The sequence below is a fragment of the Streptomyces sp. NPDC027189 genome, from assembly GCF_055566975.1.
Window position 1 is genome coordinate 193,822 of the sequence record NZ_JBVHRI010000014.1, and the last position, 56,166, is coordinate 249,987.

At 69.6% G+C, this 56,166-nt stretch carries 52 protein-coding genes and 1 pseudogene (1 of these 53 only partly in view); 30 read left to right on the top strand and 23 right to left on the bottom strand.

The annotated features are described in order from the left end of the window. Positions 1-122: 122 nt before the first annotated feature. Positions 123-1,238, bottom strand: coding sequence for a ribosome small subunit-dependent GTPase A (gene rsgA, locus ACZ4RZ_RS30055; protein ID WP_467749261.1), 1,116 nt, complete (start codon positions 1,236-1,238; stop codon positions 123-125). A gap of 896 nt (positions 1,239-2,134) precedes the next feature. On the opposite strand from rsgA, the gene ACZ4RZ_RS30060 reads away from it, so the two are divergent. The 5 genes from ACZ4RZ_RS30060 to ACZ4RZ_RS30080 all read left to right on the top strand — a co-directional run bounded on the left by ACZ4RZ_RS30060 (position 2,135) and on the right by ACZ4RZ_RS30080 (position 5,662). Continuing rightward, a complete protein-coding gene (locus ACZ4RZ_RS30060; protein ID WP_467749263.1) occupies positions 2,135-3,577 on the top strand; it encodes a sensor histidine kinase in 1,443 nt (480 codons plus the stop codon). Positions 3,578-3,639: 62 nt separating this feature from the next. Beyond that, positions 3,640-4,077, top strand: a complete 438-nt coding sequence (locus tag ACZ4RZ_RS30065) for a roadblock/LC7 domain-containing protein (RefSeq protein WP_467749265.1) — start codon at positions 3,640-3,642, stop codon at positions 4,075-4,077. A gap of 2 nt (positions 4,078-4,079) precedes the next feature. After that, entirely contained in the window at positions 4,080-4,457 is a 378-nt protein-coding gene (locus ACZ4RZ_RS30070) for a DUF742 domain-containing protein (protein ID WP_467749267.1), read from the top strand. Next, a complete protein-coding gene (locus ACZ4RZ_RS30075; RefSeq protein ID WP_467749269.1) occupies positions 4,435-5,037 on the top strand; it encodes a GTP-binding protein in 603 nt (200 codons plus the stop codon). Before ACZ4RZ_RS30070 ends, ACZ4RZ_RS30075 begins: the two co-directional genes overlap by 23 nt. A 31-nt stretch (positions 5,038-5,068) precedes the next feature. After that, positions 5,069-5,662, top strand: coding sequence for a GAF domain-containing protein (locus ACZ4RZ_RS30080; RefSeq protein ID WP_467749271.1), 594 nt, complete (start codon positions 5,069-5,071; stop codon positions 5,660-5,662). Positions 5,663-5,758: 96 nt separating this feature from the next. On the opposite strand, the gene ACZ4RZ_RS30085 is transcribed toward ACZ4RZ_RS30080, so the two are convergent. The 6 genes from ACZ4RZ_RS30085 to ACZ4RZ_RS30110 all read right to left on the bottom strand — a co-directional run bounded on the left by ACZ4RZ_RS30085 (position 5,759) and on the right by ACZ4RZ_RS30110 (position 12,131). After that, positions 5,759-6,994, bottom strand: coding sequence for an acyl-CoA dehydrogenase family protein (locus ACZ4RZ_RS30085; RefSeq protein ID WP_467749272.1), 1,236 nt, complete (start codon positions 6,992-6,994; stop codon positions 5,759-5,761). 716 nt (positions 6,995-7,710) lie between these two features. Continuing rightward, positions 7,711-9,195 carry a cellulose binding domain-containing protein gene (locus ACZ4RZ_RS30090; protein ID WP_467749274.1) on the bottom strand — a complete coding sequence of 495 codons (1,485 nt, stop codon included), beginning with the start codon at positions 9,193-9,195 and terminating at the stop codon, positions 7,711-7,713. A gap of 199 nt (positions 9,196-9,394) precedes the next feature. Then, a complete protein-coding gene (locus ACZ4RZ_RS30095) occupies positions 9,395-9,532 on the bottom strand; it encodes a hypothetical protein (protein ID WP_467749276.1) in 138 nt (45 codons plus the stop codon). Next, a complete protein-coding gene (locus ACZ4RZ_RS30100) occupies positions 9,529-10,014 on the bottom strand; it encodes an RNA polymerase sigma factor (protein ID WP_467749278.1) in 486 nt (161 codons plus the stop codon). Before ACZ4RZ_RS30100 ends, ACZ4RZ_RS30095 begins: the two co-directional genes overlap by 4 nt. Positions 10,015-10,077: 63 nt before the next feature. Beyond that, a complete protein-coding gene (locus tag ACZ4RZ_RS30105) occupies positions 10,078-11,397 on the bottom strand; it encodes a radical SAM protein (protein ID WP_467749280.1) in 1,320 nt (439 codons plus the stop codon). A 71-nt stretch (positions 11,398-11,468) separates the two neighbouring features. Continuing rightward, positions 11,469-12,131 carry a pyridoxamine 5'-phosphate oxidase family protein gene (locus tag ACZ4RZ_RS30110; protein ID WP_467749282.1) on the bottom strand — a complete coding sequence of 221 codons (663 nt, stop codon included), beginning with the start codon at positions 12,129-12,131 and terminating at the stop codon, positions 11,469-11,471. Positions 12,132-12,282: 151 nt separating this feature from the next. Here ACZ4RZ_RS30110 and ACZ4RZ_RS30115 point away from each other — a divergent pair, with 151 nt between their 5' ends. The 10 genes and pseudogenes from ACZ4RZ_RS30115 to ACZ4RZ_RS30160 all read left to right on the top strand — a co-directional run. Then, positions 12,283-12,417, top strand: a complete 135-nt coding sequence (locus tag ACZ4RZ_RS30115; RefSeq protein ID WP_467749283.1) for a hypothetical protein — start codon at positions 12,283-12,285, stop codon at positions 12,415-12,417. Positions 12,418-12,476: 59 nt separating this feature from the next. Next, positions 12,477-13,316, top strand: a complete 840-nt coding sequence (locus tag ACZ4RZ_RS30120) for an alpha/beta fold hydrolase (RefSeq protein ID WP_467749285.1) — start codon at positions 12,477-12,479, stop codon at positions 13,314-13,316. A 212-nt stretch (positions 13,317-13,528) separates the two neighbouring features. Beyond that, entirely contained in the window at positions 13,529-14,779 is a 1,251-nt protein-coding gene (locus tag ACZ4RZ_RS30125; protein WP_467749287.1) for an FAD-binding protein, read from the top strand. A gap of 92 nt (positions 14,780-14,871) precedes the next feature. After that, positions 14,872-16,101: an ROK family transcriptional regulator gene (locus tag ACZ4RZ_RS30130; protein WP_467749289.1), complete on the top strand. Its 1,230-nt coding sequence runs from the start codon at positions 14,872-14,874 to the stop codon at positions 16,099-16,101. Between the two features lie 195 nt (positions 16,102-16,296). Further along, positions 16,297-17,559 carry an ABC transporter substrate-binding protein gene (locus tag ACZ4RZ_RS30135; RefSeq protein ID WP_467749291.1) on the top strand — a complete coding sequence of 421 codons (1,263 nt, stop codon included), beginning with the start codon at positions 16,297-16,299 and terminating at the stop codon, positions 17,557-17,559. Between the two features lie 20 nt (positions 17,560-17,579). After that, positions 17,580-18,545, top strand: coding sequence for a carbohydrate ABC transporter permease (locus tag ACZ4RZ_RS30140; protein WP_467749292.1), 966 nt, complete (start codon positions 17,580-17,582; stop codon positions 18,543-18,545). Beyond that, on the top strand, positions 18,542-19,435 hold the full coding sequence (locus tag ACZ4RZ_RS30145; protein WP_467749294.1) for a carbohydrate ABC transporter permease: 894 nt from the start codon (positions 18,542-18,544) through the stop codon (positions 19,433-19,435). Before ACZ4RZ_RS30140 ends, ACZ4RZ_RS30145 begins: the two co-directional genes overlap by 4 nt. Positions 19,436-19,447: 12 nt before the next feature. Continuing rightward, on the top strand, positions 19,448-22,318 hold the full coding sequence (locus ACZ4RZ_RS30150) for a glycoside hydrolase family 2 TIM barrel-domain containing protein (protein WP_467749296.1): 2,871 nt from the start codon (positions 19,448-19,450) through the stop codon (positions 22,316-22,318). Continuing rightward, positions 22,311-23,480 (top strand): MFS transporter, encoded by a 1,170-nt coding sequence (locus ACZ4RZ_RS30155; protein WP_467749298.1) that lies wholly within the window; start codon positions 22,311-22,313, stop codon positions 23,478-23,480. The genes ACZ4RZ_RS30150 and ACZ4RZ_RS30155 overlap by 8 nt, the downstream gene beginning before the upstream one ends. 59 nt (positions 23,481-23,539) lie before the next feature. After that, positions 23,540-23,695: pseudogene (locus ACZ4RZ_RS30160) on the top strand (ABC transporter ATP-binding protein); the annotation flags it as partial. A 299-nt stretch (positions 23,696-23,994) separates the two neighbouring features. Here ACZ4RZ_RS30160 and ACZ4RZ_RS30165 read toward each other — a convergent pair. From ACZ4RZ_RS30165 to ACZ4RZ_RS30185, 5 genes are all read right to left on the bottom strand, one after another. Then, complete coding sequence (locus ACZ4RZ_RS30165) at positions 23,995-24,642, bottom strand: class I SAM-dependent methyltransferase (protein ID WP_467749300.1); 648 nt, start codon at positions 24,640-24,642, stop codon at positions 23,995-23,997. 511 nt (positions 24,643-25,153) lie between these two features. Next, a complete protein-coding gene (locus ACZ4RZ_RS30170; RefSeq protein ID WP_467749301.1) occupies positions 25,154-25,993 on the bottom strand; it encodes a phosphotransferase in 840 nt (279 codons plus the stop codon). 378 nt (positions 25,994-26,371) lie between these two features. Further along, positions 26,372-26,959: a hypothetical protein gene (locus ACZ4RZ_RS30175; RefSeq protein ID WP_467749303.1), complete on the bottom strand. Its 588-nt coding sequence runs from the start codon at positions 26,957-26,959 to the stop codon at positions 26,372-26,374. After that, positions 26,956-28,662, bottom strand: a complete 1,707-nt coding sequence (locus ACZ4RZ_RS30180; RefSeq protein WP_467749305.1) for a PHP domain-containing protein — start codon at positions 28,660-28,662, stop codon at positions 26,956-26,958. The genes ACZ4RZ_RS30175 and ACZ4RZ_RS30180 overlap by 4 nt, the downstream gene beginning before the upstream one ends. Before the next feature lie 139 nt (positions 28,663-28,801). Next, positions 28,802-29,245 carry an ATP-binding protein gene (locus ACZ4RZ_RS30185; protein WP_467749307.1) on the bottom strand — a complete coding sequence of 148 codons (444 nt, stop codon included), beginning with the start codon at positions 29,243-29,245 and terminating at the stop codon, positions 28,802-28,804. A 153-nt stretch (positions 29,246-29,398) separates the two neighbouring features. On the opposite strand from ACZ4RZ_RS30185, the gene ACZ4RZ_RS30190 reads away from it, so the two are divergent. The 4 genes from ACZ4RZ_RS30190 (at position 29,399) to ACZ4RZ_RS30205 (ending at position 31,600) form a co-directional block, all read left to right on the top strand. Next, a complete protein-coding gene (locus ACZ4RZ_RS30190) occupies positions 29,399-30,241 on the top strand; it encodes a helix-turn-helix domain-containing protein (RefSeq protein ID WP_467749309.1) in 843 nt (280 codons plus the stop codon). Beyond that, positions 30,238-30,483: a DUF397 domain-containing protein gene (locus ACZ4RZ_RS30195; protein WP_467749310.1), complete on the top strand. Its 246-nt coding sequence runs from the start codon at positions 30,238-30,240 to the stop codon at positions 30,481-30,483. The genes ACZ4RZ_RS30190 and ACZ4RZ_RS30195 overlap by 4 nt, the downstream gene beginning before the upstream one ends. Then, a complete protein-coding gene (locus ACZ4RZ_RS30200) occupies positions 30,476-30,670 on the top strand; it encodes an alpha/beta fold hydrolase (protein WP_467749312.1) in 195 nt (64 codons plus the stop codon). The genes ACZ4RZ_RS30195 and ACZ4RZ_RS30200 overlap by 8 nt, the downstream gene beginning before the upstream one ends. A 297-nt stretch (positions 30,671-30,967) precedes the next feature. Next, complete coding sequence (locus ACZ4RZ_RS30205; protein ID WP_467749314.1) at positions 30,968-31,600, top strand: TetR/AcrR family transcriptional regulator; 633 nt, start codon at positions 30,968-30,970, stop codon at positions 31,598-31,600. Positions 31,601-31,689: 89 nt separating this feature from the next. Here ACZ4RZ_RS30205 and ACZ4RZ_RS30210 read toward each other — a convergent pair whose 3' ends face one another. The 3 genes from ACZ4RZ_RS30210 to ACZ4RZ_RS30220 form a co-directional block, all read right to left on the bottom strand. Further along, entirely contained in the window at positions 31,690-32,697 is a 1,008-nt protein-coding gene (locus tag ACZ4RZ_RS30210) for a zinc-binding dehydrogenase (protein WP_467749315.1), read from the bottom strand. Between the two features lie 43 nt (positions 32,698-32,740). After that, positions 32,741-33,358 (bottom strand): NADPH-dependent F420 reductase, encoded by a 618-nt coding sequence (locus ACZ4RZ_RS30215; RefSeq protein ID WP_467749317.1) that lies wholly within the window; start codon positions 33,356-33,358, stop codon positions 32,741-32,743. A 208-nt stretch (positions 33,359-33,566) separates the two neighbouring features. Next, on the bottom strand, positions 33,567-33,824 hold the full coding sequence (locus ACZ4RZ_RS30220) for a hypothetical protein (protein ID WP_467749318.1): 258 nt from the start codon (positions 33,822-33,824) through the stop codon (positions 33,567-33,569). Between the two features lie 761 nt (positions 33,825-34,585). Between ACZ4RZ_RS30220 and ACZ4RZ_RS30225 the strand changes: the two genes are divergently transcribed. Then, positions 34,586-35,173 carry a TetR/AcrR family transcriptional regulator gene (locus ACZ4RZ_RS30225; RefSeq protein ID WP_467749320.1) on the top strand — a complete coding sequence of 196 codons (588 nt, stop codon included), beginning with the start codon at positions 34,586-34,588 and terminating at the stop codon, positions 35,171-35,173. Between the two features lie 435 nt (positions 35,174-35,608). Here the strand turns inward: ACZ4RZ_RS30225 and ACZ4RZ_RS30230 are convergent, their stop codons facing one another. After that, positions 35,609-36,376 carry an isocitrate lyase/PEP mutase family protein gene (locus ACZ4RZ_RS30230; RefSeq protein ID WP_467749321.1) on the bottom strand — a complete coding sequence of 256 codons (768 nt, stop codon included), beginning with the start codon at positions 36,374-36,376 and terminating at the stop codon, positions 35,609-35,611. Then, entirely contained in the window at positions 36,373-36,831 is a 459-nt protein-coding gene (locus ACZ4RZ_RS30235; protein WP_467749323.1) for a hypothetical protein, read from the bottom strand. Before ACZ4RZ_RS30235 ends, ACZ4RZ_RS30230 begins: the two co-directional genes overlap by 4 nt. A gap of 115 nt (positions 36,832-36,946) precedes the next feature. Here ACZ4RZ_RS30235 and ACZ4RZ_RS30240 point away from each other — a divergent pair, with 115 nt between their 5' ends. Next, complete coding sequence (locus ACZ4RZ_RS30240; protein WP_467749325.1) at positions 36,947-38,347, top strand: hypothetical protein; 1,401 nt, start codon at positions 36,947-36,949, stop codon at positions 38,345-38,347. On the opposite strand, the gene ACZ4RZ_RS30245 is transcribed toward ACZ4RZ_RS30240, so the two are convergent. Together ACZ4RZ_RS30245 and ACZ4RZ_RS30250 are read right to left on the bottom strand one after the other, a co-directional pair. Next, the gene (locus ACZ4RZ_RS30245; protein ID WP_467749327.1) at positions 38,292-39,992 is read right to left on the bottom strand and encodes a DUF2264 domain-containing protein; all 1,701 of its coding nucleotides are present in this window, start codon (positions 39,990-39,992) and stop codon (positions 38,292-38,294) included. The two genes, ACZ4RZ_RS30240 and ACZ4RZ_RS30245, sit on opposite strands and share 56 nt — an antisense overlap. An 82-nt stretch (positions 39,993-40,074) precedes the next feature. After that, positions 40,075-41,124, bottom strand: coding sequence for a rhamnogalacturonan acetylesterase (locus tag ACZ4RZ_RS30250; protein WP_467749329.1), 1,050 nt, complete (start codon positions 41,122-41,124; stop codon positions 40,075-40,077). A gap of 191 nt (positions 41,125-41,315) precedes the next feature. On the opposite strand from ACZ4RZ_RS30250, the gene ACZ4RZ_RS30255 reads away from it, so the two are divergent. Further along, the gene (locus ACZ4RZ_RS30255) at positions 41,316-42,992 is read left to right on the top strand and encodes a rhamnogalacturonan lyase B N-terminal domain-containing protein (protein ID WP_467749330.1); all 1,677 of its coding nucleotides are present in this window, start codon (positions 41,316-41,318) and stop codon (positions 42,990-42,992) included. A 49-nt stretch (positions 42,993-43,041) separates the two neighbouring features. Beyond that, positions 43,042-43,677 (top strand): GNAT family N-acetyltransferase, encoded by a 636-nt coding sequence (locus ACZ4RZ_RS30260; RefSeq protein ID WP_467749331.1) that lies wholly within the window; start codon positions 43,042-43,044, stop codon positions 43,675-43,677. 18 nt (positions 43,678-43,695) lie between these two features. Here ACZ4RZ_RS30260 and ACZ4RZ_RS30265 read toward each other — a convergent pair whose 3' ends face one another. Both ACZ4RZ_RS30265 and ACZ4RZ_RS30270 read right to left on the bottom strand, forming a co-directional pair. Then, positions 43,696-45,219 carry an RICIN domain-containing protein gene (locus ACZ4RZ_RS30265; RefSeq protein ID WP_467749332.1) on the bottom strand — a complete coding sequence of 508 codons (1,524 nt, stop codon included), beginning with the start codon at positions 45,217-45,219 and terminating at the stop codon, positions 43,696-43,698. A gap of 115 nt (positions 45,220-45,334) precedes the next feature. Beyond that, entirely contained in the window at positions 45,335-46,243 is a 909-nt protein-coding gene (locus ACZ4RZ_RS30270; protein WP_467749334.1) for a LysR family transcriptional regulator, read from the bottom strand. 133 nt (positions 46,244-46,376) lie between these two features. On the opposite strand from ACZ4RZ_RS30270, the gene ACZ4RZ_RS30275 reads away from it, so the two are divergent. From ACZ4RZ_RS30275 to ACZ4RZ_RS30305, 7 genes are all read left to right on the top strand, one after another. Further along, positions 46,377-47,204, top strand: a complete 828-nt coding sequence (locus ACZ4RZ_RS30275; RefSeq protein WP_467749336.1) for an oxidoreductase — start codon at positions 46,377-46,379, stop codon at positions 47,202-47,204. 157 nt (positions 47,205-47,361) lie between these two features. Then, on the top strand, positions 47,362-48,033 hold the full coding sequence (gene nthB, locus ACZ4RZ_RS30280) for a nitrile hydratase subunit beta (protein WP_467749338.1): 672 nt from the start codon (positions 47,362-47,364) through the stop codon (positions 48,031-48,033). Next, complete coding sequence (nthA, locus tag ACZ4RZ_RS30285) at positions 48,030-48,632, top strand: nitrile hydratase subunit alpha (protein ID WP_467749340.1); 603 nt, start codon at positions 48,030-48,032, stop codon at positions 48,630-48,632. The genes nthB and nthA overlap by 4 nt, the downstream gene beginning before the upstream one ends. After that, positions 48,629-49,009: a nitrile hydratase accessory protein gene (locus ACZ4RZ_RS30290; protein ID WP_467749341.1), complete on the top strand. Its 381-nt coding sequence runs from the start codon at positions 48,629-48,631 to the stop codon at positions 49,007-49,009. The genes nthA and ACZ4RZ_RS30290 overlap by 4 nt, the downstream gene beginning before the upstream one ends. Positions 49,010-49,153: 144 nt before the next feature. Further along, the gene (locus tag ACZ4RZ_RS30295; protein ID WP_467749342.1) at positions 49,154-51,184 is read left to right on the top strand and encodes an autotransporter; all 2,031 of its coding nucleotides are present in this window, start codon (positions 49,154-49,156) and stop codon (positions 51,182-51,184) included. Positions 51,185-51,459: 275 nt separating this feature from the next. After that, on the top strand, positions 51,460-52,386 hold the full coding sequence (gene mmuM, locus ACZ4RZ_RS30300) for a homocysteine S-methyltransferase (protein WP_467749343.1): 927 nt from the start codon (positions 51,460-51,462) through the stop codon (positions 52,384-52,386). Between the two features lie 249 nt (positions 52,387-52,635). Beyond that, positions 52,636-53,712 carry a LacI family DNA-binding transcriptional regulator gene (locus ACZ4RZ_RS30305; RefSeq protein WP_467749345.1) on the top strand — a complete coding sequence of 359 codons (1,077 nt, stop codon included), beginning with the start codon at positions 52,636-52,638 and terminating at the stop codon, positions 53,710-53,712. 25 nt (positions 53,713-53,737) lie between these two features. On the opposite strand, the gene ACZ4RZ_RS30310 is transcribed toward ACZ4RZ_RS30305, so the two are convergent. Beyond that, positions 53,738-55,366, bottom strand: coding sequence for a carboxylesterase/lipase family protein (locus ACZ4RZ_RS30310; RefSeq protein WP_467749346.1), 1,629 nt, complete (start codon positions 55,364-55,366; stop codon positions 53,738-53,740). Positions 55,367-55,482: 116 nt separating this feature from the next. Beyond that, positions 55,483-56,166, bottom strand: partial view of an alginate lyase family protein gene (locus ACZ4RZ_RS30315; RefSeq protein ID WP_467749347.1) — the 3' portion only. It continues 561 nt past the right edge of the window; 684 of the gene's 1,245 nt are visible here — the last part of the coding sequence; its start codon lies beyond the right edge, outside the window — the gene reads right to left on this strand; it ends in the stop codon at positions 55,483-55,485.

A 56,166-nucleotide genomic window follows, 5' to 3' on the forward strand; every position in this document is an offset into this window, starting at 1 on the left:
CCCCGCGCCCCTGAAAGGGGCGCGGGGAACTGCGCGACCTTTTAGGGGGGTCTGGGGGCGCAGCCCCCAGGTACGGGACGGGTAGGGGCGGAGGGGGCGAAACCACCATGGCCGGCCCAGGCCTAGTGCCAACGCCCCCGCTTCGCCTCCATCGCAGCCCGCCCCTCCGCCCCCTTCCGCTTCCAGTCCCGCCGAATCTCGGCCCGCAGCCGCGCGTCCGTCTTGGCGACGATCCGCTGGTTCTCGCGCAGCAGCTTGCGATAGCTGTCGAGACGGCGTTCGGGAAGGGTGCCGGAGTCGACGGCGGCGAGGACGGCGCAGCCGGGCTCGGCAATATGCGCGCAGTCGTGGAAACGACACTGCGCGGCCAGCTCCTCGATCTCGGCGAAGACCTGCCCGACACCGGTCTCGGCGTCCCAGAGACCGACGCCCCGCAGCCCCGGGGTGTCGATGAGGACGCCTCCGCCCGGCAGGGCGAGGAGGTTGCGGGTCGTCGTGGTGTGCCGGCCCTTGCCGTCCATGTCCCGCGTGGCCTGCACATCCATGACGTCCTCGCCGAGCAGCGCGTTCGCGAGGGTCGACTTCCCCGCCCCGGACTGTCCCAGGAGGACCGACGTACCGCCGGCGAGGACGGCCTCGAGGACATCGAGGCCCGCACCCGTCGTGGAACTGACCGGCAGCACCGGCACGCCCGGCGCCGTCGTCTCGACGTCCTGGACGAGATACCCGAGCGTCACCGCGTCCGGCACGAGGTCGCCCTTGGTGAGGACGACCACGGGCTGTGCGCCGGACTCCCAGGCGAGGGCGAGGAAGCGTTCGACGCGACCGAGGTCGAGTTCCACGGCGAGCGACACGGCCACGACGGCGTGGTCGACGTTGGCCGCGAGGATCTGTCCCTCGGACCGCTTGGAGGAGGTGGAGCGCACGAAGGCGGTACGCCGGGGCAGCATCGTCCGCACATACCGCGGATCACCACCTTCGGGGTCGACGGCAACCCAGTCCCCCGTGCACACGACCTTCATCGGGTCACGGGGAACAACGAACTCGGTGTCAGCACGGACGATGCCGTCCGGGGTGACGACATCGCACTGGCCCCGGTCGACCCGTACGACACGACCGGGCAGGAGGCCCTGCTCGGCATGCGGGGCGAACTCAGCCTCCCAGTCCGCATCCCAGCCATACGGAACGAGCGGATGCGAGGAAGACGAGGACGAACCCAGGAGAGAAGAGAAAGACAAGGGGTGACCCTTCACAAGGGTGGCCCCGGCACCGCGCTCACTGGCGCGGGAGAAAAGAGAGGTCAGCCGGAGGCCACGGAGGTGGACTGAATGAACTTCCGGATGCGGGCAGCGCCCATCGCAACGACAGCCATCGGTCACACCTCCCGGTTCATACTCAGCTGACGGCGGCCAACCGGCCGCCAAGGGAACGAGGGGAACCCTAGCCTCAGGCTCCAGCAGGACGCCAACGCTTTTAGCGCGGCGGCGTCCGCGCCGACCCCGAGGGCGTGTGCGGTCTCAGCGACCAGGTTCCGGAGCACTCAGCGCCGGATTCACCTCGTACTCACCCGGCGCACTGGCGTCGTGTCCGCGCGCGGCCATCCGGGCGAGCCCGTCGAATAGCGCGTGAAGCCGGCGCAGGCGAGCGTTTTGTCGAGTCGCGCCTTCTCCCGGCTTACCCTCCCCCGCAGCACGGCATTTCTCACATGTTTCCCTATGTTGTAAATGGGGCTTTTGGCGCGTAGACGCCCCTCGGCGCAGGAGCGATGTCACTCCACCGGGAACGACTGGACAATCGTTTCGGCAGGTCAAGGATGCCGGTTTGTGATGAATTGACAGACGCTTGATTACGCCACTTTCATCAGGTTGTCGTAGGCTGGCGAACCTACTAACTGTCCAATCAAGCACGCGAGTTGACGGTTAGTCCGCATTGCGCCGCCGTGTGTCCGACCTGGCTGATCGAGAGGACTCCGATGCCGAAATCTCCGACCTACGCCGTGCGTTCGGAAGTAGGTGATCCGACCGCGGCGGGCTCGGTACGCAACAGGCATGTCCGACGGCCAGCCCAGGACGGGCGCACGAATTCAGCCACCCGCAACCGCGCGGTACGCCTCGCCGTGCTCCCTGCCACGGTCATGGCAGTACTCGCGGTCGCCGTGGTCATCTTCGTCCTGCGCGCCCAGGACGGCACTGTCGATGCCTCGACTTGGGGAGTGCTCGCCGGCGGAGCCGTCCTCGGCTGCAGCATTCTGGTCGGCGCCGCACTCGCCGGCCGTGCCGAGGCCCGGGGAGCGTCACGGCAGTACGCGTCGGTGCGCCGTGTCGTCGCCGTCGGCCAGACCGAGCTGCAGAGCATGCTGTACCGGCTGGAGCAGGGCGAACGGGTAGACCCGGCCCCGTTCACCCAATACGCCCCGGCCCCGGGAGACGCACTGGGACAACTCGAATACGAGGTCAAGGTCAGCCTGTGGCACGCGCGTGCAGCTGTCGCACAGGCCGCGCAATTCACTCAGGCCGCCCCGCCGGACAGCGCGGAGAAGGTCGAAGTCTTCGTCAACCTCGCCCGGCGGCTGCAGTCTCTCGTGCACCGGGAGATCAACATCCTCGACGAGCTGGAGCACGAGGTCGAGGATCCCGAACTGCTCAAAGGCCTCTTCCACGTCGACCACCTGGCGACCCGTATCCGCCGCCACGCGGAGAACGTCGCCGTGCTCGGCGGGTCCGTCTCCCGCCGCCAGTGGACCCGGCCGGTAACCCTGACCGAGGTGCTGCGTTCATCGATTGCCGAGGTCGAGCACTACTCCCGGGTCAAGCTGGTGCCCCCGATCGAGGGGACGCTCCGCGGACATGCCGTCGCCGACGTCATCCACCTGCTGGCCGAACTGGTCGAGAACGCCACGACCTTCTCCGACCCGAAATCCCAAGTACTGCTGCGCGCCCAGCGAGTGACCGCGGGGCTGGCCGTCGAGGTCGAAGACCGCGGACTCGGAATGTCGCTTGTTGAGCAGGAACGCGTCAACGAGCTGCTCGCCGAGCCGGACCGCATCGACATCAGCAAACTGCTGGTGGATGGCCGTATAGGCCTGTACGTGGTCTCCGCCCTCGCCCGCCGTCACGGCGTCGCGGTCCGACTCCAGAGCAACATCTACGGCGGCATCCAGGCAGTCCTGGTCATCCCGAGCGGGCTGATCGGAGACGAAACCGCCGAGGCACCCGTCCCGGCGGCCGCCGCAGCGCACCAGCCAGCCGCGCAGCCGCCCGCTGCCCCGCGGCCGGTTGCCCCGCCATCGGCGCAACCGTTTCCTCCGGCCCAGCCCATGCCTGCCCAGCAACAGCACGCACGGGCGGTCGACTCCGCGGCGCTGAGCGGACGAGGGCCCTCGCAGCACGACAGGGCCACCCTTGAGGGACGGCCGCCGCTGCCGCAGCGCCGCGCCCAGGAAAATCTGGTGCCGCAGCTCCGTGAAGGCCCCGTCGCCGACAGGAAGGACAACGGGCAGGAAGCGGTCCACGATCCGGACGTGATGGCAGCATTCCGGCGAGGAATCAGCCTCGCCGATGACAATTCCGACGAGTGACCCGCTGACAGCTCCCGCCACCCCCAGGCTCCGACCTCACCCGCAAGGAGAAGAACGTCACCGTGAGCGACATTGCTACCGGTCCGAACCAGAATCTTGACTGGCTCCTGGCCGGACTCGTCCAGAGGGTCCCCCACACCCGCAGCGCACTTCTGCTGTCCTCCGACGGACTGGTGAAGGCACATGACGGGTTTTCGGCACAAGACGAAGCAGAACACATGGCCGCCCTGGCATCCGGTCTGCACTCCCTCGGCCGCAGCGCCGGCGCCCGGTTCTCCGGCGGGGACGACGTCCGCCAGGTGATGGTGGAGCTGGACAGTAGCCTGCTCTTCGTCTGCGCAGCGGGTTCCGGCGCCTGCCTGGCTGTCCTGGCGGCCCGGGAGGCCGATGCGGCTGTACTCGGCTACGAGATGGCCATGCTGGTCAAGAGCGTCCGCCCGTACTTCGCCACGCCCATCCGACAACAGGCGGCCAACGTGTCGCGTGATGCGGGGCGTTGAGGATGTCGGACGTGCAGGACGGGACGTGGCTCGACGATCAGGCAGGGCGGTTAGTCCGCCCGTACGCCGTCAGTAACGGGCGCACGCGTCCCTCAGCACAGCTCGACCTCCTCACCTTCGTGATGGCCACGGGCACCCGGCCGAAAACCTATCTCGGCCCTGACTACGACCAGGTCCTCGACCTGTGCGGCGGCCCCATCTCGGTTGCCGAGGTCGCCGCCCACATGCGGCTGCCGGCCGTCATCACCAAAGTCCTGCTGTCCGACCTCGTACAGCACCACGCGCTCACCACACGCGCGCCACGCGCCGTCGAGGCGGCCTCCCCTACCGACCGAACCGTCCTGGAGGCGGTGCTGAATGGCCTTCGCAAGCGACTCTGACCCCTTCCCCACCGCCCTGAAGATCCTCATAGCGGGAGGCTTCGGGGTCGGCAAAACCACCTTCGTCGGCGCGGTCAGCGAGATCGAGCCGTTGAGTACCGAAGAGCTGCTCACCCAGGTCAGCGCCCGCACAGACAGCCTGGTCGGCATCGAGGAAAAGACGACCACCACGGTTGCCATGGACTTCGGCCGCATCACCCTGGACCAGGACCACGTCCTGTACCTGTTCGGCACCCCGGGGCAAGAGCGGTTCTGGTTCATGTGGGACGAGCTGTCCAACGGGGCGCTCGGCGCCGTGGTCCTCGCCGACACCCGCAGGCTCGATCACTGCTTCGCCGCCGTCGACTTCTTCGAACGCCGCGGAATCAGCTTCATCGTGGCCGTCAACGAATTCGACACGGCCTACCACTACGAGGTCGAAGAGGTCCGCGCGGCTCTCGACCTCAAGCCCGACGTACCCGTCGTGATGTGCGACGCCCGGCAGTGCAACTCCAGCACCTGGGTGTTGATCAATCTTGTCCAGCACGTGCTCGCCTCGACTCCCGGGATGTCGCCCGCGGAGCTTAACCCGCTGCACTGACCCACACTCAGCGTCCCCGAATGGAGCCTGCATGTCAGCCCCGGTTCCCCACTCCCCGTACGACCCGACCGGTCATCTTCTGCTGACCCCCCAGGACCGCGACGCGCAGGCTCGGATAGCCCGGCTGCGTGAACTCGGCATCGGGGACACCCCCATCCCGGAATTCGACGAGTTCGCAGGCAACCTGGCACACGTCACCGGCGCACCGTTCTCGATGGTCAACTTCTTCGTCGACGAGAGGCGCCAGTATTTCGCCGGCCTGTACGCGGCTGGCCGGCCCGGAGTGGAGCTGCAGGCAGAGCCGCAGCAGGCCCAGGTCGGCCGGGAGATGACACATGACCAGGGCTACTGCCCGCACGTCGTCGCGCGCAAGAAGGCCTTGGTACTGGACGACGTCTGCGACTATCCGAGGTTCGCGGGGAACCGGGTCGTCGACGAGATCGGCATTCGCTCGTACATGGGTGCGCCGTTGATCGACTGGAAGACGGGGGTAGCCCTGGGAACCATCTGCGTGGTCGACACGGATGTCCATTCATGGGGACGACCGGGCCTGGACACCATCAAGTCGTTGGCGCAACAGCTTGTCGACCAGCTGTACGCGATGGAGGACCGGCGCCGGATCTGAGCGAGTACGGGCAACCGCCGCTGCTCGTCGCCGGGCGATCAGGAATCAGATGTGGGAGCCGCGGGCACGACACTGTGTCCGTGGCTCCCGGTGCTTTCAGCCCACGTGCCCAGCTGTCTCCAGCTGCTCGTCCCGGCGCTCAGCGGGAACTGTCCGCACGAGGTCGGCGAGTTGCTCGGACCACTGACCCTTGGCCGTACCGAGAGCAATCTCGCCCAGGCGCAGCAACTGGATGTCGGAGGTCCCGGCGGGTGCGTAGATGTGGTGGGCGTCGCGCAGATAGCGCTCGACCGGGCGATCGGTGAACAGGCCGCTGGCGGCATGGATTTCCATGCTGTCGCGGGCCGAGTCGAGTGCGGATTCGACGTTGAACACCTTGGCGCTCATCAACTCCGCGTCGCACGGCCGCCCCAGGTCGAGCAGGTGCACCGCGTGGTACGCCGCCAGCCGGGCCATCATCAACCGGTGCTTCATCCTGCCCAGCTTGAGCTTGATGTTGGTGAGCTTGCCGAGCGGTTCGCCGTACCGCTCGCGCTCGATGCACAACGCGGTGGTCTCCTCGAAGACGGCCTGGTGGATACCGAGGGAGACCGCCGTCAGGTTGGGCCGGCCGTAGAGCACGCTGGACGAGTAGGCAACGTCCAGACCCTGGCCCTCCACACCGAGCAGATTCGCGGCCGGCACCCGGCAGTTCTCGAAGATCAGCTCGCCGAAACTGAACCCGTGCAGGCCCATGGCAGGCTGCTGTTCGGCGAGCGAGAAGCCAGGACGGTCCGCCTCGACCAAAAAGGCCGACAGCCCCCTCGACCCCTCACCGGTGCGCACGATCACGCCGTGCAGATCACCGACGTGGCTGTTGCCGACGAAGACCTTGCGGCCATTCAGCACGTAGTCGTCACCGTCGCGGACGGCGGTGCTGCGCATCCCAAGGACGTGGCCGCCCGACTCCTCCTCGGTGGTCGCGATCGTCGGCAGGCACTTCCCCGCGGCGATACGTGGCAGCCACTCCCGCTTCTGCGCCTTGCTGCCGAAATGAATAATCTTGGCGACGCCGAGCTGGGACGCCTGCACCATGGCCCCCATGGCCCCGCTCACGCGGCCGAGCTCCTCGATGATGATCGTCTTGGCCAGGTGCCCGGCCGCCATACCGCCGTGCGTCTTCCCGATCGTCACACCGATCCAGCCCTGCCGGGCGATGAGCCGCGAGAGCTCGTGCGCCGTCGTCCGGGAAGCCTCCATCTCCGCTATCCGAGGTCGCACTTCCCGCTCGGCGAACTCACGCACCCGACGCCGCAGATCCTCATGCCACCCGCTACTGAAGTAGCGTTCCACAACCCCTCCTCCACGCTGCCCCCACGTCCGTCCGGACCCGGGGGTCATCCGTCGGGCAGTGGTTCTCCGCCCAGGCCGACCGCCTCTAATATTGTCCACTTATCGATCCATCTCAGCCAAGATCGCTCTTCCCCTTTGGCCGAAACAGTGCGTCTTGCGATCTGATCCCAACTATGCGATACGGAGCACGACTTGCTCAGGTGCTGACACGCCTCGACAAGGAGGCCCCTCGCGTACGAACAGTCCCCACCTGACACAGACCCCAGGGCTGCCCACCAGGCACTTGCCCCGCGAGTTGACAGCCCCGAAGCACTGACAATCAGTCAAGTTCCCTCTGACCGATAAGGAACCGTCTTCGAACAACGGCGGAGACCCAACAGCGCAGATCAGCCATCGTCACAGCAGGGCGGATAGACCGGCACGCCCGTGGGCATCTAACAGGCTCACGCCGTCCGAATCACTCCCAAACAGCAACAACACCAGGCACTCCCGCCTCTGCCGTTGCGACCCGCAGCCCCGCTCCTCCCCCGCCGGCCATCATGACGCCTGCGCCCCGATCGCCGTCGGCCTATCCGGCACCTCTCACGGACTGGCCGGACTCCTCGGACCCGGGCAGCACCCATGTGCCGAACCGCGCGACTGGCTCCAGGTCGCCGCACCACTTGCAGTCGATGCCTAGAAGAGCCGCCAGGTCTGCTCGGTCCAGCGCCCCCGGGTCAGTCGGCGCTCGTACAACTCCCGCCGTTCAGCGTGAACTTCCCCGGAACCGAGTTCCCGTCCCGCCAAGAGGCGAGGAAGCCGACCGCGAAAGTGCCGCCCGCGGCGACGGACTTGTTGTAGTCGGCGGCGGTGGCGGTCACGCGGGAGTCGTGCTGGACGAAGGTGCCGTCCCACATCTGGGTGACGCGTTGGCCGTCGCGGAAGGTCCAGGCGATCTGCCAGGTGTCGAGGGCCTTGGCGGAGGTGACGGTGACGCTGGCCTGGAAGCCGTCCGGCCACTCGTTGACGATCTCGTACTTCACCTTGCAGGACGACGATGCGCCCTTTGTGGGGTGCGCGGACTGGTGCGTCGCGTGGGCGGGGGACGCGGACGTGCCCTGGGGTTCGGGGTCGGGGTTCGTCTCGGAGTCGGTCGTCGAGTCCGACGGTTCGGGTGACACGAGGGAGCCCGCGGAGCGCGTGGTGGCCGAGGGGGACGAGACGCCCGGGTCCGCCACGGGCTGCCGGTCCGCCGAGTCGCCGCGCGCGGAGGCGCCCCCGCCCCTGGACCCGTCGAACGGCATCAGCGAGACCGTGAGCGCCAGCGCCGACACGATGACGGCCGCGACCAGCAGCCCGGTCCGGCCGATCCGGGGCCCGGCCGTCTTGCCCTCGGCGAGACCCGTGTCCACGGCCGCGTCCGTACGTCCGCCCGCAAGACCTGCCTCGGCGGCCCGGCGCCGTCGTTCCAGATAGGCGAGGCCGCCCCAGCCGATCACCCCGCCCGCGAGCGCCGCGGGCAGCCCGCCGCCGTGCAGCCGCAAACAGGCCGCCGCCTCCGCGCAATCGACGCACCGGGCGAGATGCCGGGAGAGATCCTCGGGCGTCTCGGCGCCGGGCGAGCGCGTGACCGCGTCGAGCAGCCGCGCGTAGCTGCGGCAGTTGGCGTCCATCGGCGTGTCGAGGTGGTTGCGATGGCAGCGGTCCCTGAACAGCGCCCGCACCTGGGCGAGTTCCTCGGCCGCGGCCGCCGGGTCGAGGCCGAGCCGCCGGGCCACCGCGGGCAGCGGCAGCGACTCGACCTCGGCGAGCCACAGCAGTGCCGCGTCCGGTTCCTGCATGTCCCTGAGGCCGCGCAGCGCGAGCGGGCGGTGCAGTGGCGGCCCGGTGTAGCGGCCGGCCTTCTCGGAGTTGAGCCACAGCCTCAGGTCGGGGTCGAGTCGGTGGCCCTGCCCGTGCGCCTCCCAGGCGGCGGCCGTGGTCCGAACCGACGTCAGCAGCAAGGGAATCCGGGGCAGCCGCAGCGCCCGGCGGCCGGTACTCTTCGTTCCCGAACCGACGGCGCGCGCCTCGCGGATGCCGTGGGTGAACGCCTCGGTGGCCAGCTGAGCGGCCGCGGCGGAACCGGACGTGCACAGATCGGCGTATGACAGGACCGCGTCCCAGCACTCCGAGAACAGCGCTGCCTCGGCGGCGTCCTGAGGGGTCGGCAGGTCAGGCATGGGGGGCTCCTGCATCCGCTGCTTCCACGTGCAAAGTCATGCAATGCCCAACTCGGCTACGGAACACGGGAGTTGGGGTCCGTCTCACGACGGGGCCCGAGCCTTTCACGGTTTCCGCACAACTGACAAGCGGCGTATTCAAATGATGGGGCACGCGGTTGCGCCGCACCACGAGTGCGATGCAACCGCGTCCGTCCGGCTACCGCTCGAACCGCTCGGTGGCCACGACCCGGCCCTGGGCGTCCAGGGCCTCGGCCTTGTAGTGGGGCCAACTCGCGGCGTCCCTTCTGTTGTACGGAAGGAAGGCCAGAAAGTATCGATCCCCGTCGACTTTCAAGAGCGCGCCGAACAGCCGACGACCCGCGCTGAGCGCCGCGCCGCGGCGGCAGCCGTTTCGAGGCCGTCCCAGCCCACCAGTTGCAGGGTTTCCTGATCGCGCGCCGAACAGCCCGCCGAGGGCCTGGCGCAGATGCGGTGCCTCGACCACCGATCCGGCGTGGTCGGGCGCGTCGGCGACCACGGGTGGCCGTACGCCCGAGCCGTGCGGTCAGCCGGCCGCCGCGCCGGTCCTCGCCGCTCGTTCGCGAGGACATTGCGCGCCACGGCGTACAGCCAGGGCAGTTCCTCGTCGGGCACCCGTGGCACTTTGTCGATACGGCGCCGCGCGACCAGGAAGGTCTCGGCGGCCACGTCCTGCGCCGCGTCCGCGTCGTCCGTGCGACGCCGGGCGAAGCTCAGCACCCGTCCGTAGTGCGCCCCGAACAGGGAGCTCAACCGCTCCGCCTGTTTCTCGTCTTCAGGTGTGCCGTCGTCCGGCACACCTGCCCCCTGCCGTCCGCCGTCCGTTGAGACACTCGTCTATGTCCGGCGGCACGGAACGGATTACACCTGGGACGGCTCCTGCGCGGGAAGGCTGTCCATGAAAGAGCTGACGGAGAAGACCGCGCGGCCCGGCCCGGGTTCGCCGTATCCGGGCGGCGACTGAAGCCCGAAGTCCTCCATCGTGGAGCGGTACGCCTCCAGGAGACGGATGTGGTACTCCAGCGGCGCGCCCTGCGGGTTGGCCTTGCCGAGCGGAGTAGTCGGCTCCGGGCACCACGTGGTGAAGCGGGGCGTGATGCCGTGCGACATGAAGAAGCGCAGCCCCTCGGTTGTCGAGGCGATGGCCTCGTCGACGGTGGTGAAGCCGAACGGCTCGGCCATCTCCACGCCCGCCACGAAGTTGGGGATGACATTGCGTGCGCCGAAGATCTCCGCCGAGTCGAGGATGCGCTTGTGCCACTCGTCGCGGCCGACGTAGCGCTCCTTGCCCGGGCAGTACAGCTCGAAGAGGCGCCGGTCCCACACTTCGTAGTTGGGGTGGTAGATCTGCACCCCGTAGTCCTTGAAGCGCTGGACGTCGTCGCGCGGCAGCGCCTGGGCGACGACCTTGCCGATCCACCGCCCGGGGAAGCGCTCCTCGATGGCCTTGGCGTAGAGCCCGTAGAAGTCGGCCTCGTCGCGGCCCTGCAGCTTCGAGGTGATCGCGCCGCCGGTGAGCGTGTACGCGGTGGACGCCTTCGCAGTGTCATAGCGGTCGATGATCTCGAGCGCTTCAAGGACCTCGTCGACGTCCTTGACGCCGGTGTACGGGCGGCCCGCCGCCTTGTGCTGGCGCCAGTTGTGGTTGATGTCGCAGTACTGGCACTCCTCCTTGGCGCCGAAGTACTGGCAGACCCGGAAGACGGTGAGGTAGATGAGGTACCCCCACTGGATCGTCGGGGCCACCTCCATCACGGACTTCCCGTTGGAGAGCGTGTGCCGGTAGTACTCGGGCATCGGGGGCACCCCGACGTCCGAGATCCGCTTCCCGTCGAGATAGAGGCCGAGCATGCCGTCCTCATCCGCGGCCACGCGATACGGCGAGGACGGGTTGACGCGTACGGACACCACGGTCCGCCGCAGGTCGTACGGGCCACCCGTGAGGATGATCTCCTCGGGCGGGCGTCGCAGCGCGGCCTCGCCGAGCTCGGGCAGGGTGCCGTGGTCGAAGGAGAAGATGAAGTACGACTTCGGCTTGACCTCACCGCTCTCGTTGTCACTCAGGGCGGAGGCGTCGAAGGCCACACCTCCACGGAGCAGGTCCTCTTTGAAGACGGCTTCCCGCGGCACGTGCGGGAACCGCTCCATCAGATCCTCGACCAGCGCGGTGCGGCTGCCCATCCCGTTCTCCTCGCTCCCGACCTGCTTCGTCTGCCGTGCTCGACTCCTCACGTTATGCCCCTGCTCGGACATCAGCCCTGCCGGGTCCCCTCGCGCCGCGCGATGTGCGCCGGAGGGGTCACGCCGGGCGGCAGCAGCGGGTCGGCCTCGGGCACGCCCCAGGTCGAGGCCAGCGGCAGGGTCCCGGCCCACAGGCCGAGCTCGGCGTCCGGCCCGTCGCCATCGTCCGGGGCGCCGGTGCGGATCTTCACAGAGGCCTCTTCCAGCGACAGCGCGAGCAGCGTGGTCGCGGCCAGCTCCTTGCGGCTGGGCCTCCGGGCGTAGTCCCACTGCCCGGGCGTGGCGTGTTCGGTGAGCCGCCGCAGGCCGTCGGTCTTCTCGTCCGGGTCGGTCACCCTGCGGGGTACGCCATGGATCATCGCGCTGCGGTAGTTCACCCCGTGCTCGAACACGGACCGCGCCAGCACGAGCCCGTCGACATGCGTGACGGTGACGCACACGGGAGCGTCGGCCGCCAGACTCCGGCTGGCCACCGACCCGTGCACATACAGCTGCCGCTCGTCCCGCCCGTACACCGTCGGCACCACCAGCGGCCGCCCCTCGACGATCACACCGAGGTGACAGATGAATCCCGCGTCGAGGATCGCGTCCAGGTCGGCACGATCCCGGCTGCCCTGCTCGCGGAGGCGACGGTGGCGGGTAAGGTCGGTTTCGGGGAGAGGTCCGTACGTCATGGACCGGACGCTATCGATATCACGAGTGAAAGAGCCATGCGTTTACGAAATTAGTTACTCAGGTCCGCCTGGGCGACGAAATCCGCAACCCAACGCTGAGGTACGCCGACGCCTCCAACGTCACGCCGGTGGCTGGGGCCCACACTCCCGTGTGACGGCGCTCGCGGTCGAACATCCGGAACTGGTAAGGGGGTTGGTAGTCGTCGGTCCGGCCTACGGCAGGGACGAGGCGGAGGCGGCGCGGATCCCGGCGGAGCAGGAGGAGCTGCGCGAGGAGGACGCGTGACCGCCCTTTCGACTGGAACGCAGTTGCTCCGCCCGAACGCCACTGACAGAGTCGTGGCCATGCCCACCTTCGCCGCGCACGACGGAACCAAGCTGGCGTACCACGTGTTCGGCGACGGCCCACCGGTGATCTGCCTTCCCGGCGGGCCGATGCAGGACTCCGCGTACTTCGGGGACCTCGGTGGCCTTTCCGCGCACCGGCAGCTGATCATGCTGGACCTTCGAGGAACGGGCCGGTCGGCGACACCGGAGGACCCCGCCTCCTACCGCTGCGACCGACTCGTCGACGACGTGGACGCCCTGCGCGAGCACCTGGGCCTCGACCGGATGGACCTGCTCGCCCATTCCGGCGGTACGAATCTGGCCGTGCTGTACGCGGCACGCCATCCGGAACGCGTCGGCAGGCTCGCGCTGATCACTCCGAGCGTGTACGCCGTCGGCATCACGATCACGGCAGACGTCCGGCGCGAGACGGCACTGCTCCGCCGGGACGAGCCGTGGTTCCCGGCGGCCTTCGCGGCCCTGGAAGCGATCGTCGCCGGCAAGGCGACGGCCGGCGCGTTCGAGGCCATCGCCCCGTTCTGGTACGGCCGCTGGGACGAGACGGCTCGCGCGCATCGGGCCGCGGAGGACGGGCACAAGAACATGGAGGCCGCGGCTGTCTACGGCTCCGAGGGCGCGTTCGCCCCGGACACCACCCGTGCCGCGCTCGCCCGGTTCGTCTCACCGGTCCTCGTACTGGCCGGTGAGGTCGACCTGAATTCTCCTCCTCCCGCGATGACCGAGCTCGCCGAGCTGTTCCCGCGCGCCGAGTTGGTCATTCAGTCCGGGGCAGGACATTTCCCGTGGCTGGACGACGCCGAACGGTTCGTGGCGACGACGGCGACATTTCTTGGGTGAACGACCGCCCACCGGTGAGTGGGCGCTCGGGCAAGGAGGTGACCTTCCGGCTGGGCGACTTCGGCGACAGCAACCGGTCTCTGCCGTAGGAGTCGCCTTGTGAGAGGGTCAATGGACGGGCCGGCGGGGTGGACCTCCCGGCGAGGTACCGTCCCCCGGTGGCCGTCGGAAACCGGCCGCGGACGGCGACTTCCCGGGAAGGGACGACAGGGATGACAGAGACCCTGACCAACTGGGCCGGCAACATCACGTACACGGCCAAGGAACTGCACCGGCCCCACTCGCTCGACGCGCTCCAAGCACTGGTCGCGGACAGCGCCCGGGTGCGGGTGCTGGGCAGCGGCCACTCCTTCAACGAGATCGCCGAGCCGGGCGCCGACGGCGTACTGCTGTCGCTGACCGGTCTGCCACCCGCCGTGGACGTGGACACGACGGCCCGCACGGTACGGGTCTCGGGCGGCGTCCGGTACGCCGAACTCGCCCGCCGGGTGCACGAGCGCGGGTTCGCGCTGCACAACATGGCGTCCCTCCCGCACATCTCCGTGGCCGGCTCGGTGGCGACCGGTACGCATGGCTCAGGGGTGACGAACGGTTTGCTCGCCTCCGCCGTACGCGAGGTCGAGCTCGTCACGGCGGACGGCTCGATCGTGACGATCGGCCGCGGCGACGAGCGCTTCGACGGAGCCGTGACCTCGCTGGGCGCGCTCGGTGTCGTCATCGCGCTCACCCTGGACCTGGAGCCGGACTACGAGGTGAGCCAGCACGTCTTCACCGAACTTCCCCTGGCGGGACTGGACTTCGAGACGGTCGCGGCGACGGCGTACAGCGTGAGTCTGTTCACCGACTGGGGACGGCCGGGCTTCCGTCATGTGTGGCTCAAGCGGCGCACCGATCAGCCGCTGCCGGACTTCCCGTGGGCCGCGCCGGCGACCGAGGCGATGCACCCGGTGCCGGGGATGCCTGCGCGGAACTGCACCGAGCAGTTCGGCGTCCCGGGCCCCTGGCACGAGCGACTCCCGCACTTCCGGGCCGAGTTCACCCCGAGCAGCGGGGCCGAGCTGCAGTCCGAGTATCTGCTGCCCCGCTCGGACGCCACGGCCGCGCTGCACGCCCTCGACGCGATCCGCGGGACCGTCGCGCCGGTGCTGCAGATCTGCGAGGTGCGGACCGTGGCCGCCGACCGCCAGTGGCTGAGCCCGGCGTACGGGCGGGATACGGTTGCGCTGCACTTCACGTGGATCGAGGACACCGAGGCCGTACTGCCGGTGGTGCGGCGGGTCGAAGAGGCGCTGGAGCCGTTCGATCCCCGGCCGCACTGGGGGAAGGTGTTCACGGTGCCCCCGGCGGTGCTGCGCGGTCGGTATCCGCGGCTCGGCGAGTTCCGGGCGCTGGTGGATTCGCTCGACCCGGCGGGCACGTTCACCAACGCCTTCGTGGGGGACTTTCTCCACCCCCTTTCCTAACCCCTTGTCGAAATTCCCTCACAGGCCATAGCCTTTTCCGGCGCCGGGGCCGAAGGGTCCCGGGCATGACCTGGAGGGGCCGGGGGAGTCCAATGAGGCGCGGCACATCACGCGACATCCGCACCGCGAACCGCTACGAGGTGCTGCGCCAGATCATCGCCGAATCGCCCACCTCCCGGCAGGAGTTGGCGGCAGCGACCGGGCTCAGTCTGGCCACGGTCGCCACGCTCGTCGGTGAGCTGCTCGACCTGAGGATGCTGACCGAGGTCGGCTTCGAGGACTCCGCGGGTGGCCGCCCGCGGGGCCTCGTCGCCGTCAACGCGTCGGGGGGCGCGTTGATCGGCGTCGACATCGCGGAGACCTATGTACGCGTCGAGCTGTTCGACCTGGCACTGAACGTGCTGGCCCGCGCCGACGAGGACATGCGCCCCGGCGAGAGCCGACCGGAGCAGGTCGTCGGGCATGTCGCTGCGGCCGTCGGTTCGGTGGTCGCGCAGGCCGGCGTCGAAGGCGCGCGCGTCCTCGGCGTGGGTGTCAGCGTGCCCGGCCAGGTGGACCGCGAGGGCGGGGTCTGCGAGTACGCCCCGAACTGGGACTGGCACGACGTGCCGCTGCTCGACCTGCTCGCCGAGCACATCGCCTACCCTCTCTACCTCGACAATCCGCTGCGCGCCTGCGCGGTCGCCGAGCTCTGGTTCGGCGCGGCCCGCGGCCGCGGGGACGCCGTGGTCGTCAACCTGGGCACGGGAGTCGGCGCCGGGCTCGCCCTCGGCGGCGGTCTGCACCGCGGAGTCAGCAACAGCGCCGGCGAGTGGGGCCATACGACGCTGGTGCTGGACGGACGGCTGTGCCACTGCGGCAACCACGGCTGTGTGGAGACGTATGTGGGGGCGCCCGGAATCATGCTGAACCTGCGGGAGTTGAGCCCCCGCAGTGCGCTGCTGCACCCCGAGGACCAGACCGCCACGATCGACGCGCTCGCCCAGGGCGTCGCCGCGCAGGATCCGGTGGCGCTCAAGGTCGTGCGGGACACCGCCCGTTACCTCGGTGCCGGGATCTCCGACCTGGTGAACCTTCTCAACCCCGAGGTGGTCGTGCTCAGCAGCTGGGTCGCGGCCGCGCTCGGCGAACCGCTGCTGAACGAGGTGCGCGAGGCCGTCGCCCGGCACGCGCTGAAGCGGCCGTTCGCGGCCACCGAGATCGTCCTCTCCCCCATTCCGACCGATCCGGTCTGCCTCGGAGCCGCGACGTTCGCCCTGGAAGGGGCGCTCCAGTCGGTCGGCCAGCGGCCCGCCAAGCGCAGTACCTGGTCCAAGCAGTAGCGCTTCAAAGGGAGTTGAGCGGGGCCGGCGGCTGACGTGGCGGCCCGCGGCTCCGTCACGTCCGGTATCCCGAACACTACGCAACGCTTCGAACAGACTTCGTCCAACCCCTTGCCGAAGCCTTAGCCGAAGGTTAACGTCCCGCACCGCACAGCGAATTCGAGCCGCAGCCGTACTCGAGACAAGGACGTCACCATGTCGGCAACGAGCAGCAACTGGGACCGCCGATCAGTACTCCGGGCCGCCGCGGGCCTGTCCGCCGCCGGCGCGCTGGCCGCGTGCGGCAGCAACAACGGGCGTACCGGCGGCGGGAGTTCGGGCAAGAGCCTGGTGCAGTACTTCCACGCCTACGGCGAGGCCGGCACGGAGCAGGCCATCAAGAAGTACGCGAAGGCCTACGACAAGGCCGGCGTGACCACGCAGTGGATCACCGGCTCCGACTTCGAGAACAAGCTGTTCGCGACGCTGCTCACCAAGAACGCGCCCGACCTCTTCGAGTTCCACCCGCAGATCCAGCTCGTCAAGAGCGGCCAAGTGGCGGACCTGACGGACATCATCGACCCGGTCAAGGACGACTTCAATCCGGCCGACATCAAGTCCCACACGGTCGACGGGAAGATATACGGCGTCCGGATGATCGACGACCCGCAGTTCTTCTTCTACCGTCCCTCGCTGCTGGAGAAGGCCGGCGTGAAGGTGCCGACCACGCTCGACGAACTGATCGAAGCGGCCGCCAAGCTCACCACGGGCAAGGTCAAGGGCCTGTTCCTCGGCAACGACCTGCACGCGGTCATCAACCCGATGATCTGGTCGGCCGGCGCCGACACCCTCGACGAGAAGAACGAGATCGCCTACCACACGGACGGCGTCATCGACGGCATCAAGAAGATGCGCAAGCTGTTCACCAGCGGCGACCTGCTCCTCGACGCCCCCGCCGACTACTGGGACCCCTCCGCGCTCAACCAGGGTCTGTGTGCCATGCAGTTCTGCGGCATGTGGGCGATGCCGCAGTTCCAGCAGACGCTCGGCGACGACATCGGGATCTTCCCCTTCCCGAAGGTCACGGACGACGGCAAGCCCTCGGTCTACAACGGCGGCTGGTCGATGTTCGTCAACGCCAAGGGCAAGAACGTCGACCTGGCCAAGGAGTACGTGAAGTGGCTGTGGATCGATCAGAAGAAGTACCAGGAGGACTGGGCCACCTCGTACGGCTTCCACATCCCGCCCCGTACCTCCATCGCCCAGTCCGCCACCAAGCTCAAGTCGGGTCTGCCCGCCGAGGGCGTCAAGCTCTTCAACGAGTACGGCCACTTCGACAACATCGGTTGGACTCAGGCCATGATCACCGCCCTGGAGGACGTCTTCGCCGACTCCGTCCGCAAGGGCGGGGACCCGGGGGCGGCTCTCGACAAGGCCGACAAGACGGTAGACCGCGAGCTCAAGAAGCTCTTCGGATAGACCGCCGGACGGACCGAGACATGTCGACGACCACTACGCGCGGCCTCGCGCGCCCCGCCCCGGCCAAAGCCTCCAAGGCCCGGCCGCGGCGGGGTCCCCGGGGCAGCCGCACCTTCAACTTCTGGCTCTTCACCAGCCCGTTCCTCATCGGCCTGGTGATCTTCGTCTACGTCCCCATCGGCTGGAGCATCTGGCTCAGCTTCTTCGAGGCGCGCTTCACCGTCACCCCGGACAAGTTCGTCGGGTTCGACAACTACCGGTTCATGCTGGACAACAACAACTTCGTCGGAGCCCTCGGCACCTTCACCGTCTTCGCCGCGTTCATCGTGCCGACGACCTGGGCGCTTTCGCTGGGACTGGCGATGCTGGTGAACCGGCTGCGCTTCATGCGCGCCTTCTTCCGCTCCGTCTTCTTCCTGCCGACCGCGTGCAGCTATGTCGCCGCCTCGCTGATCTGGAAGATGTCCATCTTCAACGGCGTCCGCTTCGGCCTGGCGAACACCGTCCTCGGCTGGTTCGGCGTGGAGAACACCGCCTGGCTCGCCAACCCCGACCCGCCGTGGTACTGGCTGGTCATCCTCACCGCGCGCCTGTGGCTGCAGTCCGGCTTCTACATGATCCTGTTCCTGGCCGCGCTGCAGAACATCCCGCAGGAGCTCTACGAGGCCGCCGCGATCGATGGCGCCAAGCCGGGCTGGCAGACCTTCCGCCACATCACGCTCCCCCAGCTGAGGGCGACCTCGACGGCCGTGATCCTGCTGCTGCTCGTGGCCGCCTACCAGGCGTTCGACGAGTTCTTCAACCTGCTGTCGAAGACCACCTGGGGGCGCCCGCCGCTCGTCGAGCTGTACTACACCGCCCTGGGCCAGAACCAGGACTACGGCGCGGGCAGCGCGGGCGCGGTCATGCTGACTCTGCTGATCGTCGTCGTGACGCTGTTCCAGGGCAGGATCATGGGCTTCGGAAGGGGTGACGAGTCCAAGTGACCACGACCGCACCCGAGGTGAGAAAGACCGGAACGTCGGCCACCCAGCCACGCCGCTCCAGGCGCGGCGGCGTGATGAGCTCCACCGGCCTGTACATCGGCACCGGCATCGCCGCCTTCCTCTTCCTGGTCCCCTTCTATCTGCTGGTCCGCAACGCCCTCTCCACCGACCCCGACATCACCGGAGAGAACTGGAAGTTCTTCCCCACGGACATCCAGTGGGGCAACATCACCGAGCCGTTCCACGACACGACGGTCGACTTCGGCCAGTCGATGGTGAACTCCCTGGTCGTCGGCACCCTGCACACCATCGGCACCCTGCTGGTGTGCTCGCTGGCCGGCTACGGCCTGGCCCGCATCCCCTACCGGCACGCCAACAAGATCTTCTACGCCGTCCTGTTCACCCTGATGGTGCCGGCCGCCGTCACCTTCGTCCCGAGCTTCGTGCTGGTCTCCTCCCTCGGCTGGGTGGACAGCTACCGAGGTCTCATCATTCCGGGCCTCTTCAGTGGTTTCACCTGCTTCCTCTTCCGGCAGTACTTCCTGGGGTTCCCGAGGGAGCTGGAGGAGGCGGCGCGCGTGGACGGGCTCGGCTACTGGGGCGCGTACTGGCGGGTCGTCGTACCCAACTCGCTGAACTTCTTCGCCGCGATCGCGACGATCACGTTCATCAACGGCTGGAACGCCTTCCTGTGGCCGCTGGTCATCGGCCAGGACCCGAGCGCGTGGACCGTGCAGGTCGCGCTCTCCTCGTACATGACCAACCAGACAGTCAACTACCACCTGATCTTCATGGCGACCGCCATTTCCATCCTGCCCCTGCTGTTCGTGTTCCTCTTCCTCCAGCGCTGGCTGGTGCAGGGGATCGCGCAGACCGGCATCAAGGGCTGAGCTAGGAGACCGATGTCTTTCCGCACCACCACTTCCATCGATTACGTCGAGAACGTCTCGCCCGGCAGCGGCGCGCTGCCGCCGCGGGCCTGGTACGCGTCCTCGGATTCCACGTCCTTGTCACTCAACGGCAGTTGGCGCTTCCGGCTGTCGGTGACCGCGGACGCGGAGGACGACTCGTTCGCCGAGCAGGGCTACGACGCCGGGGACTGGGCGGAAGTCTCGGTCCCCGGGCACTGGGTGCTCCAAGGCCACGGTGCGCCGATCTACACCAACCATCTCTACCCGTTCCCGGTCGACCCGCCGCGCGTGCCGACCGAGAACCCGACCGGAGATCATCTGCGGGTCTTCGACCTGCCGTCCGACTGGCCCTCGGACGGCGGCGCCGTCCTCCGCTTCGACGGTGTCGAGTCCTGCGCCCGTGTCTGGCTCAACGGCACGGACATCGGCGAGTTCAAGGGCTCCCGGCTGCCGCACGAGTTCGCGGTCGGGCATCTGCTGAAGCCGAGCGGCAACGTGCTCGCCGTCCGCGTCCACCAGTGGTCGGCGGGCTCGTACCTGGAGGACCAGGACCAGTGGTGGCTGCCGGGCATCTTCCGTGACGTGACGCTGCTGCACCGCCCGGCGGGCGGCGTCCTCGACTTCTTCGTGCACGCGTCCTACGACCACGTCACCGGTGAGGGCACCCTGCGCGTCGACTCCGACGTCGACGGCCGGGTGACCGTGCCGGCCCTGGACATCGATGTCGCGACCGGCGAGTCGGTGACCGTCGCGGTCCGGCCGTGGACCGCCGAAGTCCCCCATCTGTACGACGGTGTGCTGGCCACGGAGGGCGAACGCGTCCCGCTCCGCATTGGCTTCCGGACCGTGGAGCTGGCGGACGGCCTGATCAAGGTCAACGGCCGACCGATCCTCTTCAAGGGCGTCAACCGTCACGAATGGCATCCGCAGCAGGGCCGCGCCCTCGACCTGGAGACCATGCGCGAGGACGTGCTGCTGATGAAGCGGCACAACATCAACGCGGTCCGCACCTCGCACTACCCGCCGCATCCGGCGTTCCTGGACCTGTGCGACGAGTACGGCCTGTGGGTCGTCGACGAGTGCGACCTGGAGACCCACGGCTTCACCGAACAGGCCTGGCGCGACAACCCCGTCGACGACGACCGCTGGACCCCGGCGCTGCTCGATCGCGCCGCCCGGATGGTCGAGCGCGACAAGAACCACCCGTCCGTCGTCGTCTGGTCCCTCGGCAACGAGGCCGGCACCGGGCGCGGGCTCACCGCCATGGCCGAATGGATCCGCGGCCGGGACGGCTCACGGCTGATCCACTACGAGGGTGACATCAACTGCCGTGACACAGACGTGTATTCACGGATGTACGCGGGCCACGCGGAGGTCGAGCGGATCGGCCGGGGCCTGGACGGCGGCGCGCTGAAGCGGCGTCAGCTCCCCTTCATTCTCTGCGAGTACGGGCACGCCATGGGCAACGGCCCCGGCGGCATCGCCGACTACCAGCGCCTCTTCGAGTCCTACGACCGCATCCAGGGCGGTTTCATCTGGGAGTGGATCGACCACGGCATCAAGGACGAGCGGTACGGGTTCGCGTACGGCGGCGACTTCGGCGAGGAGCTGCACGACGGGAACTTCGTCTGTGACGGGTTGGTCTTCCCGGACCGGACGCCGTCGCCGGGGCTCATCGAGTACAAGAAGGTGATCGAACCTGTTCGCATCGTCAGTGATGGCGCGGACGGGACCGTGCGCGTGACGAATGCCTACGACTTCGCCGATCTCTCGGCGCTCGCCTTCGAGTGGTCGTACCAGGTCGACGGCGAGACGGTCGAGGCGGGCGCGCTGACCGTGCCCGCGCTCGGCCCCGGCGAGTCGGCCGAGGTGAAGCTGCCGACGTCGCCTGCCGACGCGCGCGGCGGGGCCGAGACACAGTGGACGGTACGGGCGGTGCTCGCCGCCGGGACGGCGTGGGCGCCGCGGGGTCACGAGGTCGCCTGGGCTCAACTTCCCGTCGGCGAACGGGCCTTGCCACGCATGGCCCAGTCCGACGGGCCCGTGCTGGGCGAGCGGCGGATCACCCTCGGCCCGGCAGCCTTCGACGCCCGCACCGGTGCGCTGCGGACGATCGGCGGGGTCGACGTCACCGGTCTGCGCCTGGACGTGTGGCGGGCGCCGACCGACAACGACAACGGCGCGCACTGGCAGCCGGACGAGCGCTACGGCCTGCTCTGGCGCAAGCTTGGCCTGCACCGGATGCGACACCGGCTGGACGCCGTGGAGTTGGGCGACGACGCCTTGACCGTACGCACCCGGGTGGCGCCCGCCGCCTGGGAGGTGGGCCTGCGCACGGTGTACCGGTGGACGTCCGACGGGACGCGGCTGCGGCTGACCGTGTCCGTGGCGCCCGAGGGCGACTGGAAGCTGCCGCTGCCACGGCTCGGGATCCGCCTGGGGCTCTCGGGCTCGGCGGACCGGGTGAAGTGGTTCGGCGGTGGTCCCGGTGAGGGGTATCCGGACACCAAGTCCGCTTCCATGGTGGCGCGTTGGGAGTCGACGGTCGACGAGCTGCAGACGCCGTACGTGCGTCCGCAGGAGAACGGCGCCCGGGCCGATGTCCGCTGGGCGGAGATCGGTGGTCTGCGCGTCGAGGGCGATCCGTCCTTCTGGTTCACCGCGCGCCGCTGGACGACCGAGCAGCTCGACGTCGCCGAGCATCTGACGGACCTGGCGCCCGGCGACACGGTCTGGGTCAACCTCGACCACGGTCAGCAGGGCATCGGCTCGCAGTCGTGCGGTCCCGGGGCGCTGCCGAAGCACCAACTGCGGGCTGCTCCCGCGGAGTTCTCATTCGTCTTCTCGGAGATCCATGACTGACACCCTCACCCCCATCGCGGCCGGCCGGCTCTTCAGCCGTCCGGCCGCGGTCGCGTCCTGCGTCGCGTTCGTCCTCATCGGCATGGTTCAGGCGCTCTACGGGCCCGCGGTGCCGGGCCTGCGGGAGGAGTTCGGCCTGTCTCCGTCCGGAGCCGGGCTCGGCCTGAGTCTGCACTTCACGGGAGGGGTCGCGGGCGTCCTGGCCTTCAACGCGATCCACTCCCGGATCAGTAACAGAGCACTGCTGGCGGCGAGTTACGCGCTGATGGCGGCGGGCGGCGCGGGCTTCGCGTTCGCGCCGAACTGGCCGTCGGCCCTCGCCGCCGCCTTCCTCGGCGGCCTCGGCTTCGGCGGTATCGACTACGGCCTCAATCAGCTCTTCGCGGTCGGCTTCGGCGACCGCTCGACGGCGATGCTGAATGTGCTGAACGCCCACTTCGGCATCGGCGCGGTGCTCGGTCCGGCGCTCATCGCGTGGGTGGGTCCCGATGACTACGGGTACGCCTTCGGGGCGTGTGCCGTGCTGGCGGCGGCGCTGATCCCGTGCACGGGCGGGGTGCGCAGCGAGGCGCCTGCCGCGTCCGAGTCCGCCGGGAAGCCCGCCGCCGGTGGGCTGCTCTCCCGTGTGCTGGCCGGCTTCCTCGCCCTGTACATCCTGAACGTCGCCGTCGAGGCGGGCGTCGGCGGCTGGGAGCCCACCCACCTGGAGACCGTCGGCTACAGCGCGACGGTCGCCGCCTCCGCCACCTCGGTGTACTGGCTGATGATGACGGCGGGCCGTTTTCTCGTCGTCCCGGTCACGCTCCGGTACGCACCCGAGCGCATCCTCGCGGTCTGCGCGGCCGGGATGACGGCGTGCCTGCTGCTGGCGCTGATACCGGGGGCGGCGCCGGTCGCGTACGCCGGTGTGGGCCTGTTCATCGCACCGGTGTTCCCGACCGGTCTGCCGTGGCTGAACCAGGCGCTGCCGGGGGCCAAGCGGGCGGGCGCCTGGGTGATCGCCGCGTCGATGATCGGCGGGGTGGCGGCGCCACCGCTCCTCGGTGTGGGCATCGAGGCGTCCGGGATTCACGCGGTGCCGTGGCTGTTGACCATGTTGTCAGGCGCGTCGCTGGTGGCGACGGTCTGGCTGATGCGGCTGACGCGGGAGCGTGCGACATGAAGGGCGTGAACCGAGTCAACAGCACCGCCGCTGTGAACGGGGGCAGCAGCTCCACCGGTGTGAACGGCAGCATCCAGGTCCGCGGCCTCTCCCGCACCTTTCACACCACCGTCCGCCGCCCCGGCTTCACCGGCGCCCTCAAGTCTCTCGTCAGCCCGGAGCGAGTCGCGAAGGAAGCGGTCTCCGACGTCACCTTCGACGTGGCCCCCGGAGAACGGCCGTGCTCGGACATGGTGGTTCGGGGTGCTCGCGCACGCGCATCTGTCCACCACGCAGATCTACTTGGCGGCGGGGGCCGACGAGGTGATCGAGACGGTCCGAGCCCATCACGCCCGGCAGAGCTCGATGCCCGCCGGAGCGCAGGTCATCGAAGGTGTCCCTCGGAGTCCCCTCGTTCGACCAAATCGGAGGTCGAACGGGCGGTGAGCCCTGATCACGAGTCGACGCCTGGAGCCTGACGGCTCCTCGTCCGGCAGGTTGGATGCAGTCATGTGTTCGGTCAGACAGCCCCTGCTTAGGCTTTGCGGGCGAGCAGTTGAATCTCCTGGAACTGCCGTCGGTCGGTGGGCTGAGGCTCGCGAACCATCCGGGCCACCTCGGCCAACCCGGACTTGCGCAGCATCGCGGCGAGGTGATCCGGCGACCACCGATAGGCCGGCGCGACTGCGTGATCGAAGACCTGCGTCGGGTGAGACGGATCATCGCTTGCCGAAAAGCCGACCAGAAGGTGGCCGCCAGGTGCCAGCACACGATGGAACTCCGCCAAGATGACCGGGAGTTCCCGCGGCGGAGTGTGGATGATGGACCAACGTGAGAGTACGCCGCCCAGCACGCCGTCAGCGATGTTCAACGCGGCCATCGAGCCCACGTCGAACCGCAGGCCCGGATAGGCCTGTCGAGCCAACGTGATCATCGCAGGAGAGGCATCAACACCAAACGCCGCCAGCCCCAACTCATCCAGATAAGCGGTGATATGGCCAGGCCCACACCCCAGGTCTGCGACCTGACCGTCCCCACTCGCACGTACGACCTCAGCGAAGACACCCAAGATCGCGCGGTCCAGTGGACTGTCACGCAGCGTGTCGCGGAACAGCTGCGCGTAGGTGGGGGCAGCAGCGTCGTAGGCCTCGCGGGTGGCACTGAGGGCATCGTGTTCGACCATGCTCGCGACAGTAGTTCCTGGCGCTGAGGCGAGCCGAGAGAATCACGATCTTCCCTCCCGTCCGTTCGCCCGGGCTATCGCTGGTTCATCCCTGAAAGGGCGGGGCCGGTCCGGTGTCGTGCTTGTCCGGGTTCTGTCTGATGGATGCGGGAGGAGGGCGTGCTTGGGCTCGGGGCGGGGTGGCCCCCACTCAGCCCCTCACCCGACCCGACGACGGCGATCGCCTCGTCCTCGTCCGTGGGCAGCACGAGCGCACCCTGCTCCCGCAGCGTCGCGACCTGCTGATCGAGCGTGCGGAGCCTTAACTGATCGTTTCAGAATGAGTTGAACTGCGGGTCTTGTGCTCGGTGATCTGAGCGTCGTAGGTGTGCACCGCGATCTGTGTGGGCGGTGCGGGAGCGCGGTGTCTCGTCCGGTCTCGCGGTGGGGACGTCCTCAAGCAACTACCGGTTCTCGGCGAAGTACTGCCAGGGCGTCGCCGTCCTTGCCGATGGCGCCCGCGCGTGAGATCTCACACGCTGCCGAGCAGCAGGCCACGGTTCTCCTGAAGCCAGCGCGCTTCATCACGCATCTCAGTGGCATCGCCCCGGGCCAGGAAGCCGGCCCACGGTTCGAGTCCGCGCGCGCCCAGGCGTCGGATGCGCTCGGACTCGCGTTCCTGGAGCCCCTCCAAGGCGTCCAGCACGGTGGGCGGCTGCGCTCCGTAAGCGGAGCAGAGAATCTCGAGGCGGGTACGCAACGCCGTCATGTCAGTGATCCAGGGGGCCCGTTCGGGATCCAGCGGGCGCAACGGCACCGCGTACCAAGCGAGTTGAGCCATGTCGTCCATGGCGTATCCGGGCGCTGCACAGTCCCAGTCGATGAAACCGGTCAGGCGGTCGCCGTCCCAGATGGAGTTCCACGGGCCGAGGTCTCCGTGCCGGATCACCATGCCTGGCCGCCATTCCTCCTCGTGCAGCTGCCAGCGGGAGCCGGGCGAAGGCCGGAAATCGCGCACGGAATTGTGGTAGTCCCGTAGCCAGTGCCCGAGCTCCACAAGTCCGCGCGAAGACCTCAGAAAGGGAGGCCAGGGCTTGAGGGCAGGCTCTCCGTGGAGCAGGGACAGCACCTCCTCCTGGCCGTCGATGCCCAGCGCGCGCGGCGCTTTGCGGAAGCCCACCGTCTCCAAGTGCTTCAGCAGCGAATGCACCGCGGGCGTCCACTCCCCCACGGGACGCCTGATGGTTTCGCCGACCCGCCGAACCGTGGTAACGCTGCCCTGGTCGATGGCGCCGTCCTCAATCACCCGTCGATGATAGAGCAGTCGGCTCCTCCTCGGACGGCTGCTGGGAGACCGGTTCGTCGCCCGCATGGGCCGCCGCGCCTTCGTCCGGCTCTCGCTTCCTCACGGCCGCCATCGGGGGGCGATGGCCCTCGTAGGGCCCGGTCAGCGACAAGTGCTCCTGGATCCTGGGCACTTTCGGCGGGTACGGCGCCGCTCTCCCGTACGACGGGAACTACGCGGCGAAGCCCCCCGCGTACACCGGTCTGTCGAACGGGCTCAATCCGGCCGCGTGACGCGCCCTTGCCGCAGGTCGCGAGCCGTCTGTCCGTAGTGCGTCCGCAGGGCCCGGGCGAGGTGCCGGGGGTCGTGAATGCCCCAACGGGCGGCGACGGCCGCCGTCGTACGGCCGTCATGGGCGGGCCGGCCGACTGCCCTCGACCGCCCGCTGCCCCCGGGCGTCCGCCCTCAGTGGTCCGCGCAGCAGGGCGTGGGCTCCGGCACCTCGAACGGGACCAGCGTCCCGCCCGCGGCCGGCATCGCCGTCAGGACCAGTTGCCCCTCGCGCCACTCCGGGCGTACGTGGTCGCGCGTGACGATCCGCCGCTCCGGCTCGGGACCGTCGGGTGCGCCGAGTACGGCGACCCGGTCCACGGCGGAGCCGGCCAGCAGCCGGGCTACGGTCACCGTGCCGGTGAGGGCCTCGGACCCGGCGTAGAGCACGGCGCGGCCACCCGTGCGCGCCGCGTGCTCGGCGGCGGCCCGGGCGGCCCCGGCGGCCAGGTCGGCGGGACCGTGCCGCTCGGCGCCGAGGGCGACCCCGAACTCCCGTTCCGCGAGCCGCTGAAAGGCCGCGCGGGCGGCACGCTCCGACGGCACGGCGAAGGACAGCGCCGTGTGCGGGCGCCCCCCGTCCCGTACATGGTGCGTGCAGCCCAACACGTCCTCGGCCGCGCCGAGTTCGACAGCCAGCCCGCGCAGCAGGTGGTCGGCCTCCCGCAGGGCTCCCACGAGGCCGGTGTCGACTCCGACGACGTACTCGTACCGCTCGGTCACGACGGCAGGACCCACACCGGGTTGGAGTAGAACCACAGGTCCTTCCACGGGTCCGCGTCGCCGACGACGTCCACGGCAGGGCCCGCCGGGTCGACCGCCGAGCCCATCAGGCCGACGGCGGAGCGGTTGCCGTCGGTGCCGCGCAGACGGACGTACACCGGGCGGTCGACGGCACCGAGGTCATACGTGAGACGCACGGTGCCGGTGGACTTGTTCACCTCGTACGACTGGACGACCTTCGCGGTGGGAGCGGTCATCGTGTCCCGGTCCGAAGCCGCGCCTGTCACATCACCCTGGATGACGTCGACCCGCGCCAACTTCGGTACGAAGCCTGCCCAGTTGGGACCGCCCGCCAGCCCCAGGTCCACCGTCAGCGTGACCCGCGTGCCCTTCGTCACGTGCAGCGCCCCGCCGAGCGTGGCCCAACGGCCGCCGCCCGCCACTCGCGCGTCGAGACCGCTGAGGAGCTGCCCGTGGTCGACCCACACGCGCCCGGCGCGGATGCCGTCCATCACTGCCGCGTACGAGAACCCGTCGGCGCCCACGTGCGTACGGCTGTACTGGCCGGGCCAGTAGTCGCCCTGCGTGAGGTCGACCTTGCCGCCGTAAATGGGGTCGGTGTGCTTGCCGTTGGCAAGGAAGTCACTGTCCGGGCCGCCGCGCACCGCCGTGTCCGTGTACACCTGGTGGGAGTCGGAGTTGGCGGTGATCCACCAGGGCTTGCCCTCGGCGAGGAGGCTGTCCCACAGGCCGCCGACGGTGGCGGTCATCCAGTCGAAGCCGCCCCAGGTGCGGTAGCTCTCCAGCGGGTACCCGCCGAAGGAGTTGGCGCTCGGGCTGTTGTCGTAGATGCCACGGGCCCGGCCCATGCCGAGCGGGGCGGCGATACCGGCCGCCTGGTGGCCCGGGGCACCCTCGAAGCCGACCGCGATCTGATGGCCCGAGCCGGTCGCGTCGCGCCAGCCGCGAATCTCGTGCGGCGAGTCGACACCGCGCCGCGCCGGGTGGTTGGCGAGCATCAGGGCGTCCTTGACCTTGCGCCGTTCGACCTGCTCCGCAAGGAAGTTGAGGCCCGCGACGGCGAGCGCCTCGTTGGCGGGCGTCGAGTCGGAGGCGCCCTTCACGCTGCCGTCGTAGTCGGTCTCGAACTGCTTGAGGACCGCGACCTCGTTCTTGCCGGGGTGGACGAAGACCGTGCCGTGCTCAGCAGCCGGGATGTTCCACTCAAGGCCCTGGAAGACCAGCGTGTCCTCGTACGCGTCCCGGGCCTCCTGGATGTCCGGGTTGACCTTCTCCACACCGATCTTGGCGTGTGTCTCGCTGCCGTGGTCGGTGATGACCATCCAGCCCAGGCCGTGTCGGGCGCCCTGGCGGACCTGGTCGCCGACGCGGTACTTGCCGTCGCTGCTGTACTGCGTGTGGATGTGGTGGTCGCCGGCCAGCCACAGGAAGCCGTTCTTCCTCCGGCTGTCCGTGGAGGCGTACGCGGGGGTGGCGGCCCCCTGCGCGAGAACGCTTCCGGCGGCCAGTCCCGCGCCGAGCAGTCCGGCGCGGCGCAGCAGCGAGCGACGCGACTGCTGGTCGGGGGTGAGCGCCTCGTCGGGCACGGAGGTGTCGAAGGCGGCGGGAAGCGGGGCGCCGCCCGACTCCTCGTGGTGGTGATGGTGGTGATGCCCGTGCTCGTGTCCGTGCGTGTGCCCCATGACCGCCTCCTGAGTCGCGCGCCACCCCATGGACGCGTGTCACGAGGAGATTCGATGCGAAACATGAACGGTGAACGGCCGGTGCGTGATCGCCGAGCGACCCAGGCGGGTCAACTGGTCCAGTCCGCGAGCAAGTCGGTCATCCGCCCGTCCGTTGCGTCCGGACTTCCGCCCAGACGACCTTGTACGCGCCGCCCGGCCGGGGGTCCACTCCCCAGCGCTCGGCGAGCCCCGCGACGAGCAGCAGCCCGCGACCGCCCTCGTCGTCCGACGGTTCCTGGAGAACGGGCAGCCGGTCCGTCCGCCCGTCGGCCACCTCCACGCGTACGACGCCGTCGCCCAGCACCAGCCGCACACGGAAGCCGCGCCCGCGCACACGCCCGTGCCGCACGGCGTTCGCGGCGAGCTCGGCGACGACGAGGGTCACGCTTTCGCTCGCCTCGCTGTCGTACGCGAACCCCCATGCGTCCATCCGATGCGCGACGAGCCGCCGCGCGAGCCGGGCCCCTCGCGGGGTGGAGCTGTAGAGCTGGGTGAACGTACGTACGGTGACGGGGACTTGAGTTTGGGTCTCTCCTTGCATGCGGCAACGGTCCCGTGGGGCACGGGGGTCGACCAGCTCCGCCACTCGTACAAAGCGCGGTGTACGAGTTCACGGACTGGACAGTGTGCGTCACCCTGCGTGACCCTTGGTGACTCGGCGGGGTTGGCACCAAGAAGCTCGGGGGTTCCCGGCATGACCGACAGCACCATCAGCATCGACAACGCGACCGAGACCGAACCGCCCGACACTCTGAAGGCGTTCGGGGCGGTCCACAAGGCCTTCCGCAAGCGGGCGGGTTACACGCAGGAGGAGTACGCGCCGCTCGTGCAGTACCAGCCGTCCACGGTCGCGTCGATCGAGCAGGGGCGACGCTTCCCGCATCGCCGGTTCGTCGATCGCGCGGAAGAGGTCCTGGACGCGTTCGGCGTACTGAAGGGGGTCTACAAGCACGCGGGGCGGGAGAAGGGCCTGGCGTCCTGGTTCCGTCCGTGGGCGGAGCTGGAGGAGCAGGCGATCAGCCTCTACACGTACGAGAACCGGCTGGTGCCGGGGCTGTTGCAGACGGAGGGGTACGCACGCACTCTCTTTCGCGAGCGGGTACCCGTGCTCACGGACTCGCAGATCGAGGCCCAGATCGCGGCTCGCCTGGAGCGCCAGTCCCTCCTCAGGGAGCGCCCCAACACGGCGTTCAGCTTCATCGTCGAGGAGCACGTCTTCCTGCGACAGACCGGCGGGGTGGACGTCACGCGCGAGCTGATCGACCACGTCCTGGAGGCCATGGAACCGCGCAACGTGGAACTGCAGTTGATGCCGCTGACGCGAGGCGTCCACGCGGGACTCAACGGCCCCATCCAGCTGCTGGAAACCCCCGAGAACGAGTGGTTCGGCTACTGCGAGGGGCAGGAAAACGGTCAGTTCGCCGCCAATCCGAAAACGATCAGTGTGCTCCACATGCGCTATGCGAAACTGCGCTCACAGGCTCTCACGCCGGACGACTCCCGGAGCCTGTTGGAGCGGATGCGAGGAGCGCTATGAGCACCACCGAACAGACCTGGTTCAAGAGCAGCTACAGCAGCAGCGGCGACGGGGACTGCGTCGAAGTGGGCCTCGCCTGGCGCAAGTCGAGCTACAGCGGCGACAGCTCGGGCGACTGCGTCGAGGTCGCCGCCTGCCCCGCCACCATCCACATCCGCGACTCCAAGAACACCCGCGGCCCCCAGCTCACCCTCTCCCCCACCGCCTGGACGGACTTCGTCGAGTTCACCGCGCGTGGCTGACCAAGTACGGCTCGCGTACCGGGAGTCGGGGAACTCCGAGGCCCCGCCCCTCGTGCTGGTGCACGAGCTGACCTCGGACGGCACGTCGTGGGACGAGGTGGCGGCCCACTTCGCCGCCACCCACCGCGTGCTCGTGCCGGACCTGCGGTGCCACGGCCGCACCCCGGTACGTACTCCTTCGAGCTGACGTTATGGACAGGGTTTGTTCCTGTCCGTTGTCCGTTGTCCGTTGTCCGTTGAGGATCTGGCGCTCAGCCTTCGGCCGCTCGGTGAACGCCTCTGCTGTGATGCCGGTACGGCGGTGGGACCGCAAGCGCGGGTCGCGGGCGTAGGTGGCCATGGCTGCCGAGGGGAGCACTGGCATGAGTGCTGCCGCTGGCCCGCGGCCCACCGCACCCCTTCTTCAGGAAAGCGCTGACTGCGTCGAACTCGAGCAGGCCGCCGACGGCGATCTCGGCCGTTGTACGCGGCGTACAGTTGCCCCATGGCTCGGCCTCGACAGTTTGACGAAGAAGAGGTTGTGCGGGCTGCCCGCGATCAGTTCTGGTCCGTGGGCTACAACGGCACCTCCATCGACGACCTGAGCGCTGTAACAGGCCTGGGTCGGGGAAGTCTGTATGGAGCCTTCGAGGACAAGCACGCGCTGTTCCTGCGGGCTCTCGACAGTTACAACAGTGACGCACTGAGAGCCTGGCGCACAGCTCTGGGCGGCCCCGGACCGGCCCTGCCCATGCTGGAGCGGCATGTACGTAATGTCGCGGAAGGCATCATCTGGGACGTGGAACGGCGCGGCTGCATGATGGCCAAGATCGCAGCGGAACTGTCGGCCGTCGACGAGGTCGTTGCCGAGCGAATCGCCGCGGTTGTCCCTGGGCTGCATGGCGCGCTGCGGGGCTGCATCGCGCGGGCCCAAGCGGAAGGCTCTCTGCATGCTGACGCGGACGCAGACAGCCTCGCCAGCCTCCTGCTTGCCGTGCTCCGGGGGCTTGAGGCCCTGGGCAAGGCGGGAGCCACTCCGGAGGTCGTCAACGGGGCTGCAGAGCAGGCCTTGGCGCTCCTTCCCTGCGTTTCGGCGGACAAGCATGCGCCGGGTACCAGGTCCTCGACCGGCGCCTGATCGTCGCTACGGCGTCACAAGGCGGCTGTCGCCAGGCGCGCAGCCGACCGGTCGCAGAGGGGTCACAAGAGCGAAGCGGGCAGCGGCGGCTACCAGGGGCGGACGAGGACGGTGCCAATCTTGCCGGGCCGTACCGCGTGCTCCAGGGCGATGCCCAGCTCGTCAAGGCCGTACGTTGCGGCCACGTCGAACTGGTCCTTGAGCGCGAGCGCGATCAGCTGTGCGGTGGCGACGTCGGATGCCCGTCTGTCGGCGGAGGCCTCGGACAGCCACCGGCCGATGTTCTTGCCCCGTAGCGTCAGCGACTTGTGCAGCAGCGTCGACGCATGTACCGAGATCGGCTCCTCGCCGATCTGCCCGTAGCTGACCAGCTTCCCGCCCGGCGTCAACAGGTCCAGCAGGGTCTCCGCCAGCTTCCCGCCGATCGGGTCCAGGGCCACACTGACCGGGCGGCCGCCGGCTGCTTCGCGGACCTCGTCTGCCCAGCCAGGATGCTCTGTCGCCACGACCGGCACGTCGGGGAATCGCTTGCGCAGTTCGGCGGCACCGCGGTCGCTGCGGACGACGTTGACGAGCGACAGGTTGTGCACCAGGGACGTGCCCGTCAGCAGCCGCCCGACCGACGAGCCCGCGGCGGTCTGCACGAGAAGACCGTCGTATCCGAAGGCCGGGTGCTCCTGCGCCTCACGGCGCAGCATCACCGTGGTGAGCGGGTTCACCAGCATCTGCGCCGCGACCTCGTCCGACAGCTCGTCCGGTACGGCGACGACCGTCTCGGCATCCGCCACGATCCACTGGGACCAGGCCCCCGCCTGCGGGAAGACCGTTACGCGGCTGCCGACCGTGACGCCCGGCGCCACGCGTGTTCCCGGGCCGATCGCCTCCACCACGCCTGTGGCCTCCACGCCGGCGGGAACCGCCTTTGCCGCCTCCCCGGGGTAGACCTCAACGGCCTGGAGATCACCAGGGTGCACCGGGAAGGCGGTGGTGCGGATGAGGACCTGACCGCCCCCGGGCGCTGTCGGCTCCGGCTCCTCGATCACGGTCAGGACGTTGGCCGGCGACCCGCCATGGGTGTAGACGACACGACGGTTCATGATGCTCCTCCTGCGCGCTCGAGAGTGGGGGCTGACCGGGGCGTCAGCCGACGTCCTGCAGCAGCAGGTGCTTTGCACTGAGTGCACCGTCCAGCTGCATCAGCCGCCCGCCCTCCCGCAGACCGCCAAGGTCCAGGACGGCGAATCCGAATTCGTCCAGCAAGCCGGCCACGGCCGCCTTCGCGTCGGCGTCGTCGCCCGCGTAGAAGGCCACTTGGCGTCCTTCGGTATGCCGGGGGTCTGCGGCGATGAACGGGGCGTACAGGGTGTTGAGAGCCTTCACGACCCGGGCGCCGGGAAGGTGGCGGGCAACCCACTCGCTGCCCGTGAGGTCACCGACGTCGTACCGCCCCCGCCAGGGGTTGGCCGCTGCGAACTGATTCGTCGTGTCGACGACGATCTTCCCGGCCCAAGTGGTGAGGCCTGTCAGTTCCGGCACGGCGAAGAACGGCACCGAGAGGAAAACGAGCTCCGGCTTCACCGCCTCCTCGGCCGTTACCGCACGGGCCTTCGGCCCCAGCCTGCCCACGAGAGCTTCGAGAGTCCTGGGGCCCCGGCTGTTGCCGATGAGTACCTCATGACCGTGGCGGACGGCCTTGTCGGCGACCGCCTGTCCCACTTCTCCTGCGCCGAGTACGCCAATGGTGCCGTGTGTGCTCATGGTGCTCTTCCTTGATCGTGTGCAGAGACCGCGCGGGCTGCCCGGCATTGGCTCGTGCAACCGACCCGGCGGTGTCTTCAGCCTGCAGAGGGGACCGTGCGCCTCCGCCTGTCAAGTGATCCACCGCCCCCGCCCTTGCTCTCGCTGGTGGCGGGAGTCTTCGGCGATTCCGTTTCCTGGGGCCTTCGGTGCTGTGCCGTGACGACGACTACACGCGGTGAGGGTTGAAGTCCAAGAGGACCTTGCCGTTCTTCTCCAGGTACGCGAGGGCCTCGGCGAAGTCCTTGGCCGGGTAGACGGGGGCAGAGGGCAAGGTGAGCTTTCCCGCCGCGACCAGTCGCGCCGACTCCGCACCGAGGTCCGGATGACGGGGGAGGTACTCGTCCTGGTACATCCAGAACTCCGTTGTGGTGATGTTCTTCGCCTTCAGTAGATTCTGGTCGGGCGTGAAGGGCTCGCCGCTCATGGAGCCGACGACGAACGGGACGAGCAGCGTCCTCGCCCTCCGCGCCGCAGGCCCCTGCCGTTGGAGGGTCCCGGGGCCGGTCTGTCTCGGGCGCCTGAAGTGACCGCCTAGTGCTCGGGGTCAAAGCGAAGGCAGCAAGGACGGCCGCCGCGGCGAAGCCGAGCACCACGTATCACGAATGCTGGAGCAGAGTCAGGTCTGCCGCCACGGAGGCGCTGCCGAGCAGGCGACGAGCACGCGGGCTGCCCGGCACCGGGTCGTGCAGCGACCCGGCGGTGTGTTCAGCCTGCCGAGAGCTGCAAGGAAGTCTGCGCGTCTCCGCTCCTCAAGTGATCCACAGCCACCTGCCGACACCCTCGGCAACGGGAGTCACGGCACTTCCGCCCCGAGGAGCTGCTGCGCATTTCCGGTTTTGTACCTACTAGTAAATAACTCGGATCTGGAGTATGCAACCGGCGGGGGTGCGCACCTGCCATGCGCCCCGCCCGAAGCCAGGAACGGCAACCCGTTCCCACGGCGCACGCGGTGCGGTGGGTTCGGAGGCCGCGAGTAGGCCCTGGCGTCCCGATGCGGGCAGTGGCCCACCGGCTTGCAAGGCCCTTCCCGCACAGGCCTGCCGCCGCGGAGGCGATGTCCGGGAAGGCAGGCGTCGGATCCGCGCCCTGCCGGAACTGCATCAGCACCTGCCCCCATAAACCTGTGCACATTAGGTTGCAACCTAGATATCCTAGGTTCAGCCGAGCAACAGGTGGTGGTGACACATGGCCCGTGCCGGGCTCACGACCGAACGTGTCGTGGAGGCGGCGGCCGATCTCGCGGACGAGGTCGGCTTCGAGAACGTCACCGTGTCCGCGCTGGCGCGGCAGTTCGGGGTGAAGGACGCGAGCATGTACTCGCACGTGAAGAGCGTGCGGGAGCTGCGCGAGCGGATCGCGCTCCTCGCGGCCGACGAGATGATCGACCGGATCGCCGCCGCCGTGGCCGGCCGCGCGGGCAAGGACGCGCTCGTCGCCTTCGCGGGCGCCTACCGGGAGTACGCGCTGGAGCGGCCGGGGCGGTACCGGGCCACGCATCTGCAGCTCGACCCCGCCGTCGCCGCCGAGTCCGACGCGGGCCGGCGCACCGCCGAGGTCACGTACGGCATGCTGCGCGCGTACGGGCTGTCCGAGCCTGACCTCACCGACGCGGTACGCCTGCTGCGCAGCACCTTCCACGGCTACTGCAACCTCGAAGCCATCGGCGGATTCGGCGCCCCCCGTGACGTACAGGCGTCCTGGGAGCGCGCGCTGGACGCGCTGCATGTGGCCCTGGAGCACTGGCCACGGACAGCGGGCGACGATCATGAGTGACCTTCACTACGACGTGTGCGGCAGCGGCCCGGTGCTGCTGATCATTCCCGGTGGGGCCGGTCACCTACCGCCGAGTTGCTCGTAGGTGCCGACCTCGTCGAGTTCCCCGGTGGTCACCTGGGCTGCCTGGAGCACTCCGTCGACTTCGCGGACCTGCCGGCCCGGACGTTCACTCGGCAGGGCCGAGCGGAGTCGTCACCGGGTTGCTGAGGTGCCGGCCGTACCGCTCGTCGCCGCGCCCGGCGTGATCGGCCCGGAGGTGCTGCTCCGGGCGACCTCGGCCTGCCGCGCCGCCGTCACCCTCGCCGGAATGCCGGCCGCTGTCGTGCCCCTCCCCCGGCGGAGCGCTCTGCGGTACAGCGCGTTTTCGTGGGGAGCGCGCTGGTCGCGGTCGTACTGGCCTTCTCCGGGGTGTATCTGGTGGTTCCTGCGGTGCTAGGGGTTGGGGCCCGCTGCGCTGAGCGCCTGCACGTCGGTGTACGCAGGCGTGACGCCTCGCGGCGGCCGTCCCGCCCGGATGTCCGCGGCCGTGTCCAGGGCCGCGCCCAGCGCCCGCCGGTACAACAGGGAGCCGAGGCTGACCCTGCGTACGCCGAGGTCGCCGAGTTGGGCGACGGTGGGACCCAGGGGTGAGTAGAGGATGTTGAGCGGCACGTCGAGGTTCTTCACCAGGGCGGTGATCCGGTCGGCGTCGCTCAGGCCGGGGACGAACACGCCGTCGGCGCCCGCCTGTTGGAAGGCGTCGAGCCGACGGCATGTCTCGGCATGGCTGCCGTCGCCGAGCCAGTACGTGTCGGTGCGGGCGTTCACGAAGAGGTCCGGTACGGCGGCCTTGATCGCGGCGATCTTCGCCGCGGCCTGCTGCACGGGCGCGAGGCCGTCCTCGATGTTGATGCCGACCACCCCGGCGGCCGCCAGTTCGCGCGCCAGCTCGGCGACGTCGTCCGGGTCTTGGCCGAACCCGTCCTCGGCGTCGACCGACAGGAGGAACGAGCACGCACTGAGCCGTCGGGCGAGTCGCAGCGTCAAGTCCCTGGTCGCCGCCGCACCGTCCGGCAGCCCGGCGGCAGCGGCGACGCCGAGGCTGGTGGTAGCGATCGCCTCGAAGCCCTGGGCGGCGAGGGCCGCCGCCGAGGCCTGGTCCCAGGCGTTGGGCAGCAGCAGCGGTGTGTCGGCGTAGTGGAGTGCGGAGAAGGGGGTCATGCCTGCCTCCCGACGGCATCCGCGTAGTACGTCGATCCCGTGAGGTGCGTGGCCAGTTCGCGGAACGTCCAGCCCTCTCCCGGGGAGTCGTCGAGCTGTTCGTCGGTCAGCTCGCCGAGCCGGTTCGCCCAGATGCGGGCGAGGCGTGTGAGCCGGCTGCGCGCCTCGTCGAGGTCCTCCCGCGTGAACGGCGCGAGGTCCGCCTGCGTAGTGCTCGCCGAGGCGTGCCAGCGGTCGGGCTGCGGCGCCTCACCCACGAGCCGGGCCTCCAGCTCGGCGAGGTGGTCGACGAGATGGTCGGCGACGCGTCGGATCGCCTTGTGCGGGGTGTAGACACGGTCGTCGACCCGGGCGGGCTTGCCCTCCCAGGCGGTCCAGGTGGCCGCGAGGTCGAGGACGTGGTCGACCATGGCGACGACCGCCTCGGCCGGTGTTTCCTTCGGGGAATCGGTCATGTCGAAACGCTAGACGCGGAACACTTCGGTGCCCGCCGAACCGTAGCCGCCACATCAGCCAGATCACTCCGAGGGGCGGGGGCAACCTTTCGCCCGTCGGCGGCGACTGCCCGGCATGACCAACGCAAGACGCAGCGCGCCTGCCCGCACGACGCACCGCCGTCGCCGTATCACCCGCAAGCCCGTGGTGGGCGCCCTCGCGGCCGCGGGACTGCTCGCCGGAGCGTGGTACGCGACCGCCAACGGGGCGACGACGGCCACCGACAGCCTCGCCGTCACCCACACGACCGTGAGTCTGTCGGCCAAGTTCCCTTATCTGTCCGCCGGTTACAACAACTCCCGCGAGTGGACCCGCACCGCGACCGCCGTGGCGCCGAACGGCACCCTGCGCGTGGCCTGGCCCGCCTCCGACGGCATCCACGTCACGCCGCTCACCGCGGCGGGCAGGCGGTCCGCCGCCGACACGGTGGTCAAGGGCGCCAAGGAGGTCGGCGGACTCGTCGCGCACAACGACGGCTTCGCCCTCCTCACCCGCGTCTCCGACACGAACAAGTGGAAGGAGACGGCGGCGGCCCTGGTCCGCTACACCAACGGCAAGCAGACCTTCCGCACGAAGCTCACGGGCACCGCCTCGCACGACACGGCACCGCTCCTAGACGGCCAACTGACCTGGAACGGATCGAAGTACGGCACCTACTTCGTCGTGCACGGCGCGGGCGGGGCCGCCGACGGCCACTACGGCGACAAGCTGTCGTACATCAGCGCCAAGGGGGCCAGGCTCAGCGGTGGCTGGAGCTGGGGCTGCAGCCACAACGAGGGCATCGCGCTGCACGCCGAGACGTCCGGCGCCTTCACCTCGCTCTGCTTCGACGACTGGCGCTCGGGCCTGTTCGTCTCGACGGGCATCGGCGCTCCCGACACCGCGCCGGTCGTGCAGCGCGAGCAGTGCTGGGCGGGCTACTGCGGCGGCACGTTCGCGAGCCGCACCGGCGACCTGGTGAAGTCCTCGACCGGCCGCTACGCCACCGCCTTCGGCTCCCGCGGCGCCGCCTCCGCCGCCAAGAACCCGGACGACGCGAGCGGCCGGGGCTGGACCGTGAAGCCCAGGACGAGCACCCACCAGGTGGCCGTCGCCTTCCTCAAGAACCGCAACACTCCCTCGGGCAAGCCGGTGTACCTCACCAGCGCCCCCGGCACCGAACACGTCAACGTCCACGTCGCCCCATACGGCAAGGACCGCCTGCTCGTCTCCTGGGAGTCCCTGAAGAACCCCAAGTGCACGGCCGGTACCTGCACGGGGACCTTCACCGACACCCACCTGCGTCTCATCGACTGGAACGGCAAGTTCCAGAGCGCGGACAAGGTCGTCCAGGCCCGGATCACGGGTGATATCGCCGCCCTCCCCGACTCCTCCCTGACCTGGGCCTACGCTCCCGTCACGCCGTCCTACACGAGCGCGCTCACAGGGGCCTCACCGACCACGACGACTCTGAGGATCGCGCGTCTGAAGTACTGAAGCGGAAGCGCGCCGACTCCCCCGAGGCCCAGCTCACGCCGACCTCGTAGGCCCCCTCGACCTTCACGGACACCAGCTCCGCGAGGGGCAGAGGATCCGGGTCGGCGGTGAGGCGGGCGAGGGCGACGAAGAGCGTGGCGTCCTCTCCGGTTACGCCGGTGGAGTCCAACAGGCCGTGTACAGGAAGGAATTCGGATCGTGTGCCGTCTCCGGGCGGCCATCCCGTGACGCACACCGGAGTCCCGGCGGGCGCCCCCGCCACCAGATGGGCACGTACCTCCACCGCGCCCCGGGCGACGACGAGGCTGGTGACCCGGATGCCCTCCGTGACCGTGTGGCGGGACGCCGCCCAGCCTGCGCCCACCCCCAGCGGCTCGATGTCCGTACGGCTCGCGTCGTCACCGACGATCACGCTGTTGTCGTACGACGGTGAAGGCTCCGTCGTCGTCGAGTACGCGAGCCGTGTGTAGTACGGGTCGTAGCGGACGTCCTCGCTGCCGTGGTTGTGGAGGCGGACCACGCCGTCGGAACTGGTCGACTGCAGAAGCCAGTTGGGCGCGCCGACGGGGGTGACCGTGTCGGCGCGGTCCGTCGGGCCCGGCTCCTCGCGCGCCGTCCAGGCCTCGTGGTCCGGTGGCAGGAGCAGCCCGAGGAAGGCCTTGCTCGCCCAGTACGGGGAGGCCGGGCCCGAATAGTCCTGCAGGAGCGCCTCGTTGGGACCGTGCCAGCCGAGGGTGAGCAGGCCGCGATCGTCCACCGCGCCCCGGTCGAGGAAGTAGTGCAGGGCGCCGGAGGACAGGCGTCGGGTCTCGCCCGGCGAGAGGGGCGTACGGCCCGTGAGGGCGCCGAGCCACAGGGGTGCGGTGGTCGCGAAGCGGTAGGTCAGGGAGCGGCCCTGGAGCATCGGCGCGCCGTCGCCGCCGAACAGGCGGGCGTAGTCGGCGAGATGGGCTTCCAGTCGGCCCCCGTACAGCTCCAGCAAGCCGGCGTCGTCCGCCAGCCACGCGTGCAGCACCGGGTACAGATGCATCGCCCAGCCGTTGTAGTAGTCGAACTTGCGGCCGTCGCCGTCGGTGTACCAGCCGTCGCCGACGTACCACTGCTCGATGCGCTCCAGGCCGCGGTCGATCGCGGTGCGCGAGGCCTCGGGCTCGTGGCCGATCTCCTGGAGGAAGCCGCCGACCGTCACCGGGAACAACTCCCAGTTGCACGGCCAGGCTTCGGCGGTCAGCGCGTCGCCGAGCCAGGCGGCGGCCCGCTGCCGTACGCCGTCGTCGAGGCGGTCCCACAGCAGCGGCCGGGTCAGGCGCAGCGCGAGGGCGATCGACGCGGCCTCGACGAGTGGCTGGCTGCGGTGCTCCACGCGGGGCCAGACGCCCGCCGTGCCGGCGGCGAGGCCGTCCGCGTACCGCTCCAGGACCTCCTCGTCGCGGCGGAAGGCGGCGAGGAGGAGCGTGCGCGCGTAGCCCTCCAGGCCGTCGGAGAGCCTGCCGGACCAGCTCGTGTGCGTGCCGGGGAGGTGGTAGAGCGCGCCGTCCTCGGTCGCGTACGGCGCGACGGCGGCGAGCAGGGAGTCGGCGACCGCCTCCCAGTGGGCGCGGGTGTATCCGGTGTACGGGCTGAGGGTGCGGTCCTCGGGTGGCATCGATCAGGTCCTGTTCCGGTCGGGAGATGCGGAGGTGCCAGTACCTGGGGCGCCCCGGTTCCGGTCGGGACGCCCCAGGAGTTCATCCCACCCTCACCAGGCCGTCCGGCACCAGGTGTTGGGCGACGAGTCCGTCCCGGACCAGACCCGCGTACACCGTCGCGCCGTGCACCGAGGTGTGGGTGTTGTCCCGCTTCTCGTTGTAGAGGTAGATCGCCTTGGAACCCTCGACGCCCAGGGATTCGACGAGGGCCTTGGTCCTGGCCGTGAGGTCGATCAGCGGAACGTCCTCGGCGGCGGCGACCGAGCGGATGACGGCCGGGTGGTCGACGCCCAGGCCGTTCACCAGCAGCGCGGTGTTGTTGTTCAGGGTGCCGTCCGCGTTGAACCAGCGGCGCACGATGGGGGTGACGAGGACCGGCTCTCCGCCCTGGGCGCGGACGCCCGCGACGAGCGTTTCGAGGTTGGCGCGATACGTCTCCTCGTCGGTCGTCTTGTCGTTGTGGGCCAGCTGGATGAGAACCAGGTCGTGCTCGCCGATCAGCGGCTGGACGGTCGGGAAGAGCGCCGGGGTGGCGAGGTAGGTGACCGTACTCTCGCCGGAATCCGCGTAGTTGGCGACCGAGAGACCCTGGCGGAGGTACTGCGGCAACTGCTGGCCCCAGCCCGAGTACGGGTCGCCCGGCTGGTCGCACACCGTCGAGTCGCCGACCAGGAAGATCTGGCGGGTGTGGGGGCGGGCCGGGGTCACCCGGATGTCGGCGAGCGCGGGGGCCGAACCGCCGATGACGAGGTCCAGGCCCGGGGTGCCCTCGGGGCCGGTCGGCTCGCCCTCGGGGGTACGGACGTTCACGGTGAAGCTGCGGGCCACGGTCCGGCCGGCCTCGGTGGCGGTCTCGGGGAGCAGGGAGCGGCGGGTCTCGCCGCTGACGGCGGTACTGGCCGCGGCCTCCCCGCCTAGGACGACACGGACGTCGTACGTGCCGGGCGCGACGTCGAAGTGGCAGGCGCTCGCCGCGCAGTTCTCCGGGCCCAGGGCGCGCGGCCCGCCATGCGCCTGCGCCGGCGTGGCCGACAGGGCGGTGGCGGCGGCCATGACCGACACGGCGGCGGTGACGGCGAAACGTCTCATTGCGGCTCCTCCAACAGGACGACAAGACCTGGCCGCTGGACCGTACCGCTCACGCGCAAGCGCTTTCTAGACTGCGGCTCGATTTCACACGACTACCAATCCCTGGCACGCGAAAGCCCTTTCGCGAAATCGATTCAACTGTCACTCTGCCAAACACCCGCACCCCCCACCCCTCCGAAGGAGGCACCCCCATGTCGGGATCCGCGAACAGACCGGTCCGACGCCGTACCTTCGTCCTCGGCAGCGCGGCCGCCGCCGGTTCGGCGGCCCTCACCGGGCCGCTCGCCGGGTCGGCGTCCGCGGCGAGCTTCGGCTGGAGGGACGACGGCTCGAACTACGTCGTCGACACCGGCGCCAACCTGGTCTTCAAGGTCAGCAAGACCAACGGCGACCTGACCTCACTGGTCTACAAGGGCACGGAGTACCAGGGCTACGGTGGCAAGAACTCGCACGTCGAGTCGGGTCTCGGCACCTCCACCGTGACGATCGCGCAGTCCGGTTCGACGATCCTGATCTCCGTCGCGTACGGCACGCTGAGGCACTACTACGCCGCACGCAGCGGCGAGAACAACGTCTACCTGTGGACCAACAAGGCCGATACGTCGGTGTCCGCGACCCGGTACATCGTGCGCGTCAAGGCGGGCCTGTTCCTCAACGACGAACCCGACTCCTACACATACGCGCCCACCACCATCGAGGCCTCGGACGTGTTCGCGAAGTCCGACGGCCAGACCCGCTCGAAGCACTACTCGAAGCTCCGCGTCATCGACTACGACTACATCGGCTGGAGCACCGGCGGTGCCGGCCTGTGGATCGTGCGCAGCAACCACGAGAAGGCGTCCGGCGGCCCGTTCTACCGCTCCCTGCTGCGCCATCAGAGCGCCGACGGCGGCGGTCTGTACGAGATCCTCTACTACGGCGAGAACCAGACCGAGGCCCAGCGATTCGGCCTCCAGGGCCCGTACGTCATCGCCTTCACGGACGGCGGCGCGCCCTCCTCGTCCCTCTTCCCGGGCACCCTGACCACCTCGTGGGCGGACTCGCTCGGCATCTCCGGGTACGTCGCGGCGAGCGGCCGGGGCCGGATCGCGGGCGTCGGCATCACCGGGCGGAACACGGCCCACCCGTACACGGTCGGGCTGGCCAACTCGGCCGCGCAGTACTGGGGTTCGGCGCGGGCTTCCGACGGCTACTTCTCGATCGGCGGTGTGCTGCCGGGGACGTACACGCTCACCGTCTTCAAGGACGAACTCGCCGTCCACACGGCCTCGGTGACGGTGGCGGCCGGCGCCACGACGACCCTCAACACGATCGCGATCCCCTCCTCGAACGACCCGAGCAACGCGGGCGCCATCTGGCGGATCGGTGACTGGACCGGCACGCCGAGCGGCTTCAAGAACGCGGCACTGATGACGTACGCGCATCCGTCCGACGTACGTGCCTCCGCCTGGAAGGGGAACGTGGTGATCGGCAGCGGCAGCGAGACCGCGTCCTTCCCCGCGTACATCTGGAAGGACGTGAACAGCGGGCTGCTCGTCTACTTCAAGCTCACCGCGGCCCAGGCGGCGGCCGCGCACACCCTGCGCATCGGGGTGACGACGGCGTACGCGAACGGCCGGCCGCAGGTCACCGTCAACAGCTGGGCGTCGTCGATCCCCTCACCGCCCACGCAGCCGAGCACCCGATCGCTCACGGTCGGTTCGTATCGAGGCAACAACTACACGTTCACATACAGCGTTCCGGCCAGTGCGTGGCTCACGGATTCCAGCCAGTACAACGTGCTGAGGATCGACGTGGTGAGCGGCTCGGGGACGACGAGCTACCTCAGCGCGGGCACGTCGATCGACGCGATCGACCTGCTGGCCTGAGCTCCGCTGCCCGGCACCGTGTCAGTGGTGCCGGGTAGCCTCCCCCGTCATGAGCGACGAGAAGACGGACGTCCCCGGGCCCATCGCACCCGGCCAACTCACGATCGTCCCGGCCAACGAGGCATCGTGGGACGATCTGCGGGCGATCTTCGGGACGACCGACTATCCGGGGAAGTGCCAGTGCCAGCGGTACAAGATCGGCGCTTCCCAGTGGGGCTCGGTCTCCGACGCCGAACGTGCCGACCGGCTGCGTGAGCAGACCGCGTGCGGCAACCCGGATGCCCGGTCGACCAGCGGGCTCGTCGCCCATCTCGGCGGAGAGCCGGTCGGCTGGTGCGCGGTCGAGCCGCGCACCGCCTACCCGCGTCTGCTCCGGACCCGCACGCCTTGGACGGGACGTGACGAGGACAAGACCGACGACGGCGTCTGGGCCGTCACGTGCTTCGTCACCCGCAGGGGATTCCGCAAGCGCGGCATCACGTACGCGCTCGCCGGCGCCGCCGTCGGTTTCGCCCGCGACCGCGGCGCTCGCGCGCTGGAGGCCTACGCGATGCTGACCCAGCCCGGCATGGAGATCACCTGGGGTGAGCTCCATGTCGGCAGCCGTGACGTGTTCGCGGACGCCGGCTTCGCCGAGGTGAGTCGCCCCAGCCCTCGGCGGGCCGTCATGCGGATCGACTTCTGAGCGCGGTTCTTCGACGGCTCAAGTGCCTCGCGTCCACTGCTGGTTGGTGCCTCCGTTGCAGGTGTACGTGATCAGGGCGGCGCCGTTGGCGGTGGACGCGCCGGACACGTCCAGGCACTCGCCGCTCGCGCGGGACTTCAGGAGGACGTAACTGCCCGAGGTGGTGACCGACCACTGCTGGGTGGTCGCCGAGCCGCTGCAGTTCTCCTGGGTGACGCTGGTGGCGTTCTCCTGGACGCACAAGGAGCTGTTGCGGACCATCAGTTGGTAGTAGCCGCTGCCGACGGACTTGAACCAGTACTTCTGGTTGTTGCCGCCGTTGCAGTCGTACTGCTTGATCTGGGCGCCCTGCCACAGCGACTGGCTGGTCACGTCGGCGCACTTCGAGGAGTGCCGGGCGATCAGCGTGTTGTAGGTGGCACTCGTCCCGGTGACCGATCCGGCGGCGGTGTCGACGGTGATCTCGGGCGACCAGGACATGGACATCGTGGTCGAGGTCGGGAAGGTGAGCGGCAGCCACACATAACGAGAGTCGTTCACCGTACCCCCGAAGGAGTTGCCCCAGCGGTCGCCCATGTAAAGGTACGAAGTACCTGAAGTCCCCTGCACCGGAAGGACGTACGCGGTCTGCGAACCGAAGGCCGTCGAGTCGCCGATGTTCGTCATGGCCGTCCAGGGACCCGCGATGTTCGTCGCGGTGGCGTACTGCTGCTGGTTGGGGTTCCAGCCGGTCGCGGCCGAAGTCAGCATGAAATAGACCCCGCCCCGCTTGAAGAGCGCGGGTGCCTCACGGTGTCCGCCGTGCCACGGGTCGGCGACCAGGCTGTCGATGCCGGTGTAGTCGGCGCTGAGCTTGTAGATCTGCAGGTCGTAGTTCTCACGCGCGGCCGACGCCATGTAACCCGTGCCGTCCGTGTCGACGAAGACCGTGATGTCGCGCGACATGTACTGGCCGAGCGGCCGGAAGCTGCCCTGGTAGGTGTAGTTGCCGTCGACCGTGTTCGAGACGGCTACGGCGGCCCGCGCCTCGCTGTAGTCGGTGCCGTTCTCCTTGTGCATCCACATCACGAACTTGCCGGTGGACGCGTTGTACATGACCTTCGGCCGCTCGATGTTCGCGCTCGCCAGCTCGGACGAACTCGACTGGCTCAGCACGTGGTTGCGGAACTCCCAGTTCTTCAGATCGGTGGAGCGGTAGGCGTCCACGTACTGGAAGGTGTTGTCGGCGTTGCGGTGCTCGCCGAACCAGTAGTAGTAACTGCCGACCTTGATGACTCCGCCGCCGTGCGCGTGCACGGCGTTGCCCGAAGTGTCCGTGAACTGGGTGCCGTTGGTGATGGTCTGCGCTGCGGCCTGGGCGGGCCCGGCGGTGGCGAGAGCTCCGGCCACGGCGAGACACAGGGCGACGAGGATCGCGTACAGGCGTCTCGTCCCGGGGTTTCGCCCGGCTACGGCGCCTATGAGTCGTGCGTGGCGCTGTGCGCCCTGGTGTTCGCCGTGGTGTGCGTCGTGGTGTTCCTGGTGTCGTTCACTGCGGCTCATGCGGTGACCGTCCGTCCGGTATATCGAACCGTATTTGTCATTACGAACACTGCGACCGCCGAAAAGGTAAGCGCGTACTACGGCGAGGTCAACGGGTCGGACGCGACGGGGGTTGTCAGCCGGGGCGGTGGCCCGAGGCCAGGCGGGCCGCCTCCGCGTAGGCCCGTACCAGCGGACTCCGGTCGCCCGCACGCCAGGCGAGGGCGAGCCGGCTCGGCGAGATGCCACGCACGGGGCGGGTGACGACGCCGCCCCGGGTGAGCAGGGGCGCGTTGCCCGCGGCGAGCAGGCAGACGCCCCGGCCGTCGACCAGGGCCTCGTACGTCTCGTCGGCGCTCGCGGCCTCCGCGCCGATCCGCGCCGGACGCCCGGCGCGGGCGTCGAGGGCGAGCCAGTAGTCGCGCAGCACACCGGCGGACTTGGGGATGGCGATGAAGGGTTCGTCGAGGAGTTCCGCGAAGTCGATCTCCTCACGGGTCGCCAGGCGATGCGTGTCCGGCAGCGCGACATGGCGCCGTTCCTCGGCCACCACCACCCACTCGTAGCGCTCCCCGTCCGGTACCGGCAGCCACACGAAGGCCGCGTCCACGGAGCCGTCCGCGAGCCCCGCGCTGGAGTCGGTCCAACTCACCTGCCGCAGCTCGACCTTGGCCGCGGGGCACGCCTCGCTGAACCGGGACCTGATGGCGGGCAGCAGGCCGCCGCGCCCCGGGCTGGTGCTCATGCCGACGACAAGCATGGCCCGCTGCTCGGCCTTGGCACGCTCGACGGCGTCGGCCGCCGCGTCCCAGTCGGCGAGCACCCGACGCGCGCACGGCAGCAGCGCCGCACCCACCGCGGTCAACCGCACGCCCTGCCGGTCCCGCTCGAACAGCTCAGCGCCGAGCTGCCGCTCCAGCATGCGGATCTGCTTGCTCAGCGCGGGCTGGGAGACGAAGAGGCGCTCGGCGGCACGCGTGAAGTGCAGGTCTTCGGCGACCGCGACGAAGTAGCGCAGGTCCCGTCCGTGCACGTCCATGGCCATAACCATTGGCTATCACGACGGGTCTTGGACGGGCGAGCGGGTTTCCGGCGAGGCTCGCAACATCGAAAAAGACAGGACCGCACCAGCAGGACATTCACCAGGCAAGACATTCACCACGGACCAGGAGTCGGACATGAGCAAGGTATGGCTGGTCACCGGCGCGAACAGTGGTTTCGGCCGGGCGTTCACCGAGGCGGCGGTCGCGGAGGGAGACGTCGTGATCGCCACGGCCCGCAGGCCCGAGGGGCTGGCCGACCTGGTGGCGGCCCACCCCGACCAGGTGGAGGCGGTCACCCTCGATGTCACGGACCCGGCGGGCATCGACTCCGTCGTGGCCGATGTGGTGAAGCGGCACGGGCGGATCGATGTACTGGTCAACAACGCGGGGCGCGGTCATGTCGGCGCTGCCGAGGAGACCACGGACGGGGAGCTGCGGTCCCTGTTCGACCTGCACTTCTTCGGGCCCGCCACGCTGGTGCGCGCCGTCCTGCCGCACATGCGGGAGCGGCGCTCGGGGGCGATCGTCCAGATGAGCAGCATGGGCGGGCAGATGACGTACCCGGGGTTCTCCGCGTACTGCGGTACGAAGTTCGCGCTCGAAGGCTTCTCGGACGCGCTGGCGGCCGAGGTCGGACCGCTCGGCATCAAGGTGCTGATCGTGGAGCCGGGCGCGTTCCGCACGAACCTGATGGGCGGGACCACCGCGAGTGAGGAGATCGCCGACTACGCGGACACGGTCGGCCCCACCCGCCAGGCGGTCGCCGCCGGTGACGGCGACCAGCCGGGCGACCCGGCGCGGGGCGTCGCGGCCGTCCTGACCTCTCTCGCCGCCGAGAACACACCGTTGCGGCTGCCGCTCGGGGGTGATGGGGTCGATGCGGTGGTCGGTCACATGGAGGCGCAGCGGGCGGAGATCGCCGCGTGGGAGAAGGTGGCGCGGGATACGGCGTTCGAGAGCTGACGAGCCTGGGGACCCGGGGCCCAGGCCGCAACGCGGCGAGCTCGCGGGGCGCGGCCCTCGGCGTATTCGCGGCGTCGTCATCGCGGCACGGATGGACACCTGCCGCATACGATTCAGGTGTCTAGTCCGTTATGCAGTCATTTGAGGAGTCGCGCCCATGGACGGCATTGCTGATATGGGCGGCACGCCGGGATGGGGTCCCGTTCATGCGCCGAGGCGTGATGAACCAGTCTTCGAGGAACCCTGGGAGCGCCGCGCATTCGCGCTGGCGCTTCTCTCCAGCCGCGTTGCGTGCGGCGGCGTGAACCCGGACGCCTTCCGGCACGCGCACGAGCGCCTGGGCCGAGCCGCCTACCTGGACGACGGCTACTACGGGCGCTGGCTCAACGGCGCGGAGCTGATGCTCACCGAAAGCGCCATCCTGGCGCCGGGCGCGATCGACGCCCGCGCCCGCAACCTGCGCGGCGAACACGTCGAGGAACCGCCGATCCCCGAGCCCGCCCGACCCGACTACGCGCCGACCGCCGATGGCTCGCTGCGCTCCGTGGACACCGCGCCGACCTTCGCTGTCGGCGAGCGTGTACGGGCCAAGGCCGTGTCGGTGCCCGGGCACACCCGACTGCCGGGCTATGTGCGGGGACATACAGGAATTGTCGAGGTCATCCAGCCCGCCGCCGTGCTGCCGGACACCAACGCCCACTTCCACGGCGAGAACCCGCAGCACGTCTACTCGGTGCGCTTCGACTCATACGAGCTGTGGGGCGCCGACGCCGAACCCTTCGCGCTCACCGTTGAGCTGTACGAGAGCTACCTGGAGACCACCTCGTGACCACCACCAGTGGCGGACCGGACGAGTCCCTTCCCGTAGCCCTGCGCACCGAGGCTCTCGAGCAACTGCTCACCGAGCGGGGTCTGATCGACCCGAAGGTGATGGACGGGATCATCACCACCTACGAGACCAACGTGGGCCCGCTCAACGGCGCCAAGGTCGTCGCCAAGGCATGGACCGACCCGGAGTACCGGCGGCGGCTGCTCGACGACGGCACCGCGGCCATCAAGGAGCTCGGCTTCTCGGGACCGCAGGGCGAGCACATCGTCGTTGTGGAGAACACCGCGACCACCCACAACGTGGTGGTGTGCACGCTGTGCTCGTGCTATCCGTGGCCGGTGCTCGGCCTGCCGCCCAGCTGGTACAAGGACCCCGCCTACCGCGCACGCGTGGTGAAGGAGCCCCGAAAGGTGCTGTCCGAGATGGGACTCGACCTCGACGACGACGTGCAGATCACCGTCCACGACTCCACCAGTGAGGTGCGCTGGCTGGTACTGCCCGAGCGTCCGGCCGGCACCGAGCACCTGTCCGAGGAACAGCTCGTGCCGCTGGTGACCCGGGACGCGATGGTCGGCGTGGCCAAGGTGGTGGCACCATGACCGCGCCGCTGGACATCGAGGGCCCGGCCGCACCACCGCGCTCCAACGGCGAGTTGGTGTTCGCCGAGCCCTGGGAGAGCCGCGCCTTCGGCATGGCCGTCAGCCTGTACGAGGCAGGCGCGTTCACCTGGCCGCAATTCCAGGCCGCACTGATCGCCCGGATCGCGGCTTGGGAGATCGCTCCGGCACAGGACGAGCCTTACAACTACTACCAGCTCTGGCTGGCCGCCCTGGAGGACATGCTCGTCGGCCTGTGCGCCGTGTCCACGGACGAACTCACCACACGCACCCACGCCCTGGCGCAACGCCCCCCGGGCCACGACCACAAGGACGACCACAAGGACGACCACGACCACGAGCACCACCACGCGCACTGACACCGGGGCGCCCCCCGGTGTCATGGCGAGGTAGTCGGCAAGTTTCTGTTATTGGGGGGCCTGCGGGCCGTCTCCGGTGATGTGCGCAGTCATAGGCATCAGAAGTCAGCGGCCGTCGCCGGGATCCTCGCGGCGGTTGCCCTCATGTGCAGTGCTCCCACCGCGACGGCGGCCGGAGGCCGGGACGTCACGGCCGATGTGCTCGCGGGCCGGGACGTGACGCTCACCGGCGACGCGGTGGTGAGCGTACCGGCGGGGACGACGACGTACGACGGGGTGTTCCGTGGCGAGGGCACGCTCACCGTGCGGGGCAGCGGGACGCTCGTCCTGACCCAGGACAGCGACTTCACGCTCCCCAAGGCGCGGCAGCGGCAGACGGTGACGACGCGGGGCGGCAACCACCCGTACACGACGGTCGCCAACCCCGACCCGCCCGCGGTGACGGTGGAGCGCGGCGCGACCCTGCAGTACGGGACGGGCGGTGGGACGGGCTTGATCGGTCATTTCCCGTACAGCACACCCGGCTATCAGCTCAACCAGCTGAACGTCCGCGTCGACGGCACCCTGCGCCTGTCGCTCACCCGCACCTTCAACATCGGCACGATCAGCGGATCGGGCCTGGTCACCCAGCCCCGCAACATGTGGGGCACGCTCGACCTGGCCGGAACCCACCCCTTCTCAGGGGTGATCGACAACGGCACGGGCATGGCGGTCGGCCGCCCCGAGTACCCCGTGGCCCTCCCGAACGCCCGCGCCATCCTCAACCAGGGCTCCTGGATCATCGACACCCCGCTGTACCGGACGATCACCCTGCGACAGAACTTCTACCAGCGCGAGTACGGCAGCGACGTCAACGTCCATACCCGGCCCGGCAGCAAGGTGGTGCTCACCGGCCAGTACAGCTACAGCGACCAGGGCGGCGACACCCACCCCTCGCTGAGCGACCCGGACATCAACTGGCTCAGGATTCCCCATGACGTGAACAAGCGCGGTACCAACATCGAGGGCGCGAACCTCCAGTGGGGCGACGGCACGACCCACAAGATCTTCATGCCGGGCACCAAGGACACCGTCTACATCAACCTGCACGAGGCGAGCGGACGGCGCTCGCTGCTGACGTTCGCCTACAACGGCCCGGTCACGCTGGGCGCCCCCATCGGCGGCGGCAGGTACCACGACACACTGGCCGCGCCCGGCGCGGGGGACGTCGTGATCAAGGGGACGCGCGGCAACGACGTGACCTTCGCGGCGAAGCAGTACTACGACGGGTCGACCACCATCGAGGAGGGTGCGGTGCTGCGGTTGGGGTCGGGCTCACCGGGCGGCGACGGTTCGCTGATGACGGGCACCGCGCGCCGGCGCGTGGTGAACGACGGCACGCTCATCGTTCACAACACCTCAACTCCCTTTATTCTAAGCCGAGTTGGCGGAACGGGCGGGCTCACCCAGTCGGGCGCCGCGACGACGACGCTGACGGGTGGCGAGGTGACGTACACGGGAACGACGACGGTCACGAAGGGCACGCTCGCCCTGACCGGGGGCGCCTCGCTCGCGCGCAGCAAGGCGATCCGGCTCACGTCGCCCGGCGCACGCCTGGACGCACGCGCGACGGGCCTGCGTGTGACGACGTCGCTCACCGGCAAGGGCACGGTGCGGGGCGCCGTGACGAACGAGGGCGTGGTCGCCGGCGCCCTCACGGTGTCCGGCGACTACACCCAACGGGCCAAGGGTGAACTGGTGCTCCGCGACAAGCCGTTGAGGGTGAGCGGCGCCGTCCGTCTCGCCGGCGACCTCGACCTCTCCGACGCCGCGATCGATCCCGCCCGCGAGATCACCCTGCTGAACCACACGGGCCACGAGAGGACCACCGGCAGCTTCACCCACCTCCCCGAGGGCGCCGCCCTCAAGCTCGCCGACACGACATACCGCATGAGTTACCGCGGGGGCGACGGCAACGACGTGGTTCTCAAGGCGACTTCGAAGCACCGCGCGACGAGCCCGTCCGCCTCGGCGACTCCCTCCGTGCAGCACACCGCCCTCGGCAAGAACGAGCGCACGCGCGCGTGGTGGCCGCTCCTGCTCGTGCCCATGCTGCTGGGCGCACTGCTCGTGCCGCCGGCCCGGCGCAAGCGCGCGCGACGCCGCGGCGGACGCCGGCATGCCGCCTCGAGGTGACGGTCAGGGCGCGCGCCGGGCAGTGATCAGCTCGTGCGGAGTGCGTTTGACGAGTCGCCGCTGGAGAGTGCCTGCTCGTGATCTCGTGCATGCCGGGTGCGTACGGGGCGTAACGCCCCGGTCACCCCCGGCGGCGGGCACCTGGGTTCTGCACGGCGAATGCGACGATCCGACCGGCGTAGGTGCGGTATGCCTTGCGCCCGGCCGGGGTGGAGCGGCCATCGGCGAGGGTGGAATCATCAGGCACCGCTCCCCGCATCGACTAGCGTCATGTCATGACCAGCAACACCCCCCACACCCTCGCCGAAGCCCTCTCCGCCGGGTCCGTCGTCCTCGACGGCGGTATGTCCAACCAGCTGGAATCGGCCGGGCACGACCTGAGCGACGAGCTGTGGTCGGCGCGGCTGCTCGCGGAGCGGCCCGAGGCGATCGTCGAGGCGCACCTCGCCTACTTCGAGGCGGGCGCGGACGTGGCGATCACGTCCAGCTATCAGGCGACGTTCGAGGGCTTCGCCAAGCGCGGGATCAGCCACCAGCGGGCGGCCGAACTGCTCGGACTGAGTGTGGAGTTGGCGCGGGAGGCCGCTCGACGGGCCGCCGCCCAGGGTGTCACGCGGCCCCTGTGGGTCGCCGCGTCGGTCGGACCCTACGGCGCGATGCTCGCGGACGGCTCGGAGTACCGGGGCCGGTACGGGCTGAGCGTCCACGACTTGGAGCGGTTCCACCGCCCCCGCCTCGAAGTCCTGGCCGCCGCCGCGCCCGATGTGCTCGCCCTGGAGACCGTGCCGGACGCAGACGAGGCGCGGGCGCTGTTGCGGAGCGTGCGCGGGCTGGGCGTCCCGGCGTGGCTGTCGTACAGCGTCGCCGGCGACCGTACGCGGGCCGGGCAGCCCCTGGAGGAGGCGTTCGCCCTGGCCGCCGACGCGGACGAGGTGATCGCGGTCGGAGTGAACTGCTGCGCGCCCAAGGACGTGGACGCGGCTGTCGCCACCGCGGCGCGGGTGACGGGGAAGCCGGTCGTCGTGTACCCGAACAGTGGTGAGGTGTGGGACGCGGAGACTCGTGCGTGGGCCGGGCGGTCCACCTTCACCACGGAGCAGGTCTCCGGGTGGCGACAGGGTGGGGCTCGGTTGATCGGGGGGTGCTGCAGGGTGGGACCGGGGGCGATCGCGGGAATCAGGGAGACGCTGGGGTCGGCGTAACGGATTTTTCGCCCCCTGCGCCCCGACCCGTCCCGTACCTCGGGGCTGCGCCCCCGGACCCCCGCCAAAAGATCGCACAGTTCCCCCGGTCCGCAGCCGACCACCCAGGGAATTCCCCGTCCCTCGTCCCGCGCCGCTCCCGCTGCTAGCCTCCGGCTCGGGAACCGGTTGCCCTTTGTGTTGCCGCACTTCCCGAGGGCCCCGGCGCCGGACACGTCGTCGCCCGGGGTGGAGGAAAGGGGCCAGGGGATGACAAGGAAGAGCACCACGGACGCCGGGAGCCGGCACACGATCCGGGACGTGGCGGCGCGCGCGGGGGTGTCGGCGTCGACGGTGTCGCGGGTGCTCGGCGGCGAGTACCCGGTGAGCACGACAACACGTACGCGGGTGATGCGGGCGGTCCGTGAGCTGGACTATGTGGCCGACGCCCGCGCCAAGGCGATCGCGGGGGCCGGCACGCCGACCCTCGCGTTCGTCCTCGACGACATCACCGGCCCGTCGTTCGCGCACATGGCGCACGGCGTGGAGCGCGAGGCGACCCGGCTCGGGCACCTGTGCCTGGTGTGCAGCACCGACGGCGACGCCGAACACCAGCTGGAGTTCATCGAGATGATGCGTGCCCAGCGGGCCGCCGCGGTGATCCTGGTCGGCGGCGCCACCGACACCGCCGAGTACCGCGAGCGGATGGCCCGGATCGCCGACTCGCTGGCGTCGGCGGGGTCGCGGCTCGTGCTGTGCGGACGCCCGCCGCTGGCGCCCGGGACGCCGGTCACGGTCATCGAGTACGACAACGAGGGCGGCGCCTACGCCCTGTGCGCGCACGTCCTCGCCCAGGGCCACCGGCGCGTCCTGTTCCTCGGCGGCAAGGCGGACAACACCACGGCACAGGGCCGCGAGCGCGGCTACCTCGCCGCCCATCGGGCACGCGGCCTCGACCCGGACCCGGCGCTGCGGCTGGACGGCGACTTCACCCGCGACTCCGGCCACCGCCTGATGCGCCAAGCCCTGGCGCAGGGGCTGGAGTTCACGGCCGTGATCGCCTCCACCGACATGGTCGCCGCCGGTGCGCTGACCGCCCTCCACGAAGCGGGCCTGCGCGTCCCGGACGACGTCTCCCTCGCCGGCTACGACGACATCCCCTTCGCCCGCGACCTCCACCCCCCGCTCACCACCGTCCACGTCCCCTACGAGGAACTCGGCCGCCTGGCCGTCCGCACTGCCCTCGGCCGCACTCCGGACGCCCCGAACGAACACCTTCTCCTGGGGACGCACGTCGTGGTCCGCGACTCGGTGGCCGCTCCGGGGAGGAGGTGGGACGGTGAGTGACGACCGGCTCGGCGGCGTCCCGTCGTCACGTCCGACGGGCGCCGCCGGAGCCGCGGAAGCGGCGTACGGCTGACAGCGGTGCCGGACCGGGCGTGGGCGATCCGGCGGGAGAGCGTTCCGCGGGTGTGGTTTCCGGAGAGCTGACGGGCTTGCCCGCGGGTTTGCCCAACTCGGCATCCCACAGGGCAAGTTCGCGGTCGCGCGGTCCGTGGACGGTGTGCGGTTCGGCAGCGCCGAAGACCCGCACCGGGTGCGAAGCGTCCCAGGCGGCCCACCCCGGGTTGCCCTCGACCGCGAACCTCACCCACGCGCTGTGCATCGCGTCGGCGAGCTCCTGCGGGGCGCCCTCCCCCGCGAGCTTCGCCGACTCCGGTACGTCGGCGGTGTCGAAGACGAAGCCCAACTCCAGGGCGTGGCAGGCGCCGAGGTCCGGCACGTTCGACGGCCATGCGAACTCGTAGACGTACGCCGGGGATCGACGGGTGACGGCATCCGCGAGGCGGTGCAGAGGGACGCGCAGGAGATGGTCGGTGACCATCTGGCCGACGAGGTCGGCTGTGCCCGCCTCCGGGTGGATGGCGCGGTAGCCGCGGGGCACCTCATGGCCGCAGTGGCAGCGGGCCATGGCACCGGCCAGGGCGACCGGGCCGAGCCGGTCGACACGCTCCAGCAGGCCTCCGGGCACCAGCCACAGCCGGTACTCCTCACTGGTCCAGCCCAGCAAGAGGCCGACGTCCGGGGCGGCGCCCTCGACCAGGGCCTGAAGCGGGTCGCGCGGGACGAGGTCGCCGTCGACGACGATGCCGAAGGCGGGTCCGCCGAGGACCGGGCTGCTGAGTTTCCCCACGTCGGCCTGGGTGCGCAGGAGCAGATCGCGGTCCACGGCGGCGAACGCCTCCGCCGTCGCCGGGATCTTGAGCCGGGTGGCCATCCTGCGCACCATCCGGCGCACCTTGTCGCGGTCGCCGGCCTCGGGCGGACCGCTCTGCAGGACGGCGCGGTGGAAGAGCCCCTGGGCGCGCGGGACGGCCAGCAGGGCGCCGATGCTGATGGCTCCGGCCGACTCGCCGAAGACGGTGACCCGGTCGGGGTCGCCGCCGAACTGCGCGATCGACTCGCGCACCCACTCCAGCGCGGCGAGCTGGTCGCGCAGCCCGGGGTTGGCGGGCGCGTCGGGGAAGAGACCGTAACCCTCCACGCCCAGGCGGTAGTTGATGGACACGAGCACGACGCCGTCGCGGGCGAAGGAGCGCCCGTTGTAGACGGGCATGGCCGAGGAGCCGCGAGTCAGTGCCCCGCCGTGGATCCACACCATGACGGGGAGCCGAGCGCCCGGTCCCGGCTCCGGAGTCCACACATTGAGGTTGAGGCAGTCGTCACCGGGCACGACGGGGTCGGCGAGGAGCCGCGCGAACGCCTCGGAGTACGGCGGCTTGGGTGGCGTCGGACCGAACGCGCCCGCGTCGCGCACACCGTCCCAGAGCTCGGGCGGCACCGGGGGCCGGAAGCGGCGGGGGCCGAACGGCGGTGCCGCGTAGGGGATACCGCGGAAGACTGCGATCCCGTTCTCGTACCGGCCGCGCACCGCACCGTAGGGGGTGCTGACCACCGGGTCCTTCGTGTCCGAAGCCGAGTCCACCGCGTGCACCGCCATCCGACCACCAGCTCCTCGCCGACTCGCGAACCGTTCACATCAGAGCATCACATCACTTCCGGGTATTCCTTCGGACGTCATTCCTGTGGACGTCGTTTCTGTGGCCGTGAACGGCCCTATTTGGCGTACATCAACGTGCCGAAGCCGAGTTGGTCGAAGCCTCCGCTGGTAGAGCCGTAGTCACCGCCTCCGCCCTCGGGGCGGACGCTCTCGGCCATGGCCTGGATGTACGGGACGGAGAGCCCGCGCCGGCGCGCGTAGTGGTAGTACAGGATGTCCCACACCGGCCGGACCTGGCCGCGGCTCGCGGACGAGATCACGGTTTGCGACTGCTGGGCGCAGCTCTGGCCCGTGCCCCAGGTGTACGTCGTGAAGGGCACGTCCTGGCCGAGGTTGTACTTGGCGACGTACTGGGCGGCCTTCATGAACCGGTTGCTGTCGTAGCCGTACAGGTCGTCGCCCTGGGACCAGGCCATCTCGCAGAAGGCGCCCATCTGGCCCATGCCCATCATGGCGTGCCCCTGGTCGCGGCCGGACTCCTGCCACTGGGCGAGGCCCTGGCTCTCGTACACGAACGGGATGGCGTGGGTGATGGAGCCGTTGCCCGCGCCGGTCTTGAAGTAGTTGACCGCCTGGTCGTACTTGGCCCCGTCGTCGCACAGGATGCCGATGGCCAGGATCGAGTTCATGTTGCACAGATCCCAGTTGGCCCAGTAGTTGGTGATGCAGGCGTCGTTGTGTCCCGTGAGGAACTGGTTGTTGAGCGGGTAGAAGACGTCGAGCATCATCGTCTTGAACCG

Excerpts from the sequence above, each read along its gene's own strand:
- ACZ4RZ_RS30255 (WP_467749330.1), top strand. The coding sequence starts at position 41,316 with ATGTCGGGATCCGCGAACAGACCGGTCCGACGCCGTACCTTCGTCCTC.
- ACZ4RZ_RS30135 (WP_467749291.1), top strand. The coding sequence starts at position 16,297 with ATGTCGGCAACGAGCAGCAACTGGGACCGCCGATCAGTACTCCGGGCC.
- ACZ4RZ_RS30270 (WP_467749334.1), bottom strand. The coding sequence starts at position 46,243 with ATGGCCATGGACGTGCACGGACGGGACCTGCGCTACTTCGTCGCGGTC.
- ACZ4RZ_RS30250 (WP_467749329.1), bottom strand. The coding sequence starts at position 41,124 with ATGAGACGTTTCGCCGTCACCGCCGCCGTGTCGGTCATGGCCGCCGCC.
- ACZ4RZ_RS30110 (WP_467749282.1), bottom strand. The coding sequence starts at position 12,131 with ATGACGTACGGACCTCTCCCCGAAACCGACCTTACCCGCCACCGTCGC.
- ACZ4RZ_RS30150 (WP_467749296.1), top strand. The coding sequence starts at position 19,448 with ATGTCTTTCCGCACCACCACTTCCATCGATTACGTCGAGAACGTCTCG.
- ACZ4RZ_RS30090 (WP_467749274.1), bottom strand. The coding sequence starts at position 9,195 with ATGCCTGACCTGCCGACCCCTCAGGACGCCGCCGAGGCAGCGCTGTTC.
- ACZ4RZ_RS30060 (WP_467749263.1), top strand. The coding sequence starts at position 2,135 with ATGGCAGTACTCGCGGTCGCCGTGGTCATCTTCGTCCTGCGCGCCCAG.
- ACZ4RZ_RS30210 (WP_467749315.1), bottom strand. The coding sequence starts at position 32,697 with ATGAACCGTCGTGTCGTCTACACCCATGGCGGGTCGCCGGCCAACGTC.
- ACZ4RZ_RS30070 (WP_467749267.1), top strand. The coding sequence starts at position 4,080 with ATGTCGGACGTGCAGGACGGGACGTGGCTCGACGATCAGGCAGGGCGG.
- ACZ4RZ_RS30190 (WP_467749309.1), top strand. The coding sequence starts at position 29,399 with ATGACCGACAGCACCATCAGCATCGACAACGCGACCGAGACCGAACCG.
- ACZ4RZ_RS30240 (WP_467749325.1), top strand. The coding sequence starts at position 36,947 with ATGACCAACGCAAGACGCAGCGCGCCTGCCCGCACGACGCACCGCCGT.
- ACZ4RZ_RS30105 (WP_467749280.1), bottom strand. The coding sequence starts at position 11,397 with ATGGGCAGCCGCACCGCGCTGGTCGAGGATCTGATGGAGCGGTTCCCG.
- ACZ4RZ_RS30130 (WP_467749289.1), top strand. The coding sequence starts at position 14,872 with ATGAGGCGCGGCACATCACGCGACATCCGCACCGCGAACCGCTACGAG.
- ACZ4RZ_RS30235 (WP_467749323.1), bottom strand. The coding sequence starts at position 36,831 with ATGACCGATTCCCCGAAGGAAACACCGGCCGAGGCGGTCGTCGCCATG.
- ACZ4RZ_RS30155 (WP_467749298.1), top strand. The coding sequence starts at position 22,311 with ATGACTGACACCCTCACCCCCATCGCGGCCGGCCGGCTCTTCAGCCGT.
- ACZ4RZ_RS30260 (WP_467749331.1), top strand. The coding sequence starts at position 43,042 with ATGAGCGACGAGAAGACGGACGTCCCCGGGCCCATCGCACCCGGCCAA.
- ACZ4RZ_RS30310 (WP_467749346.1), bottom strand. The coding sequence starts at position 55,366 with ATGGCGGTGCACGCGGTGGACTCGGCTTCGGACACGAAGGACCCGGTG.
- ACZ4RZ_RS30075 (WP_467749269.1), top strand. The coding sequence starts at position 4,435 with ATGGCCTTCGCAAGCGACTCTGACCCCTTCCCCACCGCCCTGAAGATC.
- ACZ4RZ_RS30290 (WP_467749341.1), top strand. The coding sequence starts at position 48,629 with ATGACCGCGCCGCTGGACATCGAGGGCCCGGCCGCACCACCGCGCTCC.
- ACZ4RZ_RS30245 (WP_467749327.1), bottom strand. The coding sequence starts at position 39,992 with ATGCCACCCGAGGACCGCACCCTCAGCCCGTACACCGGATACACCCGC.
- ACZ4RZ_RS30275 (WP_467749336.1), top strand. The coding sequence starts at position 46,377 with ATGAGCAAGGTATGGCTGGTCACCGGCGCGAACAGTGGTTTCGGCCGG.
- ACZ4RZ_RS30185 (WP_467749307.1), bottom strand. The coding sequence starts at position 29,245 with ATGCAAGGAGAGACCCAAACTCAAGTCCCCGTCACCGTACGTACGTTC.
- ACZ4RZ_RS30195 (WP_467749310.1), top strand. The coding sequence starts at position 30,238 with ATGAGCACCACCGAACAGACCTGGTTCAAGAGCAGCTACAGCAGCAGC.
- ACZ4RZ_RS30180 (WP_467749305.1), bottom strand. The coding sequence starts at position 28,662 with ATGGGGCACACGCACGGACACGAGCACGGGCATCACCACCATCACCAC.
- ACZ4RZ_RS30125 (WP_467749287.1), top strand. The coding sequence starts at position 13,529 with ATGACAGAGACCCTGACCAACTGGGCCGGCAACATCACGTACACGGCC.
- ACZ4RZ_RS30165 (WP_467749300.1), bottom strand. The coding sequence starts at position 24,642 with ATGGTCGAACACGATGCCCTCAGTGCCACCCGCGAGGCCTACGACGCT.
- ACZ4RZ_RS30265 (WP_467749332.1), bottom strand. The coding sequence starts at position 45,219 with ATGAGCCGCAGTGAACGACACCAGGAACACCACGACGCACACCACGGC.
- ACZ4RZ_RS30215 (WP_467749317.1), bottom strand. The coding sequence starts at position 33,358 with ATGAGCACACACGGCACCATTGGCGTACTCGGCGCAGGAGAAGTGGGA.
- ACZ4RZ_RS30120 (WP_467749285.1), top strand. The coding sequence starts at position 12,477 with ATGCCCACCTTCGCCGCGCACGACGGAACCAAGCTGGCGTACCACGTG.
- ACZ4RZ_RS30230 (WP_467749321.1), bottom strand. The coding sequence starts at position 36,376 with ATGACCCCCTTCTCCGCACTCCACTACGCCGACACACCGCTGCTGCTG.
- ACZ4RZ_RS30140 (WP_467749292.1), top strand. The coding sequence starts at position 17,580 with ATGTCGACGACCACTACGCGCGGCCTCGCGCGCCCCGCCCCGGCCAAA.
- ACZ4RZ_RS30170 (WP_467749301.1), bottom strand. The coding sequence starts at position 25,993 with ATGCGGGCGACGAACCGGTCTCCCAGCAGCCGTCCGAGGAGGAGCCGA.
- mmuM (WP_467749343.1), top strand. The coding sequence starts at position 51,460 with ATGACCAGCAACACCCCCCACACCCTCGCCGAAGCCCTCTCCGCCGGG.
- ACZ4RZ_RS30220 (WP_467749318.1), bottom strand. The coding sequence starts at position 33,824 with ATGAGCGGCGAGCCCTTCACGCCCGACCAGAATCTACTGAAGGCGAAG.
- ACZ4RZ_RS30295 (WP_467749342.1), top strand. The coding sequence starts at position 49,154 with ATGTGCAGTGCTCCCACCGCGACGGCGGCCGGAGGCCGGGACGTCACG.
- ACZ4RZ_RS30305 (WP_467749345.1), top strand. The coding sequence starts at position 52,636 with ATGACAAGGAAGAGCACCACGGACGCCGGGAGCCGGCACACGATCCGG.
- nthB (WP_467749338.1), top strand. The coding sequence starts at position 47,362 with ATGGACGGCATTGCTGATATGGGCGGCACGCCGGGATGGGGTCCCGTT.
- ACZ4RZ_RS30080 (WP_467749271.1), top strand. The coding sequence starts at position 5,069 with ATGTCAGCCCCGGTTCCCCACTCCCCGTACGACCCGACCGGTCATCTT.
- ACZ4RZ_RS30205 (WP_467749314.1), top strand. The coding sequence starts at position 30,968 with ATGGCTCGGCCTCGACAGTTTGACGAAGAAGAGGTTGTGCGGGCTGCC.
- ACZ4RZ_RS30225 (WP_467749320.1), top strand. The coding sequence starts at position 34,586 with ATGGCCCGTGCCGGGCTCACGACCGAACGTGTCGTGGAGGCGGCGGCC.